A 53,699-nucleotide genomic window follows, 5' to 3' on the forward strand; every position below is an offset into this window, starting at 1 on the left:
TCCGGCGCTGCGGGCGACTGTGGGCCACAAGGCTCGGCAGACCGTCGAGCAGCTGTTTTCGCCGCAGGCGCTGCGGCAGCGGCTGGATTTCTATCTGCGTTAGCGTCCGCCCTTTCCTGGCCGCGCGACATTGTGTCCGGCCCGTTTGGCATCGATCTCGACATCGCGCTAAAGGTAGGCAAGCAGGTGTGAATCGCCGGACGGACGGCATCGGCGCGCCAACAGATTGAGTGGGACTTTCTACCGATGACACCAATGGGCGCCGCGGCACTGCTGATCCTTGTCCTGACCTATGCTGGTGTCGCCATTGGCCGCATACCTGGCCTGCGTCTGGACAGGGCGGGGATCGCGCTGCTCGGTGGGGCCGCGATGATCGCCATCGGCGCGCTCAGCATGGAGGATGCCTACCGCGCGATCAATTTCGACACCATCACGCTGTTGCTCGGCATGATGATCGTGGTGGCGCATCTGAAGGTCTCTGGCACCTTTCGCGGCCTTGGCGCCATCGCCATCGAGCACGCGCATGCGCCCTTCATGCTGCTGGTCATGGTGACATTGCTGACCGGCGTGCTGTCGGCATTCCTGGTCAATGACGCCATCTGCCTTGTCATGGCGCCGATCGTCGTCCACGTCACCCGCGTCATCAAACGCAACCCGATCCCCTACCTGATCGCCACCGCCACCGCATCCAATTGCGGCAGCGTCGCCACCATCACTGGCAATCCGCAGAACATGGTCATCGGCGCGCTGTCGGGCATTTCGTATCCGGCCTTTTCGGCGGCACTCGCGCCGGTCGCGCTATTTGGCCTCGTCGCGGTCATCATCATCGTGCGCATCGTCTACCGCGCCGAATTCGTCCGCACCGCCCAACTGACACCCGAGGTCTCACGTGGCCGCATGCACCGGGGGCAGGTGCTGAAGGCGGTGGTTGTCTGCGTCGGGCTGGCTATTGCCTTCTTCGCCGGCGTGCCTGTCGCCAAGGCGGCGCTGATCGGCGGCGCCATTCTCCTGCTCACCCGTGCCATCAAGCCGGAACGCATCTACCGCGAGATCGACGGGCCGTTGCTGTTCATGTTCGCCGGTCTGTTCGTGGTTGTCGCCGGTGCCGAAAAGACGCTGTTGACCCCTGACCTCATCGCCTCCGCCAGGGGCCTTGGGCTGGACGATGTCTGGCGGCTGTCCGGCTTCACCGCGGTGCTCTCCAACATCATGAGCAATGTGCCGGCCGTGCTGGCGCTCAGGCCATTCATACCCGGCCTTGAAAACCCGGAGCGCGCCTGGCTGGTGGTGGCGATGAGCTCGACGCTGGCGGGCAATTTCACGCTGCTCGGCTCGGTCGCCAACCTGATCGTCGCCGAGCAGGCCAAGACCGCCGGCACACAGCTGTCCTTCGGCGCTTTTTTCAAGGTCGGCTTGCCGCTGACGCTGATAACGCTGGTCGCCGGCACCACATGGCTGGCGTTCGCTTTCTAAGCCTTGCCACTTGAAGTTCGCGCCCGCACCAGGGTCGCCGCGGCTCGCCCGGCGGCTTCGAAGTAGTCGGGATTGCGGTGGATCAGCATGATCGAAAAACAGCCATCGATCAGGAGCACGATCTCGCGCGCCAAGGCTTGCGGCTCCTCGACGCCTTGGCTGGACAATGCGCCAGCGAGCCATGTTTCGAAATTTGACTTGTGTCGCGACCCGACCTTGATCGCCGGGTGCCCAGGCATCGAGGCGAGTTCCGCGGCCGTGCGCAGGAAGCCGCATCCCTTCCATTTCGAATGGCGCGCGGCCCGCGCCAGATTGATGAAGATCGCCTCGGCCTTGCGATCCGCACCGCCTTCGGCGGCATCGAACCAGCCGGCCATCCGCTTCAGATTGGGTTGGTCGCGGCCATCGAGATAGGCAGCGATGAGGTCGTCCTTGCTCTTGAAGTGGTAATAAAGCGTCCGCTTGGTGAGCCCCGCTTCTTCGGCAACGGCATCGACGCTGACGCGGCCGATTCCTTCTGCGTAAAACAGTCTTGTCGCGGCATCGACAATGCGTTTGCGCGTAGGGCTCTGTGCTTCAGGCATGAACCTAGGTATACCGACTAGTGAATATACACAAGCGGCAAAGGGCGTAACCTTCCAATCCATCAGCATGATAGAGAAGGAAGCCAGATGACCGATCTTGTCCTGAACGAAACCAGCGATGGGATTGCCGTCCTTACCCTCAACCGGCCGGAGAAACTCAACGCCCTGAACTATGCCCTGATCGATCGCCTGCTTGCGCTGCTCGACGACATTGAAGTCGATGACGGCGTCCGGGCGGTCATTCTTACCGGGGCAGGGGAGCGGGCGTTTTCGGCGGGCGGCGACATCCACGAATTCTCGGCCAGTGTGGCGCTTGGCGTCGATGTCGCGATACGTGACTTCGTCATGCGCGGACAGCGGCTGACGGCACGGCTGGAAGCATTCCGCAAGCCCGTCATCGCCGCCGTCAATGGCATTGCCTTTGGCGGCGGCTGCGAAATCACCGAGGCCGTGTCGCTGGCCATTGCCAGCGAACGCGCTTTGTTCGCCAAGCCGGAAATCAACCTTGCGATGCCGCCGACCTTTGGCGGAACCCAGCGCCTGCCGAGGCTCGCCGGGCGCAAGCGGGCGCTCGAGCTGCTTTTGACCGGCGACTGGTTCTCGCCGCAGCGCGCTCTTGAACTTGGCCTCGTCAACCAGGTGGTGCCGCATGGCGATCTGATGCCGGCCGCGATCGGTCTGGCCAGGCGTATCCTGCGGCACTCCGAACTGGCGGTGGCGAGCATCCTCACGGCGGTGGCGCGCGGCCTCAACCAGAGCATCGCCGAAGGCTTGCTGGTCGAGGCCGAGCAGTTCGCCCGCATGGCCCCGACCGCCGATCTGCGCGAAGGGCTCGATGCCTGGGTCGGGCGGCGCAAACCCGGCTATGACGGCTCATGGACGCATATCACGCGGCCAGACGAAGCCAGGCGAGCCTCATTGGCGCTGGATCAGGGCGCCACCACCAAACGGCCTTTCATGTTGGGGTGGAAGCGGCAGAAATAGTCGACCGCTCCCGCAACCTTCAATGTCAGGCTTGCGGACTTCTTCGGCGGGATCATCACCTCCCAGCCACCCTTCACCGTGGCCGTGTGGGCGAACACGTCCTTGTTCACCCACTCGATCGTGTCGCCGACCTTCGCCTCGACGGTTGCCGGCGAAAAGACGAGCTTGTCGATGGTGACCTGGATGGTTTCGGCAGCCGCCGGCGTTGCCGCTATAGCAAGCGCCAGCGCGGCAAACCACAACCGTCGATTTGAGGCGCCCGGCCTCATTTCAACATGCCGGCGACGTGTTCGGCATGCTGCTCATGGCCCTGGAAGATCTTCAGGCCGGTTTCCAGCAGGCTCTTCAACTCGGCATTGCTGGCCGACGGGATGAGCAGCGTTTCGAGCGCGCCGTTGACCTGCTTGTGATAGGCAACCTCGTTGTCGACATAAGCCTTGTCGAAGGCCGCGCCCTTGAGCGTGGCGAGTTTCGCCCGCTCCTCGGCCGCGGCTTTGGTCAGCGCCTTGCTGGTGGCGTTGTCTTCCGGCGTCACCTTGAGTTTCTTGACTAGGTCGAGCGCCTGCACATTCACCGCCTCGTGGTCGCGCACCATGTCGTTGGCGAAGTCGAGAACTTCCTTGTTCTTCGACGTCTCGAGCGCTTGCTTGGCTGCCTCGACATCGAGGACGCCGGCTGTATAGGCGATGTGGGCGATCTGCGGGTCGGTCGGTTTGTCGGCGGCCTGGGCCAGCGGTGCCGCTCCCAGCAGAAGCAGGGCGGCCAGGGTGGCGGTGTGACGAACAAGCATGGGATTCTCCTTTTCCCGGACGCGGGAAACGCGCCGGGCAGTGGTTTTCGGTTGACGGTCATTGGATGCGGTGCGGCGGTAAACGTTCCCGCCAAAATCAATTGAATCCGGCGAGGATCAACTTTCCAGCCCGAGCCGCCGCATGACCGCGCTGGTCAGCCTTTCGCAGCGTCGGCCGGCAAAGGGGAAGGCATCGAGCAGCACCGGTCCGATCTGGTCGTCCAGCGCCTTGCGCACCAGGGCACGGGCGCGATGCAGCCTTGTCTTGACGGTCTCAGGCCGCACGCCGAGAAGGTCGGCGGTTTCCTCGATGCTTAGCCCTTCGATCACCCGCGCCACGAACACCCGCCGGTAGACATCGGGAAGGCTGTCGGTCGCCTGTTCGACCAGCTTGAGGATCTGCCGTTGCGCCATCGTCCGCTCCGGATCGTCGCTGGGGTTGAGGGGGAACTGGATGATCTCGGCTTGCGGTTCCGGCATCGCCACCGTTCGCCGCCTTTTGCGCAGGCGGCCAAGCGCTTCGTTGATGACGATGCGTGATAGCCAGGTGGCCAGCGAAGAGTCGCCGCGAAAGGCCCCCAGGCTGGCGAACGCCCTGACATATGCCTCCTGGACGATGTCCTCGGCCTCGCTGTCATTGCGCACCACGCCGCGCGCGATGCGGTAGAGCCGTTGATTGTGCGCTTTCATGATGGCGCGGAAGGCGTCGCTCTCGCGTGCCAGCGCCCGACGCACGAGATGCATGTCGCCTGAAGCAGCAGAAGGCGCGGCGGTCGACACAGCAGGCATGGCCAGTTTCCTCAACCCAATCTCCGGACCGGAACCCCGATTGAAGGATTGGATGGCATGGCCGGCAAAAGGTTCCCGACTATTTTACCGGGTCCGGCAGCTGTTAGTGTACCGCTTCCGCAGACAGCTTGTCAGCAGCCCGCAGCCGTGCCGTCGCCGCCAGCAGATCGGTCTGGGTGATCAGACCGAGGATCCGCTTGTCATCGTCGACCACGATGACCGCGTGGCTGCGGCCGTCGGTGAGCACGGGCAGCAGTCCCATTGCGGCGGATCCGGCCGTGGCGGTCGCCGCCGGCGAAATGACGGAACCGACCAGCTCAGTGGCTAGCGCCAGTTCCCGCAATCCCACGGTTCCCGCCAGCCGTGCCTCTGCGTCGACGACCGGCAAGATGCGGATGTTATGGTCGAGCAGCAATTTGCGCGCCCTGTCGGCAGGGGTGTATTCATCCACCAAGATGATATCGCGCGACATGATGTCCTCGCAGAGCAACGTTGAATGCTCGCGGACCAGCGCCTGCAATTCGACTTGCCGCAGCAGCCGGTCGAGATCGTCGCGGTCGATGTCGAAAGTCTCTTCGAGCGCGCCAAGCGCGGCGTCGATGTCTTCGGAGCGAAAGCCAACGCGCGACTGTGCAGGCGGATCGAAGGTGCCATGGCTGTTCGCCGGCACTGGTACCGGCACGTGCGGGTAATTGCGCCGGGCCAGCTTGTGGAAACCGTAGCCTAGCGCCACCAGCAGGATCGAATTCAGCGCCACCGGCACGAATGGAAACAGGAAGCCGGCGCTGACGATGGCAGGTCCTCCCAATACCGCGGTCAGCGCTGCGGCCCCGCCCGGCGGATGCAGGCAGCGTGTGAACGACATGGCGGCAATGGCAAGCGCCACCGCGATGCCGGTGGCAAGGGCGGTTTCATGGATGAAGTGCGCCACGATCACGCCGACCAGTGCCGATATCGTGTTGCCGCCAACGATCGACCATGGCTGCGCCAACGGGCTTGCCGGCACCGCGAACAGGAGCACGGCCGACGCTCCCATCGGCGCCACCAGCAGCGGCACGTGCGGGCCGTTGCCGAGCACCAGACCTCCGATCGCGCCAGTCAGGGCAATGCCGATCGTCGCGCCGATGCAGGCGATGATCCGCTCGCGCAGCGTCGCGCCGGCAAGAATGGGAACAAAAAGGCGGAAAGCCATGACGTGGGAAACTCTGCCGGTATTCCAAGGAGGATCGCACCGCAATGACGCGGCATCGTTGAATTTGAAAGCCAAATTGATCCGCGAAGCCGCGGTTTGAGGGAATAGAATTCCCTGATGTCACTGCGGTATCCGTCGGCCCGGCGAGTTGGCTTGCGCAGGGCAAGGCGAGTGTTTCATCAGTCTTTCGAGGCGCTTGCGCCGGTCCGCTGACTCAATTTGGCAGGCGCCCTGATCGTTCAGGCCGCCGCCGCGGCGGTCAGCCCGCGCAGGATGTCGGTCTTCAGATCCTCGACATCCTCGAGGCCGATCTGCAGGCGGATCAGCGGGCCGTCATAGGGACCCTTGGCGACGACACGGTCGCCGAGCCAGACCGGCACCGCAAGGCTTTCGTAGCCGCCCCAGGAATAGCCGAGGCCGAAGATCCGTAACGCATCGAGGAAGGCGTGCTGCTGTTTCTGGCCGCCGCCGGCAAGCACGATGGAAAAGATGCCGCTCGAGCCGGAGAAGTCGCGCTTCCAAAGGCCATGGTCCGGATGGCTGGGAAGGGCAGGGTGGAGCACCCGCGCCACGCCGTTCTGGCCCTCGAGCCATGAGGCGATGGTGAGCGCGCTGCGCTGATGGTGCTCCAGGCGCACGCCCATGGTGCGCAGGCCGCGCAGCACCTGGTAGACGTCGTCGGGCCCGGCGCAGCAGCCAAGCGTGCAAAAACTCTCGTAGAGCTGCTTCCAGTGGCTCTCATTGGCGGAGACCGTGCCAAGCAGCACGTCGGAATGGCCGGCCGGGTATTTCGTCGCCGCATGGATCGAGATGTCGACGCCGTGGTCGAGCGGGCGGAAATAGAGTGGCGTTGCCCAGGTGTTGTCCATCATGACGATGGCGCCCGCGGCGTGCGCCGCCTTGGCGATGGCCGGGATGTCCTGCACCTCGAACGTGTTGGAGGCCGGCGACTCCGTGAACACCACCTTGGTGTTGGGCCTGATCAACGCCGCGATGACGGCACCGGCATCGGGAGCGTAGTACTCGACCTCGACACCCAGCCGCTTCAGCATCGTGTCGGCGAAGTTGCGGGTCGGGTGGTAGACGGAATCGACGATCAGCAGGTGGTCGCCCGCCGACACGAAGGCGAGCAGCGGCACGGTCACAGCCGCAAGGCCCGACGGCACCACGATCGTGCCGGCCGAGCCTTCCAGCGTGTCGATCGCCTGGGCAAGGGCGTCGGTCGTCGGCGTGCCGCGCGTCCCGTAAGTGTATTTCTGGCTACGTGCCGCCATGGACGCCGCGTCACGAAAAAGCACGGTCGAGGCATGCACCACCGGCGGATTGACGAAGCCGAAATAGTCATGCGGGTTGTTGCCCGAATGGGCAAGCCGCGTGTTGATGCCTAGCTTGCCGCTGACCTGCCCGTTGCCGTCTTTCGCCATTCTTCGTCGCCTTGTTTTACAAGGCGCTAGCCATAGTGCGGCGTCATGGACCGCGCAACAGCCACCGTCCGCCAGCCGGCGGACTTCGAATGTGCCAATTCTCCCGTGTGAATCTCGCGGCCAGGGTCGGATCCTGAATCTGGCCGACCACGCCGATGGCCCGATTGGCCTTCGCCTGGAATGAGCGCTAGCCATAATGAGCGCTCGCCATAGTGTGGCGGCGTTGGACGCACAATCAGCGGGCCCCGTCAGGCGGAGCTGTCTGGATAGGCCAATTCTTGGCGGCAAAAGGTGGCAACGCGGGGCCGGGTTCTATGTCCGGCGCGGATCGGCAGTTCGTTGTATGCGGCTGCGATGGCCTCAGCCGATCGGCCTATTGTGGGTGGCTGCGAAAGGAATATAATCAGGTCCTAATATTAATCGCCGGATTGCCTCGATCAGATGCCGCCGGATGGTTGTTGCCGGTTGACCTTCTGGTCCCCCACGATCCGGATATCGCGCTCACGGAGCATGAGCGCGGCAAGGGGAGGAATGCCATGCCCGACGTCAAATGGACAATGAAGGCGCGCGAATTCATCAACTGCAATTGCGCCTATGGCTGCCCGTGCCAGTTCAACGCCATGCCGACACACGGATCCTGCCAGGCGGTTGCTGGCATGGAAATCGAGAGCGGCCATCACGGCAGCACCAAGCTCGATGGATTGCGGTTCGTCGGGATTTTCCGCTGGCCCGGCGCGATACACCAGGGCAGGGGCGAAGCCGCGGTGGTTATCGACGAGAAGGCGACCGAAGCCCAGCGTGAAGCGCTGCTTCGCATATTGGGTGGTCAGGACACCGAACCAGGCGCAACGATATTCCAGGTCTTTTCGACCACGCTGGAGAAATTCCACGATCCGATCTTTGCCGCGATCGATTTCAAGGTCGACGTCGACGCACGAACCGGCCGGCTGTACGTCAAGGGCGTAACCGACGGCCATGGCGAGCCAATCAAGAATCCGGTCACCGGCGCCGAGCATCACGCGCGTATCGACCTGCCGCGCGGCTTCGAATACGCGATCGCCGAGGTCGGGCGTGGCTGGACCAAGGCGACGGGCCCGATCAAGTTCGAGCTGGCCGATACGCACAGCCATTTCGCCAATCTGCATCTCACGCAGAGTGGCGTCGTGCATTGACCTGATCCAGATGACCGACACGGCCCTCGAGGCGGTGCTGCGCCGCGACCGTGCGGTCGTGACGGCCGCGCTCGTCGTGATTGCCGTGCTTGCCTGGGCCTACGTGCTGTGGCTCGCCGCCGGCATGGTCATGCCCGGTTCTGCCGTACCGGGCGGCGCAGGCGACGTGGCCGCAACGGACATGTCGAACATGGACATGGGCGGCATGGACATGGGTGCCACGGTTGCTCCCGGTTTCCGGGCTTGGGCAACGGCCGATTTCGCTTTCATCTTCACAATGTGGGCGGTGATGATGGTCGGCATGATGACGCCGTCGGTCGCGCCGATGTTGCTGCTCTATGCCGGCGTCGGCCGCAAGGCGCAAGCGGATGGCCGCCCCATCGCTTCGACGGGGTGGTTCTTTATCGGCTATCTCACCGTCTGGGTTGTCTTCAGCATCGTGGCGACCGGTGCGCAATGGCTGCTCGCCCGTCTCGCCTTGCTCAATCCCTCTATGGCGGCCGGCAGCGCGATCTTCGGCGGCCTCGTCCTGATCGCCGCCGGCCTCTATCAATGGACGCCGATGAAGGGTGTCTGCCTGCGTCAATGTCAGGCGCCGATCGCGTTCCTGGTCAGTCATGGCGGGTTCCGTTCCGCTCCGCTCGGCGCGCTTCGGCTGGGCATCGATCACGGCGCCTATTGCCTCGGCTGCTGCTGGGCGCTGATGGCTCTGCTGTTCGTCGGCGGCGTCATGAACGTGCTGTGGATCGCTGGCATCGCCATCCTTGTTCTCCTGGAGAAGACGGTCCCGACCGGGCAGTTGATCCCGCGCATTTCCGGCATGCTGATGGCGGCGGCCGGAGCCTGGCTCATCCTTGGAGCACTTTGAGAACGCACGGCTGCCTGGCGTTTCCGGGCGTCATTGACCTGAAGCCACCCGGCAAATCGTCAAATGACAGTCTTTGGACGTGCCAGTTCATTCAGCACCGAGGTCAGTAACGCGAAGGTATTACAGGGATGGATTTCGCTGCCCCGGCCTGCATTTGCGTTGAATGGGTTTGCCTCCTTTGTTTGCGCTGCTGACTAAATCGCGGGCGCGTTTGTCTGCAATTCAGGCATTTGCGGCAACCGGTTTTCAAACTCTTTCGGATTCGGTCATTTCCCTTGACCTCACAGGAATAATCGCCTTCGATGCCGTTCGTGAATGGGAGGCAGCGCGTCGATAACGATGCAGGGGTTCTCGGAATAATCCCGAAGGGGGCTGCGTTCACGCAGGAACAAAGATCAGGGTATGCCTGAAAACAGAGAAAAGGGTCTGTGGGTTATGAAACACATTGCAATTGGCATTCTTGGAGCTGGCGCGCTTGGATTGATGGCTTCGGCCGCTTCGGCAACCACGCTCGATACCGTCAAGGCGAAGGGCTTCATCCAGTGCGGTGTCTCGACCGGCCTGGCCGGCTTCTCGGCGCCGGATGACAAGGGTGACTGGCAAGGCATCGACGCGGATTTCTGCCGCGCGGTCGCGGCCGCCGTCTTTGGTGACGGCACCAAGGTCAAGTTCACGCCGCTCAGCGCCAAGGAGCGGTTCACCGCGCTGCAGTCCGGCGAGGTCGATATCCTGTCGCGCAACACCACCTGGACGATCAATCGTGATACAGCGCTCGGCCTCAATTTCGTCGGCACCACCTACTATGACGGCCAAGGCTTCATGATCAACGCCAAGAAGCTGCCGGGCGTCAATTCCGCGCTGCAGCTTTCGGGAGCCGCCGTCTGCGTGCAGAGCGGCACCACCACCGAGCTCAACCTCGCCGACTACTTCAAGGCGAACAAGATGGAGTACAACCCGGTCGTCTTCGAGAAGCTCGAAGAGGTCAACGCCGCCTATGACGCCGGCCGCTGCGACGTCTACACCACCGATCAGTCGGGCCTCTACGGCATCCGCCTGACGCTCGGCTCGCCGGCCGACCATGTCGTGCTGCCCGAGATCATCTCCAAGGAGCCGCTCGGACCGGCCGTGCGCCAGGGCGACGACCAGTGGTACCACATCGTCAAGTGGACCTATTTCGCGCTGCTCGACGCCGAGGAACTCGGCATCACCAAGGCCAATGTCGATGAAATGAAGAACTCCCCCAGCCCGGAGATCAAGCGCGTGCTCGGCCAGGAAGCCGATACCAAGATCGGCACCGATCTCGGCGTCTCCAACGACTGGGTCGTCAACATCGTCAAGGCCGTCGGCAACTATGGCGAAATGTTCGATCGCAATGTCGGCTCGGGCAGCCCGCTGAAGATCGCGCGTGGCATCAACGCGCTGTGGACCAAGGGCGGCCTGCAATACGCTCCGCCGATCCGCTGATCGAAATGTGATCCGGGAGGCAGATCGTCTGCCTCCCGCTTCTCTTTCCAGGGGACGGTCGAATGGCATCGCAGGAAGTTCTTCGCGAGGAGCCCAGCCGCGGTTCCTTTATCAATGATCCCAGGGTCCGCGGGATATTCTACCAGGCGGTGGTGGTCGTCCTGCTGGCGGTTTCGGTCTGGTGGATCGTCCAGAATGTCATCGACAATCTGACCCGCTTGCACATCGCGTCAGGCTTCGGCTTCCTCAAAGGTCGCGCCGGCTTCGACATCAGCGACAGTGCCATCGCTTATACATCCGACTCGACCTATGGCCGTGCCATTGTCGTCGGCTTCATCAACACCATTATCGTTGCGGTCGCCGGCATTGTCACCGCCACCCTTATCGGCTTCATAGTCGGCATCGGCCGGCTGTCCCGCAACTGGCTGATTCGAAAGATCTGCACGGTCTACGTCGAGATTTTCCGCAACATCCCGCCGCTGCTGGTGATCTTCTTCTGGTATTCCGGCGTGCTTTCCGTGCTGCCGGCGCCGCGTGACAGCATCAACCTGCCGTTCGGTTCCTTCCTCAATCAACGCGGCTTCTATTTTCCACGCGCGGTCTGGGGCGACGGCTCCTGGCTGATCCCGGTGGCATTGATCGTCGGCATTGCCATGGCTTGGTTCGTTGCCCGCATGGCGCGCCAGCGACAGATGGCGACTGGCCAGCAATTTCCGGTGTTCTGGACCTCGGTGGCGCTGATCGTCGGCCTGCCGCTGCTTGCTTACGTGCTCAGCGGCTTTCCGCTGAGTTTCGATTTTCCGAAACAATCGACCTTCAACCTGACCGGTGGCTTCCAGGTCAAGCCGGAGTTCCTGTCGCTCTATCTGGCGCTGTCCTGCTACACGGCGGCGTTCATCGCCGAGATCGTGCGTGCAGGCATCGTGGGTGTCAGCAAGGGGCAGACCGAAGCAGCCGGTGCGCTCGGGCTGCGGCCGGGATCGATCCTGCGGCTCGTCGTCGTGCCACAGGCGATGCGTATCGTCATTCCACCGTTGACCAGCCAGTATCTCAACCTGACCAAGAACTCGTCGCTGGCCATCGCCATTGGCTATCCGGATCTGACGGCGACCGCCGGCACGGTCTTGAACCAGACCGGACAGGCGGTCGAGGGCGTGCTGATCATGATGGTCGTCTATCTCGCGCTCAGCCTGGTGACGTCGGCGATCATGAACGTCGTCAACGCCAGAATGGCCCTGGTGGAAAGGTAGGGACATGCAAGAGCACGATATGTCCTGGGTACGCACCGAAATGGTGCTGGCGCAACCGGCGCCGGCAGGCGTTAGCGGCCTCGGCGCCTGGGTGCGCAAGAACCTGATTGCTTCTACTGGTGACACCATACTGACCATCGTCGGCGTCGCGCTCGTCGCGATGATCCTGCCGCAGGTCATCAACTGGGCGTTCATCAACGCCCAGTGGACCGGCACCGACCGTACCTTCTGTGCCACCGTGGGGCAGGGCGGCATCCAGCCGGACGGCTGGAGCGGCGCTTGCTGGGCCTTCGTCAATGCCAAGTTCGGCCAGTTCATGTTCGGACGATATCCGATCGAGGAGCGCTGGCGGCCGATCTTGGTGGCCATCCTCACCGTCGTGCTGCTGGTGCCGCTGCTCATCCCGCGCGTGCCACGCAAGGGATTGAACGCGATTCTGCTGTTTCTGGTGTTGCCGGTCGTTGCCTTCATCCTGCTGGTTGGCGGCGTCTTCGGCCTGCCGCATGTCGAGACGTCGCTGTGGGGCGGCCTGCTGGTCACGCTCAGCCTGTCCTTCGTCGGCATCGCCGTGTCGCTACCGCTCGGTATCCTGCTGGCGATGGGGCGACGTTCGAAGATGCCGATCGTCAAGACATTGTGCGTGATCTTCATCGAGACGGTGCGTGGCATCCCGCTGATCACCGTGCTGTTCTTCGCCAGCGTCATGCTGCCGCTGTTCCTGCCGGCCGGCGTCACCTTCGACAAGTTCCTGCGTGCGCTGATCGGCGTCTCGCTGTTTGCCGCGGCCTACATGGCCGAAGTGGTGCGCGGCGGCCTGCAGGCGATCCCCAAGGGCCAGTATGAAGGCGCCGATTCGCTCGGCCTCGGCTACTGGCAGAAGATGGTGCTGATCGTCATGCCGCAGGCGTTGAAGCTGGTCATCCCGGGCATCGTCAACACCTTCATCGGCATGTTCAAGGACACCAGCCTGGTCTCGATCATTTCGATGTTCGACCTGCTCGGCGTCGTCAAGCAGAACTTCTCGTACGCCAACTGGGCAACGGCGCAGACGGCCAGGTCCGGCCTTATCTTCGCTGCCTTCGTCTTCTGGCTGTTCTGCTTCGGCATGTCGCGTTATTCAATGTACACCGAACGCCGACTCGACACCGGCCACAAACGCTAAACAAAAGAACAAGGGAACCCTGTCATGGCCACCGAAAATGCCGTCAGCGCGGAAGAGATCAAGGTCAACGCCGCCAAGATGCATATCTCCGACACCGATGTCGCCATCGACATCATCGCCATGCACAAATGGTACGGCGAGTTCCATGTGCTGAAGGACATCAACCTGAAAGTGATGCGCGGCGAGCGCATCGTCATCTGCGGTCCGTCGGGCTCCGGCAAATCGACGATGATCCGCTGCATCAACCGTCTGGAAGAGCACCAGAAGGGCAAGATCATCGTCGACGGCAAGGAACTGACCAACGATCTCAAGAAGATCGACGAAGTGCGCCGCGAGGTTGGCATGGTGTTCCAGCACTTCAACCTGTTCCCGCACCTGACCATCCTGGAGAACTGCACGCTGGCGCCGATCTGGGTGCGCAAGACGCCTAAGAAGCAAGCCGAGGAAATCGCCATGCATTTCCTCAAGCGCGTCAAGATCCCGGAACAGGCCAACAAATATCCCGGCCAGTTGTCTGGCGGCCAGCAGCAGCGCGTGGCGATCGCCCGCTCGCTGTGCATGAACCCGCGCATCATGCTGTTCGATGAGCCGACTTCCGCGCTGGATCCGGAGATGATCAAGGAAGTGCTGGAGACCATGGTTGGACTGGCCGAGGAAGGCATGACCATGCTCTGCGTCACCCACGAGATGGGTTTTGCCCGCAAGGTCGCCAACCGCGTGATCTTCATGGACCAGGGCCAGATCGTTGAGCAGAACACGCCGGCCGAGTTCTTCGACCATCCGCGCCACGAGCGCACGAAGCTGTTCCTGTCGCAGATCCTGCACTAGGCCTTCGATGGCTGCAAAGGAGCCCGGCTGAAACAGTGCCGGGCTCTTTTGCGTATGGATGGGCAGGAGGCGGGCGGTTCTTGTCGCGCCGGTACGCGTTTGCAGGGCCGCCACTCATGAAAAAGCTCGGACGTTTTCTAGGCCTTCTGTTGATCGTGGCGGCGCTGGCGGTGACGCTGGGCGCCTTGGTGCCGCGCCCGCTCTGGCCGGCTGCTGCCTCGATCGAGGGTAAACGCCACATCCTGGTGCTGAAGAACCCGATCCACACCGACATCGCCATTCCGGTCGACGATGCCGTGCGCCAGCGCTTCCATTTCCTGGCCGATGCCGGTATCCCCGTCGGCATTCCGGAGGTGCGCTACATCGTCTTCGGCTGGGGCGGCCGTGCCTTCTATCTGGAAACGCCGACCTGGTCGCAGCTCAAGGCCGTGCCGGTGATGAAGGCGCTCACCCTCGACACATCGGTCATGCATGTCGATGTCGCCGGCGACATCGTCGAGCCGCGTCCGGACGTTGCCGGCTTCGACATCGGCGAGGAGCGTTTCATGGCGCTGCTCGACTTCATCGAGGCGAGTTTTCAGAGGGGGCCGGCCGGCCCAATCGTCGTCGAGAATGCGGCCTATTCCAGGTTCGACCACTTCTACGAGGCGAACGGCCGTTTCAACGCGTTGGTTGGCTGCAACACCTGGACAGCGGCGGCCTTGCGCACCGCCGGCCTGCGCACTGGCTGGTGGAACCCGCTGCCGGCTTCGCTCAGCCTGTCGATGCGGCTTTATAATTAGCTTGGTTCAACTGGCCGGCACCCAAGTCGTGCCTAAATCAGGTTTCAGCGTCGGATGATCTACTGCTGCTGCCAGCCATAGAGCCAGTCGAGATCCGTCGCGAGCTTTTCCGGCGAGCGCGTCTTGAGGAACAGGTTGCGGGCGATTGCCACCGGTCCCGCAGCATGCCAGGCAAGGTGGTTGAGGGCGCCGCGCCGGGCGACTTTGGCGACGCGCGGCCGCCGCAGATTTTCCCAGACGAGGAGGCCTCGCGCCGGTTCGACAGGAAAGGCGGCAAAAGAGCCGGCAAGCGTTGCCGCATCCTCGATCGCCATCGCCGCGCCTTGCGCCGCAAAGGGCGTCATCGCATGCGCCGCGTCGCCGATCAGCGCGATGCCATCAGGCGTTGTCCAGGGCTGCTTCTGCTCGACCGTATGGAGCGGCCAGGTCAGCCACGGGCCGGCCATTTCCAGCAGTCTCGCAAGGCCCGGCGCAGTGCCGCGTATTGCGGCGGCGAGGATGCCGGGATCGGCATGGCCGGACCAGCCTTCGGCTATACGCTCGCCCCTGGTGAAGGCGACGAGGTTAAAGGCGTCACCCTTGCTGACGGGATAGGCGACCATATGGAAGCCAGGATGCAGAAAGGTCGTCACACAGTCGGCCGCGCCGATCGCGGCAAAGGCTTGCCCGGCGGCGCTGTCAGCCGCGACGGTGGTGCGCCAGGCCAGCTCACCGGAAAAACGGCTTCTTGGCGATGCCGTCCCACTGGTCGAATCGACAAGCGCGCGCACCGACGACCAGACGCCATCGGCGCCGACCAGCAGGGAGCCTTCCATCTCGACAGTCTTGCCGTCGATCTCGACACTCGCCGTGACGCCATGGGTCCCAGTGGCAATGCTGCCGACGCGCGCGCCGGTGGTGAGATGAATATCCTGCACCTCGGCAACGCGCGCCGTCAGCGCCGCCTGCAGATCGGCGCGGTGAGCCACGAGGTAGGGCGCCCGCCAGCGCGCTTCAGCGGCCTGTCCAAGTGGCACGCGCGCCAGTTCACGCAACGTCGCCGCGTCCTTCAGCACCACCGCTTCCGGCCGCACCGCTGTTAGCAGCAGCCGGTCGAGCACGCCGAGCTGGCGAAGGATGCGTGTTGCATTGGGAGAAAGCTGGAGGCCGGCGCCGACCGCATCCATGCGTTGCGCCTGTTCGAACACTTGCACAGGGTAGCCGTGTTCGGCGAAGGCGAGCGCCGCGGTCAACCCGGCGATACCCGCCCCGGCGATGATGACTTGCCGGGAGCGCATGTCGTCCATTTTCAACCGGTCGCTGGAGATCAGGCGGCCTGGTCGATGTAGATGCAGCCAGCCGGCTGCGTTTCCGTCGCCTTCAGCTTTGGCGAATAGCGGTAGAGCGTCGAGCAATAGGGGCAGACTTTTTCATTGTCGTCGCCCATGTCGAGAAACACATGCGGGTGGTCGAAAGGCGGGTTGGCGCCCGTGCACATGAATTCCTTGACGCCGATGTCGATCGCCGGGTGGCCCGCATCGTTCTGAAAATGGGGAATGGAACCGCCTGCCATCGTCATCTCCTTAACGCAGTCTCATCTGCATCTGGATCATATCAGGTCGCTTTGCAAGATCGATGAAATGAAACTGTCGCAAAAGCCTGTCAGAGGATAAGTTAAGCCGGTTAACCGGCTTTAGGCGCGGGAAGAGCAGGAATCATGAACGAACTGAAGCCGGTGCAGAGCGAATTCATCAATGTCGAGGCAGCGAGCCCGGAGGGCGGCAATCCCGATCGTTTCGTCAATCGCGAGTTTTCCTGGTTGCAATTCAACCGGCGCGTTCTCGAGGAATCGCTGAACACCCATCATCCGCTGCTGGAGCGCGTCCGCTTCCTGTCGATCTCGGCCGCCAATCTCGACGAGTTTTTCATGGTGCGCGTCGCCGGTCTCGCCGGCCAGGTGCGCGAGGGCATCGTGCTGAAGAGCCCTGACGGACGCACCCCCGAACAGCAGCTCGAACAGCTGCTGCGTGAGGTCGAGCGGCTGCAGGAAGACCAGCAGAAGAGCCTTTCGGCCCTTACCGTGCTGCTCAACAAGGAAGGCATCGAGAGTATCACCCGCGACGCGCTGACCAAGGACGAAAAGATCTGGCTGGAAGACCATTTCCAGGAACAGGTGTTTCCGGTGCTCACCCCGCTGTCGATCGACCCGGCGCATCCGTTCCCGTTCATCCCCAATCTCGGCTTCTCGATGGCGCTGCAGCTGCGCCATCGCAAGAACGGCGAGGAGATGAGCGCACTTCTGCGCCTGCCGGTGGCCCTGAAGCGTTTCATCCGTTTGCCGGACCGCAAGCGCCATGTCCGCTTCATCCCGCTGGAAGAGGCGGTCGGCCTTTACATCGGCAAGCTGTTCCCTGGCTATGAGGTCAAGGGCTCCGGCACGTTCCGCATCATCCGAGACAGCGATATCGAGGTCGAGGAGGAGTCCGAGGATCTGGTGCGTCTGTTCGAGACGGCGCTGAAGCGCCGCCGCCGCGGTTCGGTGATCCGCATTGAATTCGACAGGCTGATGCCGTCGGAACTACGCGACTTCGTCGCCGGTGAGCTTGGCGTCTCGTCGAGCCGCATCAGCGTGCTGACTGGCCCGCTGGCGCTCAGCCAGATATCCGAGATCGTCGCTGTCCCCCGTGATGACCTGAAATTCACACCCTACAATCCGCGCTTTCCCGAACGCATCCGCGAGCATGGCGGCGACTGTTTCGCAGCCATCCGCGAGAAGGACATCATCGTCCACCACCCCTATGAATCCTTCGACGTGGTGGTGCAATTCCTGCGCCAGGCGATGGCCGATCCCGAAGTGGTGGCGATCAAGCAGACGCTTTACCGCACCTCCAACGACAGCCCGATCGTGCGTGCGCTGGTCGACGCGGCCGAGGCCGGCAAGTCGGTGACGGCGCTGGTCGAGCTCAAGGCGCGTTTCGACGAGGAAGCCAACATCCGCTGGGCGCGCGACCTGGAGCGCGCCGGCGTGCAGGTCGTGTTCGGTTTCCTCGAACTGAAGACACATGCGAAAATGTCGCTGGTGGTGCGGCGCGAGGACGGCAAGCTGCGCAACTACGTGCATCTCGGCACCGGCAATTACCATCCGGTGACCGCGCGCATCTACACCGACCTGTCCTTCTTCACCACCGATCCGACGATTGCCCGCGATGTCGCCCAGCTCTTCAATTTCATCACCGGCTATGCCGAGCCGACGGATGAAATGCGGTTGGCGATCTCCCCGTTCACGCTGAGAAGCCGCATTCTCAAGCACATTTCCGATGAGGTCGCCCACGCGCTGGAGGGAAGGCCGGCGCGCATCTGGATGAAGATGAATGCACTCGTCGATCCGATCATCATCGATGCGCTCTATGACGCCAGCCGCGCCGGTGTCGAAATCGACCTCGTCGTGCGCGGCATCTGCTGCCTGCGGCCGCAGGTGCCGGGCCTGTCGGAGAACATCAGGGTGAAGTCGATCGTCGGGCGTTTCCTCGAGCACAGCCGCATCTATTGCTTCGGCAATGGCCATGGCCTGCCCTCGGACGAGGCGATCGTCTACATTTCTTCGGCCGACCTCATGCCGCGCAACCTCGACCGCCGTGTCGAGACCATGGTGCCGATCACCAATCCAACTGTGCATGAACAGGTCCTTGGCCAGATCATGCTGGGCAACATTATGGACAATCAGCAAAGTTTCGACGTATTGGCTGATGGAACCTCCCGGCGCGTGGTGCTGGAGGAGGGCGAGGAACCGTTCAACGCGCAGGAATATTTCATGACCAATCCTAGCCTGTCCGGACGGGGTGATGCGCTGAAGTCGCATGCGCCCAAGCGCATCGCGCAGTTCAAGCGCCGCAAGAAGAACGCCGCAGCGTCCAGTTGATGCTGTCTGATTCCCAGGGCCGGCTGCAGGACCGCCGACCGCTGTCCATCATCGACATCGGGTCGAATTCGATCCGTCTTGTCGTCTATGAGGGGCTGGCGCGCTCGCCGACCATGCTGTTCAACGAAAAGATGCTGGCCGGTCTCGGCCGGGGCATCGTTTCCACCGGCAAACTCGACCCCGAGGCGGTGACACGCTCGATGGAAGAGTTCCGCCGCTTTCGCGCGCTTTCCGACCAGGCAGGCGCCGAGCATATGTATGTGCTGGCGACCGCCGCCGCCCGCGAAGCGGTCAACGGTCCTGATTTCATCCACCGCGCCGAGGACGTGCTGAAGACCGAGGTCCGTGTCATCAGCGGGCGTCAGGAAGCCTATTATTCGGCGCTCGGCGTCATTTCGGGCTTCCATCCGGCCAATGGCATCGCCGGCGATCTGGGTGGCGGCAGCCTCGAACTGGTCGACGTCAACGGTGAAGCGATCGGCGACGGCATAACGCTGCCGCTGGGTGGCCTGCGCCTGCAGGACATGGCGAAGAATTCGCTGGCCCAGGCGGCGAAGATCGCGCGCGACGAACTGGCGAAGGCGAAGTTGTTGAAGGGTGGGCAAGGCAGGCCCTTCTACGCCGTTGGCGGCACTTGGCGAAATCTCGCCCGGCTGCACATGGAAATGACCAACTATCCGCTTGGCGTCATGCACCATTACGAGATCAGCGCCGACAGTGCCACGAACTTCCTGAAACAGGTGGCCAAAGCCGAAATCGAGAAGGTCAAGGGCATCGAGGGCGTCTCCAAGAACCGCCGTTCGCTGCTGCCCTATGGCGCGATCGTGCTGCAGGAGATCATGGCGGCGATGCAGCCGTCGAAGATTATCGTCTCGGCGCTCGGTGTGCGCGAAGGCTTTCTCTATTCGCTGCTCGACGAGGCCGAGCAGAAGGCCGATCCGTTGATCTCGGCCGCTGAGGAACTTGCCGTGCTGCGCTCGCGCTCGGTCCAACATGCGCACGAGTTGGTCGAGTGGACCGGCAAGGCCTTTGCCGCCTTCGGCATCGACGAGACGGAGGATGAGGCACGCTACCGCCACGCGGCCGCATTGCTGGCCGACATCGGCTGGCGCGCGCATCCCGAATATCGCGGCAAGCAATCGCTCAACATCATTGCGCATGCCTCTTTCTTCGGCGTCGACCATCCTGGCCGCGCCTTCCTGGCGCTGGCCAACGCCTATCGTCACGACGGAATCTTCAACGAAGCCATCGCGCCGGAAATCAAGGCGCTGGCGACGCCGCGCTATCTGGAACGGGCTCGCGTGCTGGCGGCGATGATGCGCGTCGTCTATCTGCTGACGGCGTCGATGCCCGGCATCATGCCGAGGCTGAAATGGGAACAGCGCGCCAACGGCGTGCTGGCGCTGGTATTGCCGGCGTCGCTGGCCGATCTCTATGGTGAGCGGCCGGCCGGCCGGCTGGCGCAACTGGCGCGGATAACCAACCGCCGGCTGGTGCTGGCCGTCGAGGGTGGGCCGAGCGTTTCGGTGAAGTAAACCGTGTCGGTGAAGCAGGCCTTGGAGCAATTCCAGGAAAAGTGTGAAACGGTTTTCCGTCCGGAATTGCTTCAAGACAAGGAGATAGACGAAGCGCGCCCGTCGGCCGACCAGGCGCCGGCGCCGGCCATAGCCAGCGCCAGGAAACCGCCTGATATGGCGATGTCCTTCATCAGCATCTGCGAATGCAGGAAGGCGAGCATCGCGTCATCGCCACCCTGGCCATAGTGGCCGATGAAACCGGCGATGATAGAGAAGGCAGCAAGCAGCAACGCCACGATCCGGGTCTGGAAACCGACCAGGACGAGCAGCCCGGCGATCAGCTCGAACAAGCCCGTGCCCCAGGCGGCGAGCGTCGGCAGCGGCAGACCGAGGCCGGCGAAATAACCCGTCGTGCCGGCAATGTCGGAAAGCGCCTGGAAACCGGAAGGCACGAAAAGGGCGGCGAGCAGCAGCCGGGAAAGCAGAAGCAGCGCGTTGCGGGGCATGCTTGTCACCTCCGTTGTCGATCAGGCAGGGCCGATTGGCCGACCGCTCAACCTCGACGCCTTGATCTTACCAGCAATGCAGTCGCAAATCCCGCCGGCGGATCGAGACGTGTGGGCCTGTGCATCGACAACGAAAAAGCGGCGCGGAAAATTCCGCGCCGCTTTTTGTTTCAGGTATTTGAAGGTGTTGTTCAGCCGCGCTTGGCGTCGACCGAATAGGCGCCGGCGCCAAGCGCTGCCAGGAGCAGGAAGCCGCCGGTGAGGCCGAGGTTCTTCTGCAGCATCAGCATCTGCATCTGGTCGGCGAAGTTGAGGTGCGCGACGGCCGTGGCGGCCAGCGTGAAGATGGCGAGTACGATCGCCACGATGCGGGTCTGGAAGCCGACAAGGATGGCGAGGCCGCCGAAGAATTCAAGCAGGCCGGAGCCAACGGCAGCCGCCGTCGGCAGCGGCAGCCCGATGCTGCCGAACCACTGGGCGGTGGCCGAGATCGCGGTCAGCTTGGCGAAGCCCGACAGGATGAAAAGGATCGACAGGAGCACCCGGCCGACCAGGATCGTGGCCGAGGCATTGGAAGCGGTGCCGGAACCGGCGACGGAAGTGTTGAGGGACATGGTGGTACTCCGAATGGGTTGATGCCCTGCAGATAGCCCATGTCGACTGTTCACCAAAGACGCGAATGCGGCGACACATCGTTCACCGCAATCAGCGCTCGTGCGATCATCCCGGGTGCGTCATGTCCTCCGGCCGCACCAGCCGGTCGTAGTCGGCTTCGCTGACCAGCCCGGTGGCCAGCGCTTCCTCGCGCAACGTGGTGCCGTTCTTGTGCGCGGTCTTGGCGATCTTGGCGGCGTTGTCGTAGCCGATGGTCGGGGCGAGGGCCGTCACCAGCATCAGCGAGCGGTCGAGCGCCGCCTTGATGTTGTCCTCACGCGCCTCGATGCCGACGACGCAGTTGTCGGTGAAGGAGACCGAAGCGTCGGAGAGCAACTGCACTGACTGCAGGAAATTGTAGGCCATCAGCGGGTTGTAGACGTTGAGCTCGAAATGGCCCTGGCTGCCGGCGAAGGTGAGTGCTGTATTGTTGCCGAACACCTGCACGCAGACCTGGGTCATCGCCTCGCACTGGGTCGGATTGACCTTGCCCGGCATGATCGACGAGCCCGGCTCGTTCTCCGGCAGCGACAATTCGCCGAGGCCCGAGCGCGGGCCGGAGCCGAGGAAGCGGATGTCGTTGGCGATCTTGAAGAGCGCCGCGGCCGCCGCGTTGATGGCGCCATGCGAGAACACCATCGAATCGTGGGCTGCCAGCGCCTCGAACTTGTTCGGCGCCGTGACGAAGGCGATGCCGGTAATGGCGGCGATGCGGTCAGCCACCCTTTCGGCGAAGCCGACGGGCGCATTGAGGCCGGTGCCGACGGCGGTGCCGCCCTGCGCCAGTTCCTGCAGGCCGGGCAGTGTCATCTCGATGCGCTTGATCGATGAGGCGACCTGCGCGGCATAGCCCGAAAATTCCTGGCCCAGGGTGAGGGGGGTGGCATCCTGCGTGTGCGTGCGGCCGATCTTGATGATGTGGGCGAACGCCTTGGTCTTGGCTTCCAAGGCCGCATGCAGATGCTTGAGCGCCGGCAAGAGGTCGTGCACGATGCGCTCGGCGCAGGCGATGTGCATGGCCGTCGGATAAGTATCGTTCGACGACTGGCTCATATTGACGTGGTCGTTGGGATGCACGGGCTTCTTCGTTCCCATGACGCCGCCCAGCATCTCGATCGCCCGGTTGGAGATCACCTCGTTGGCGTTCATGTTGGACTGCGTGCCCGAGCCGGTCTGCCAGACCACCAGCGGGAAATGCTCGTTGAGCTTGCCGTCGATCACTTCCTGCGCCGCCTCGACGATCGCCTTGCCGATCGCCGGGTCGAGCCGGTTCAGCTCCATGTTGGCTTCCGCCGCCGCGCGCTTGACGATGCCAAGCGCGCGCACGATCGAAGCCGGCTGCTTTTCCCAACCGATCTTGAAGTTGCCGAGGGAGCGTTGCGCTTGCGCGCCCCAATAGCGGTCGGCTGCGACCGCGATGGGACCGAATGTGTCGGTTTCGGTTCTGGTCTTTGGCGTGCTCACGGCTTTCTCCTTGTCGAAGTCGGCAACGGCGTATCGCGTTGCACAATGGCCTTCAAGCGGAGATTGCGGGTAGCCCGGATGCGAATCGGTTGAAGCAACGCCTCCACCTTCTCCCATGAGGGAGAAGGGAAGGCGCGTGTCGATTTGCCGAGGTGAATGTCCTGAACGACCAGTCAGGCTAGCGGCGGACCAACAACGTCGATGCCATTTTTTGCGCAGAGCTGCACCAGTGTCGCGATGATTTCCGGCGTCGGTTCCATTTGCGGCGGCAGTTCCGGCTGTTCGGCGGGGCGGCCCGCCTGGCGCAGCAGCGTTTCGAAATCCGCACCGCGCGTGATGGTCAGGGTACTCGCTCCTTCGCGCGACTCGACCCGGAAAGTGTGCGGCAGGCCTTTCGGCGCGATGACGGTTTCGCCGGCGTCTGCGATGCGTTCGTGGCCGCCGATCTGAAAGCGCAATCTCCCCTCCAGGACGTGAAACACTTCGTCTTCGCGGCGATGCACATGCAGCGGCGGAGAGTCGCCATACGGCATGCGATGTTCGACGACGCAGATGCCGTCCTCTCCCGCGGCCGATGGGATGTGGATCGCGACGAGCGTGTTGTTGAACCAGAAGAGTTCCTTGCCTGTGATCGTCCCAGGGGTCATTGTCATGGGTCTATGCTCCTATTGTTGCCTGTGCCGGCTGGGCGGCGCCGGTGACGACCTACCCAAGGACATGCCGCGGCGGAAATCGAATGATCGTATGGGGCGAATTGATGCGATGAATTTGAATGCGCTCGACCTCAATCTCGTCAGGGTGTTCGACGCCCTCTTGCGGGAAAGAAGCGTTACGCGTGCCGGCGAGCAGATCGGCCTCAGCCAGCCTGCCGTCAGCGCCGCGCTCAATCGCTTGCGGCATGCCCTCAACGACCAGCTGTTCGTGCGGCACGGCAACGAGATGATGCCGACGCCGCGCGCCGAGAGCCTGGCGGAGCCGTTGCGCGTGGCACTTAGGGAAATCGAACGTGTCTTCCAGTCCACGAAGAACTTCGAACCGGCGGGACTCGAGCGAACCTTCACGCTGATGGGGGCGGATTTCTTTTCCATGCTGCTGATGCCAACGCTGGCGGCGCGCATCGCGGGTACCGCGCCGCGTGTGTCGTTGCGGTTTCTCGACAGCGCGCGCGGCGACGTTTCGCGGCTGCTCCAGGAGGACGAAATCGACGCCGCGCTCGAGCGTCCGCTGGAGGTCTCCGACTGGGTCTCCAGCACGCCTCTGTTCCATTCACCATTCGTCATCATCGCCGCGGGCGACAATGCTGCGATCAGACAGGCGGGGATCGCGGACGGCGAGCCTCTGCCGATCGAGCTTTTCTGCGAACTGCCCCACGTTCTTCGTTCCATCGACGGCTCGATGTCGGGTTCCACCGACGAGGCGCTCGGCAAGCTCGGGCGAACGCGTCGGGTAAGCCTGGCACTGCCGCACTTTCAGGCTGTCGCGTTGGCGGTGGCAAACGGAAACTACCTCGCCGCGGTTCCCAGGCAGTTCGCCGTTTGGGCCGCGAGGACCCTTCCGCTCGTCATCTTTGAACCGCCGCTTCCAATTGCTGTTCCTGAAATCAGGATGTACTGGCACGCGCGCCACGACGACGAGCCACCTCATCGCTGGGTTCGCAATCAGATCCTGGAGGCGGTCGGCGCTCTTGGATTTGTGGAAAGCGCCACCACTGAAATTGCCGGCGCCTAGCGGCCGGACGGTTCACCCCGCCGTGTAGCCGCCGTCGATGGCGACGATGCAGCCACTGGTCCGCGCGGCCTCATCGCTGCCAGATGGACAGATATGCAGGCGAGGTCGTCAGCTCGGGATCTTTTTCTTCCAGCGGCGCAACCGCGTGCGCAGGAAGGAGACGCGGCCAAATGGAAGCGTTGGCCGTCCGGATGGCGGATGCGGGCGCTCTTCCAGGCGTTGACGCACAAGGTTCATCAATCGGCAGAAGGTAGGGGTTTCCAGTCCCGGCAGACGTTTCACGATGCTGTCGGGCAGCGGCTTCGAGCGCCAGGCGAAATAGGCCTCGTAGTCCTCAGGCGTTTCGATCAGGTGCTGGATATAGTCCGCCAGGTCCTTGGCGCTGGGGAAGGCGCTGGCGTCGATATAAGAATCTGCAGGGACAAATTCATCCACGTTCGGCGCACCGAGGTAGATCGGTATCGTGCCGGCGTCGAATGCATCGTAGATCTTCTCCGTGACGTAGTCGGGCTCGATCGAGTTCTCCAGCGCGAGGCAGAACCTGTGCCGCGCAATGGTTTCAATCTTGGTTTTCCGGCCAAGATCCGGGCCACTGATCGCTCGATTGTGAAAGTGCCGGCCGTAGGAGTCGATCTTGATGTGGCGCGAAAGCTCGGCCGTGAAATCAATGCGGCCGCTTCGGTTGACGGGCGCGGACTGGAAGAGCGCAACGGGCGCCTCTTCGGTCTTCGCGGCGATCGGTCTGGCAACCATCTCTTGCCATCCGCGAGCCCGGGGAAGATAGGGCATCCAAACATCGGAACATGTTTCGTGCGTCATCGTGATGTCGAAATGCCTCATGACATCCGGATTGGTGACGCGTTTGTAGTTCTGGCGGCTCTCCATCGACCAGGCCACCCAATATTGGCCGGGGTATTTGTAGGCGTCGCCGAATTCGCGAAAGTCCGGAATATGAAAGACGACCGCCGCCGCCTCGGAAAGCCGGCGCTTGTCCAGCGTCCACCGCCCTTCACAATGGATGGACGCGATGTCGACAGGCTTGCCGAAGAACGTCGTGTAGAAAAGGATCAGCGGATCGTTTGACGGCATGGCACCACGAGTGTCTGAACTACGCCTCGGATCTATAGCGGTGCCGGACGCGGGATGGGAAGTCTGGTCAAGCGCCTTGGCTTGTCCGAGGCGGACGCAAGGGGCTGATCCGCACAGTCACCCGGCGGTATAGCCGCCATCGACAGCGAAGATGCCTCCGCTGGTCCACGCGGCCTCATCGCTGGCGAGATGGACCGCCATGCCGGCGAGGTCATCGGGGCGGCCGATGCGGCCCAGCGGATAGCTGCGCTCGACATAGGCCTTCAGCTCCGCCTTTGCCTCGGCAGGCAGATTGTCGACTGTCCTGCGCCGCATGGCGGTATCGACTGTGCCAGGCGCTATGGCGTTGACGCGGATGCCACGTGGGCCGAGCTCGAAGGCCAGCGATTTGGTCAGTGAGTTCAACGCGCCCTTCGACAGCGAATAGAGGCTCGACGGCCGCTTTGGGATCATCTTGTTGGCGAAATAGGAGGAAATGTTGATCACCGACGCGCCGGTTGCGAGATGTGGCATCAGGCCCTGGGTGAGGAAGAACACCGCCATCACGTTGAGAGCGAAGGATTGCTGGAACTGAACCTCGGTGACATCAGCGAATGGCACCAGGAAAGCCACCCCCGCATTGTTGACGAGAATGTCGAGAGGTCGGCCGGATCTTTTCACCAGCTCGACGACGGCCTCGATGCCGATGCCGGTGGCCAGATCGGCCGACAGCGTCTCGACAGTGCCATCCGCGCGGGCGCCCGTCAGACTGTCATGAGCCGCCTGCAGCTTCCCGGGGTCGCGACCGACGATCGTGATATCGGCGCCCTCACGCAAGAAAGCTTCGGCGATTGCAAGGCCGATGCCGTCCGACCCGCCGGTAATCAGCGCGCGTTTGTTGTTGAGTCTCATTGGACGCTCCGGGACCGCTTTGGCCACCTCGAGAGCACCGCGGATTCACGGCCGTGGTCAAGGCATCGACCTATCCCACGGTATGAACTTCGGTCCTTGCCAGCCGTCTGGTGTGTTGAATTGTCAGTTGACGCAGCTTGCATCCGGAGCGCGAACAGGATAGCCGCCTTGATCGACGGACCGCGCAAGTTTAAGTCAGTCGAGGCGGCCTTCCGGTCGAAATACTTTCTGCAAGAGCATTGTTGAAAATGGTACGTCTTGAGAGAGGAACCCGGAAGCTTCCCTTGCCGGTCGATGTTGTCGAAGTCGAGAGGCGCCTGCTGCCCGGGCTTAATCGAGGCGAGATCTACTGCCGATTCGACAACGGAAAGCTCTCGGTGCGATCTCGCGCCGCCTGGCTTGAAAGGCATGGACAAGTATTGACCCTCATTGCCGAGGCTTTGGCGTCCCTTGGCGTCCGCAGCGTACCGCCGTTCCATATGCTCCTAGGCGATACGCCGTCCCGCAGAAGGCATCGCTATTTCCGCACTCGCTTCGCATTCTCCCAAGCGGACGGCTATGGCGAAGTGGCCGCGCCGGATTTCGTTTTCGATGGTTGGCCGGACGCAAAGTTCGACGACTACGATCAAAAGACGCGGGCGATGGCGGCTGCGTCGGAAGAGCCGCCGCGCGATAACAGGCTGTTCTGGGCAGGGCGCTGCATGAACGGCGCCCGCAGAAGGATAGTCGAGATTGCATCGGCCCGGCCCGATCTCCTGGAGGCGTACAACACCGAGCCAAACTACGACGTTGCCATCAATCGGTATTCGGCAACGTTCAGGACGATGGAAGACCAGATTGCCACCTACCGCTATATGATCGATGTCGAGGGGGCGGGCTACAGTGGCCGCTTCAAGATGCTGCTGCACACGAAACGCGTCGTGCTGTTGCAGGACCGGCCCTGGCGGGAGTGGTTCTTCGACAGTATCGAGCCGTTTCGTCACTATGTCCCGGTGGCACGCGACATGTCCGATCTGGTCGAGCGCATCGAGTGGTTGCGTGCCAATCCGAAGATGGAGGCCGAAATAGCGGGAGAAGCGCAGCGCTTCGCGCAAACCCACCTGACGCGCTCGGCGGCGGTGGCGGCATGGGCCCGTCTGCTCGAAAACCATATGGCCGCCGGTGGCAATCTGAAGTCCGGCCTTGAGCGGCGCAAGCCCGCGACTGGTTGGCCGGCGTGATAGGGCACCTGTCACACGGTATCAAATTCGGCCGGCCAGCCAGCCGAGACTGATTACGCGCCGACGATCACCGGCTCCTTCGTGGCCAACTGCCCTGCGACATAGTTCTTGACCTGAAGGATCGCCTGTTCGCGCGAGACGCTGCCCGGCTGCAGGCCGAGCCGCAGCCAAAGCCCATCGATCAGCGCGGTGACGCCAAGTGCGATGTCGTCGGCATCCCTCGGCGAGGCAAGGCCGTGCAGGCCGGACAACAGGTTCGAGCGCATGCGCGCGTGGATCACCTTCTGGATACGGGCCAGCTTCTCGTCACGCGGCACCTCGGCGCAGAGCGATAGCCAGGCATGGCAGAGAGGAGGCTGGAACAGATGCTCCTCGAAATTGCCCTCGATCACCGCATCCATGCGCTCCATCGGCGTCCGCGCCCGGCGGAGCCGAGCGACCACCGCGTTACACAGTACGGCGTTGGCCTCCCGCATCGCGTGCTCGAACAATTCCTGCTTGTTGCGGAAATAGTGCAGCACGATGCCCTTGGAGGCGCCAGCCTGGGCGGCCACCTTTTCCAGAGTTGCGCCGGCAATGCCTTCGCGCTCCAGCACCGCGAAGGCAGCCTGCCGCAGTTCCTTGCGGCGTATGTCACTGAGACGCTTGAGTTTCACCGGATCGATCCATGCATGCGAATCCACGTTGACATTTCTGTCCATCCAGATCAACAATTGACCAATGGGATAATAAAATGACCAATCGGTCAATTTGGCGATAATGAGGAGAACCGAAATGTTCCGCTTCCTTGCAAATGGCGTCTGTCTCGCTGTCCTGGCAATGGCCTCTCACGCGGCTCAAGCGGCCGAGGCCGAGCAGTGCAAGACAGTCCGCATGGCCGAGCCTGGCTGGAACGACCTTGCCTTCACCACCGGGGTGGCCAATGTCCTGTTGCAAGCGCTCGGCTATCAGCCGCAAAGCGAGGTGCTTGGCATCAACGTCATCTATGAGGGCATGAAGAACCGGGACCTCGACCTGTTCCTGGGCTACTGGGATCCGGCAATGGTCACCTACTACGAGCCCTACAAGAAGGACGGCTCGGTCGAGAATGTGCGGCTCAATCTCGAAGGTGCGAAATACACCTTCGCCGTGCCGACCTATGTCTGGGAGGCGGGCGTCAAGGACGTCTCCGACCTGCACAAGTTCGCCGACAAATTCGGCAAGAAGATGTACGGCATCGAGCCCGGCTCCAACCAGCTGATGATGGACGCCATCGCCGACCCTGCCTTCGGCCTCGACGGCTGGCACGTGGTCGAGTCGAGCGAAGCCGGCATGCTGTCGGAGGTCGGCTATGAGATCAAGGAAAAGCAATTCATCGTCTTCCAGGGCTGGGCGCCGCATCCGATGAACACCATGTACGACTTCAAGTACCTGACCGGCGGCGACAAGTTCTTCGGTCCGAACTTCGGTGCCGCGACGGTGACGACGCAAGTGCGCAAGGGCTATCTGCAGCAATGTCCGAACGTCGGGAAACTCTTGCAGAACCTCGCCTTCGACATCGATTTCGAGAATGTCGGCATGGGCTATCTGATCAATGACGGCATGAAGCCGGAGGACGGGGCGCTGAAGGCGATCACGCTGAACAAGACCCGCCTCGACGCCTGGCTGGCCGGCGTCACAACATTCGACGGCGAGCCCGGCCTTGCCGCGGTCAAGGAAAAGCTCGGCCTGTGAGACCGGCCGCGCTCGATGCCTGGGCGGAGCAGGACGCCTGGGCCGGCCGCAAGAAATTCGTCAATATTGGCGGCCTCGACATCGCCTATGTCGAGGTCGCAGGCGCCGAGCCGGCGTTGCTGTTGGTGCACGGCTTCACCGACACCAGCCGCAGCTTTTCGCTCCTGGCGCCACATCTGGCCGGCCGCCGGCTGATCATGCCGGATCTGCGCGGCCACGGCGCCTCGCAAGCGGGGAAGGGCTGTGGCGTCGCCGACTTCGCTGGCGATCTTGCCGGGCTGATCCGGCATCTGCAGCTCGACCGGCCGGTCATCGTCGGGCACTCGCTGGGCGCCATGGTGGCTATCGCTTTGGCCGCGCGGCACAAGGAGCTCATCGGCGGCCTGGTGGTAATGGCCGGCACGTTGAAGCCCGATTTCGCGCGGGATCATCCGCTGATCGCCGGCGTTCAGGCCCTGTGCGACCCGATATCTCCAGCCGATCCGTTCTACGCCTGGTGGCATGCCTGCCTGCCTGCCGTACCACGGGCCTTTCTCGCTGGCCTGGCGAAAGACGCCTCGGCCATGCCCGCGGCGCGCTGGCGCGCGATCCTGGAGGAAATTCGTCTGGCCGACCTGACCGGTGCGGCACAAGCGGTGCGGGCCCGAACGCTGATCATCGCCGGCGCTTGCGATCCGCTGTTCGGCAAGGCGCACCAGCAGGTATTGCTGCGCGCTCTTCCCGAAGCCGTCCTCGTCCGAGCCGAGAACTGTGGCCACAACCCGCATTGGGAAGATCCGGCCCTTGTCGCCAAGGCCGTCATCGAAGCCTTTGAAGGCTAGGCGTTTCAGCCGACCAACGATTGCGATGTAGGCGATAGCCGCAAGGTCTCCGTTGGTCTGGTCAGGTCAGGCCGTGCAGCCTGCCAAAAGGCCTCCCATGCCGGCGAGGCGGCGAGGGCGGCTTCATGGCTGGCATGCGCCTCGGCGCTGTCGAAGCCGGTGACGGAAATGAAGACGTTCTCGCCCGCCCGTATCGGCAGGCGCGGAAAGCTGTTTTCGGCATGCTCCGTGATGAAGGCGGCGAGGTGGCGTATACCGGGTGCCGTCATCAGCGGCGGCATTTCGACCTCGAAGCGACTGGCGAAACCGATTTCGGCGCCGCGCCGCAGGTGATGAATCCGGATGACAACGATGCCCGCCATGGCTTTGTTCGGGCTTGGTTTTTCGCCGGCAGGCAAGCCGGCCCGCGATGCACCAGAGAGGTCGAAGCCGCCACCCAGCCACGCAGGCTTCAGCAGCAGCACATCGTCGGAATCGATCATCGTTGCGTTGGCCGCATTGCTGTGCGCCGCCCAGACCTGCCCGCCGTAAAAGGCGGCAAGCGCGTCCTTGCGCGCATCCATGCCGTCGAAGCCTCGCAGCCAGACGAACATGTCCGGGCGATCGAGATCCCGGAACTGGCCGATGATGGTCATCCCGGCCTCTTCCTGACCTTCGATCAGCTTGCTGTCGAAGATGTCGATGAGTGTCTCGCGCTTGCCTGGCTTCAATGTGTACTGCCTCAGCTCGACCACGGGCGAGGCGAGCATAGCGAGTTCCAGCGTGGCTTTCACAGGTAGGTCCATCGACAGTCTCCAAAACAGGATGATCATCCTGTTTATAAACAGACCGGTTGTCCTGTTTTGTCAACATGCTATTGTTCGGCAATGTCAGCAGAGATCGCCGCTCAACCAGCGCTTCGGGCACGCAAACGCGTCAACGATCCCGAAGGCATGCGCAGGAAAGTGCTCGATGTCGCCGAAGAGTCGTTTCAGGCGCGCGGCTATCATGCTTCCAGCCTCGGCGATCTGATGGCGGCGGCGGGTGTCAGCGGCGGAGCGCTGCATCACCATTTTCCGACCAAGAAGGCGCTGGCGCTGGCGGTGATCGACGAGCGCGTGGCAGCGGCGGTCGAGGAGACATGGATCGTGCCGGTGCAGGCGGCGGCTTCGGCGCGCGAGGGCGTGCGGGCGGTGTTCGAGGCCGTGGCCGCGCAACTGGAGCAACAGGGCTTCGTGCGCGGCTGCCCGCTCAACAATCTGGCGCATGAACTGTCGCTGGCCGATCCGGATTTTCGTGCCGCCCTTGCCGGCATCTTTTCAGCGTGGCGCCAGGCCATCGCCGACAAGATCAGCGCCGACCAGCGGGCGGGCAGGGAGCAAGGCACCGACCCGCAGCGCTTCGCCGCGCTCGCCGTGGCCACTTATTCCGGCGCCATGTCGATGGCCAAGACCGCGCAGGACGCCACCGTGCTGCGCGACTGCCTGGCGGCTCTGGGTGAAGCCTAGGGCGTGGTCCCGAAAAGTGGCTCCGGTTTTCGGAAAGGACCATGCTCAAACAAACAGATAGAGGCTCTACTCAGCCAGCGGCTTGATCGTCTCGTAACCGTTCACCGATTCCGCGCTGGTGCCTTCATCGTAACGCCGGGCGAGCGTTGCTTGCAGATCGGGTGCATAGAGCGCGGTGAACGCATCCAGCGTCTCGCCGGCCCCATTCTTGAAGGTCTCATTGACGGCCAGCACATTGTACTTGCAGTCGCCAAGGCTGAACGTCTCCTTGCCCTTGACGACCAAGGTCAGCGTCTTGGTGCCTTTCGGCTGCTTGCTCGGCGACAGCTCGACGAATTCTATCGTGCTTCTGGCCCCCGTCTTCAGCGGAAACAGTTTTCGCAGATCGGAAAACGGGATCATCGCCAGCCGACCGGTGTCACTGTCGCGAAACACTTCGATCAGGCCGGCAAACAGGAACTGCTTCTGTGGCGATTGCGACTCATATGCGTTGGCGACGGAAACCATTCCGCCCGCCACGGGCCGAAACTCGCTTTGGATACCGGGTCTCGCGAGGACGAAACCATTCTTGGCTGACTTTGCATCGACGCACGGGGCGCCGTGCGCTGCGCCGGCCATGAACAGGATCGTCAATATCGTGCCGACAGGTGCAATTTGCATGGCGTTCCCCTTGCCACGGACCCGAATGTCAGTGCCCGCAGGAATGGCAGACGCCCGGTAAGATGTCGATGACCGAGCCGCTCTTTCATGCGATATCGTGCGCTGAACTGGACGGCTGGCCGCTCTCCATGCTGAAATTCAAGTTATGATGGATTGCCGTTCGCCTCGATTGTTTTCCCGACGCAGCTTTCTGGCGCAGGCTGCGGGTTTCGCCGTCACTGGTGCGCTTTCGCGCCCGGCGCTCAGTCAGACCGGGCAGCGCGTTCAGCCCATCGACGCCACCTTCCTGTTTATCGCCGATGTCCATGCCTGCCGCATGGCAAGCGGCTTGAGCCCCAACTGCCAGCAGGAAGGCAAGACCGACGCCGCATTGCTGCGCAATGTTGCGGCGCTCAACGGCCTCGGCGACAAGGATTGGCCGGTCGAGATTGGCGGCGTCGCCACGGGCCTGCGTTCGGCTGGCAGCCGGATCGGCGCGCCGCTCGGCCTTGTCGTCGGGGGCGACATGACCGACGACGGTGGCGGCCAGATCACCCAGCCGAGCGAGGGCACGCAGCTTCTCCAGTTCAGCCAGCGCTATCAGCAAGGCGTCGGCCCCGATCGCGTGCACATGCCGGTCTATATCGGGCTTGGCAATCATGATCTCGACCAGAACGGGCCGCCCCATCATGTCGACTGGTACCGGCGTGAACTGCGCGACTATGTCGAGGTCAATCACCGCGCCGGTGTGTTCTTCAAGCCGCCGGTGCCTGCCACCGACTACGACGTCGACACCGACTGCTATTCATGGGACTGGGGCGGCCTGCATCTCGTCCAGATGCATCGTTTCGCCGGGGATACCGGCCATGGCGCCGACTCGAGCCTGCCGTGGCTGAAGCAGGATCTGGCGACCTATGCGGCGGATGAGCGCCCGGTCATCCTGTTCCAGCACTATGGCTGGGACAAGTTCTCGATAGAACGGTGGGATGCCGCCAAAAGGGTCTACGATGATGACGGCGCCGGCGCGCCGCACTGGTGGAGCGAGGCCGACCGGCAGGCGCTGCTGGCGGTTCTGAAGGGTTACAATATCGCCGGCATCTTCCACGGCCACCAGCACGACACGCCGCTGATCTACCGCCGTGACGGGCTCGACCTGTTCAAGCCGAAGGCTGCCTATATGGGTGGGTTCGCCGTGGCCAGGGTGACCACCGACGGCATGGACGTGGCGCTGGGCGAGGCGACGGGTGACCATGGCGAGGTCGCCTTCACCAATGCTTTCAGCAAGGGCTGGAGCACATGAAAAAGGCGACCTTGACGGCCGCCTTTCCCTTTGAAAAAAGCAGTCCTCGATGGGGCTCAGAGCGCCTTCTTGACCTTTTCCTTCACGTCGCCATAGGCCTTCTGGACCTTGCCGGCGATCTTGTCGGCCGCGCCTTCGACCTGGGCCTGTCTGTTGCCGGTCGCCTTGCCGGCGGCCTGCTTGACCGAGCCCTTGACCTGCTTGGCCACGCCCGCGACCTGATCCTTGTTCACCATTTTGCGCATCTCCCGGGATTTTCATTCGCCGACAAGAACGGGCCTGACCCTGTTAGGTTCCCAACACTCGCAATTTACCGCCGCGCGACTGGTTGCCTAAGGCAGAGCAATGCGGCTAGGTTCCGCGCGGGCCGGATGTGAGGGCTGCCCGGGGTATTCGATGCGTTTCCGTCTTGCCTTTGCAATCGCGGTCTCTCTGCTGGCGGCCGGCTGTGTCGCCGACGATGTCGGGCCGATCAATGTTCTGACATCAGAGGCAGGCCACCCTTCGCCGACCTTCATCCCCGATCCGGGCGACGATGGCTCGACCGTCGTCGGCCTCGCCTTCTCCGGTGGCGGCACAAGGGCCGCTGCCTTTTCCTATGGCGTGCTGCGGGCGCTGGACGACATCGTCATCGACGAGCAGCCACGTCGGCGCACGCTGGTTGATGACGTCAGGATGATTTCCGGCGCTTCCGGCGGCGCCGTCACCGCCGCCTATTTCGGCTACAGGGGCAAGGATGGCTACCAGGATTTTCGCGAGCGCTTCCTGATCCAGGATGCGGAAGCTGATCTCAGGACATCGCTGTCGCCGCTCAATCTCGTGCGCGCTTACAATGGCGGCGTCAACGACCGCAGCGGCTTTGCCAAATGGCTGAACGACCATCTCTTCGATGGCGCGACATTCCAGGCGTTCCGCAAGCCGGACCGGCCCATCGTCTGGATCAATGCGTCCGACATCTACAACCGCACGCCGTTCCTGTTCAGCTACGACACCTTCGCGGCGCTGTGCAGCGACCTCGACAAGGTGCGGCTCGCCGATGCCGTCGCGGCTTCCGCAGCGGTTCCTGTCGTCTTCGCGCCGATCGTCGTCTCAGCCACCAGCCCGCATTGCGGCTACCAGAGACCGCAATGGCTGGGACGCGCATTGGCCGATCGGAACGCCTCGATCAGGCTCCGGGCCTACGCCAGCGCGCTCGATTCCTATCAGAACGCCGATCCGCTCGACTATGTGAAACTGCTCGACGGTGGCTTGACCGACAATATTGGCGTCACCGGCTTCACGCTCGAACGTTCCGCTGCCGGCACGCCCTATGGCCCGCTGTCACCGGCCGCCGCCGTTCGCCTGAAAACATTGCTCTTCATTGTCACCGACGCGGGCAGCGACAATGACGTGGACTGGGCCAAGTCCATCCACGGGCCGAGGCTTACCGAGCTGCTGGACGCGGTGACGGGCACCACGCTGTCGGCCTCGGTGCGCGATGAATTCGATGCGCTGACGCTCGCCGTCTCGCAATGGCAAGGCGAACTGGTGCGCTATCGCTGCGGTCTCTCGGCCTCGACCGTGGCTGCCTATCGCGGCTCGGCTGGCGGCTGGAACTGCCGCGACGTCCAGATCGTGGTTCAACACCTGTCGTTCGCCGACCTCGATCAGCCTACACAGGTCGAGCTGAACCGGATCCCGACGCGTCTGAAGCTGCCGGTCGAACAGGTCGACCTCACAATCGCCGCCGGCCGCGAGGCGTTGCTGGTCAATGCGGAACTCACCAGGGCGATCGCCGCCATCCGCGCCCGTGCGGGTGTTTCGCCGGGGGCACAAATGACGACAGCGCAGGCAACCCGAGCGATCACGAAGGATGCCTGGACACAAGCCGCAAATGATTGATGTGACGAAATCTTGGGGAGACCATCTTGGCGGAATTCAAGCTCTACATCGGCAACAAGTGCTTTTCGTCATGGTCGCTCCGGCCATGGGTGGCGATGAGACATCTTGAGATACCGTTCGAGGAAAGTCTTGTAAGGCTGCGTACGCCTGAGACGGCCGCCAACCTCGCAAAGGTGTCGCCGACCGGCCAGGTGCCTGTGTTGAATCACAATGGAAGGATCGTCTGGGAAACCCTTGCCATCCTTGAATATCTTGCCGATCTGTTTCCCGGCAAAAATCTCTGGCCGGCCGATATCGGCGCCCGCGCGCTGGCCCGCTCGGCGGCGACCGAGATGCATTCCGGCTTCCGCGAGGTGCGATATGGCTGGCCGATGAACTTGCGGCGCCCGAAGGGCCACAAGCCGCTCGACGCCGAAGGCGAGGCGCAGCGGTCGCGCATCGAGGCGCTGTGGCGCGAGTGTCGCGAGAAATACGGCAAGGGCGGCCCGTTCCTGTTCGGCCATTTCACCGCGGCCGATGCCATGTATGCGCCGGTCGTCACTCGCTTCGACACCTATGGCGGCAGTCTGGCGCCCGATACTCGTGCCTATGTCGATGCCGTGCTTTCAACACCCGCTATGCGCCTTTGGTACGCCGAAGCGGCCAAGGAAACCTGGCCCGAGCCTGGCCCCGACGAATAAGGTCTGACTGCGGAGCGGGCTTCCAGGAGGCCGCGGGCGGCCTATCTAAAGGCATTGGGGCATCGGGGCAGCATCTTTGGAGATGTCGCAATGACTGTTTCTTCTACACTTGCCGGCAAGGTCGCCCTCGTCACGGGCGCTTCGTCTGGTATCGGCGAGGCCACGGCTGCGGCGCTGGCCGCTGCCGGGGCAAAGGTGGCGATCGCCGCCCGCCGTGCCGATCGGCTCGAGGCGCTGGCGGCGCGCATCGAAACGGCCGGCGGCATGGCGCTGCGCATCGAGGCCGACGTCACCAGCAATGACGATGTCACCGCCATGATCGGCAAGGTGGTGGTCGAATGGGGCCGGCTCGACATTCTCGTCAACAATGCCGGGGTAATGCTTCTGTCGCCGGCGGCCGAGGCGACGTTCGACGACTGGCGCCGGATGGTGGAACTCAACCTGCTGGCGCTGATGGGCGTCACCAAGGCGGCGCTGCCGCATCTCAGGGCCGCAAAGGGTCATATCGTCAACGTCTCGTCGGTTGCCGGCCGCGTTGCCAATCCCGGCGCCAGTGGTTATGCGGCGACCAAGTTCGGCGTCGTCGGTTTTTCCGAGTCGCTGCGCCGCGAAGTCTATGCCGACAAGGTCCGCGTCACCGTCATCGAACCCGGGCTGGTGCGCACCGAGCTTGGCGATCACATCACCAACGCCGCCTCGAAAGCGGGGCTCGATCAGCGCCTCGCCACCATGGAAGCGCTGACCGCCGAGGATGTTGCCGCCTCCATCCTGTACGCGGTCAGTCAGCCGGCTCGCGTCAACGTCAACGAGATCGTCATCAGGCCGACCGACCAGGAGCGCTAGCTCCAGCTTGTCCCGGAGTTGACGAAAGCCAGGGATAGGCATAATACGTAACCAAATGGATACGTATTATGCCACAAGCTGAATCCGACCATTCCGTTTTCCGCGCCATTGCCGATCCGACGCGCCGCGCCATCCTCGACCGCTTGCGGCAGGGGCCGGCGCCGGTCAACGAACTGGCCTCTGCCTTTTCGCAGAGCCGGCCCGCTATCTCCAAGCATCTCAGGATCCTGCGCGAGTTGCGGGTCGTGTCCGAACAGAGGCATGGCCGCGAGCGGCTCTATCGGCTGGAGCCGGCGGAATTGAAGGACGTGGCCGACTGGATTTTGCCCTATCGCGATTTCTGGCAAGCGAGCCTCGGCAATCTGAAATCCTACCTGGAGAACGAATGATGGCGATCAATGATGGACCTCGCGCTATCGCTGACGTGTCGGCGGGCACGATTCTCGCCACGGTGACGATAGCGGTGCCGCCAGAGCGGGTGTTTCGCGCGTTGACGGCGGATGACCAGATACCGCTCTGGTGGGGATCGGAGGAACTTTACCGGACGACGAAACACACTGCCGACGTGCGGCCGGGCGGGGCGTGGCGATCGGAAGGCAAGGGCGTCGACGGCCGAGAGTTTCATGTCCAGGGGGAGTATCTCAAGGTCGAGCCGCCGCACCTTCTGGTGCTGACATGGAAAGCGCCATGGGACGGCGACAATGTCACCACCGTCACCTATAGGCTCGAAGCGGTCGATGCCGGAACGCGGCTGACGCTGCGCCACGAGGGGTTCGGCGCTCGCGAAGGCGCCTGCCGCGATCATGGCTTCGGCTGGGAACGTGTGCTCGGTTGGCTGGCCACCTTCCTGTCCGAGGAAGTAAGCGGCAAGCCGCAGAGCGTGTTCCACTGCTGGCTGATCCCGCCGCGGCCAGACTTTGCTTTCACTTTGACCGATGCGGAAAAGGCGCTGATGAAACAGCATTCGGACTATCTGCGCGGCAAGTTGGGCGAGGGAGGTGTCATCCTGTTCGGGCCGGTCGCCGATCCTGCCGGCCCCTGGGGGCTTGGCATCGTGCGCGCCAACGACGAGGCCGCCGTCCGGGCGCTGACCGACGCGGACCCGACGGTTCGTTCAGGGTTGGGCTTTCGCTATGAAATCTTGGCGATGATGACTGCCGTGATGTGAGGTTCGGAGTCCCGAAAGAAAACGCCCTCGCACCTTTTATAGTGCGGGGCGTCTTTGCCGTCAGCCTTTCCGTCGATTGCTCTCGTGAACTGCCGACGACAACCATGAAATGTGCGTGTTCCGAAATGGTTCCCCGGCATGCCCATTTTTTAAACGCTGCGCTTGATGCGGCGCCTTTGATGGTGCAAAGGGCGGATCAAACTAAGAATTGACAATGCGGCATTGGGAGCATAAAAGACCTCTGTCGATATTTGTTTGACTGACTTTTGTTATCCGCGCTTTGCAGCGCGCCTTTGACGAACTTCCCACATCAAAAATCGAGACAAACGACGTTGTGCATCCGCATGACGGCGAACGAATATTTGCCATGGAAAGGGTTCGTCATGAGCACCGGCACAGTTAAATGGTTCAACGCCACCAAAGGTTTTGGTTTTATTCAGCCTGACGACGGCTCGGCCGACGTTTTCGTCCACATCTCGGCCGTAGAGCGCGCCGGCATGCGCGACATCGTCGAGGGCCAGAAGCTCGGCTACGAGATGGTCCGCGACAACAAGTCGGGCAAGATGTCCGCCGACCAGTTGAAGGCGGCCTGAAAAAAGAATTCAGCCTTCCCGGTGACCACGGATGTACTGGCACCGGTGAATGGCGAATTCGGGCGCATGGCCGCGGAGACCTGAGTTTCCACGGCCTGCCACGCGCATGAGAGGAGCTTGCCTTCCGCATCCATCTGGGTGCGCGGCGCTCCCACGGAAGGTCAGGCGGTGCCTGGCCTTTTTCATTTTGTGTTTCTTGCCGCCGAAAATGCGCTGCACCTCGGCCGGAACGTGCTAAGGGACGCTCCAGCAACTTGAATCCGCTGCCGTATCTCTTTGTGCGTGGTCCTCACCGACGACCCGGTGTCGTCCCATCGGCGCCAGACTCCTGACAGGAGAAAGATTTTGACCACCAGTTCAAAGACAGCCGTCGATCAGCCCGTGTCCCTGTTCAGCAAGACGCGAACACAGTCGATGTCGCTCAACCGCATCATTTCCGAACGCGATGCCGTCAGCGAGGCACGGGAAGCCAAGACCGCGCGCCTGCGCGAACAGCGCCTGGAGAAGGAGGCTGACGAGATGGCGGCGGCCGCGGCGCTTGCGGCCCTGCCAAAGCGAGCCGGAAAACGCTGATGGCCACCAAGCGCGTGCCTCCAAAGATGATCGCCGCCGACTCGACGATCGCCGACGTGGTCGAAGGCCTCGACAAGCCGGTCGAATATGTACGCCGGGTGCTGGAAAAGCTGGAGCGCTGCAAACGCGCCCATGGCGATGCACAGGTGCGGCTCGGGGTACGCGGTCGCGCCGAATGTCCGAACTATCTGATCGAATATGTCCGTGAAGACGCCAAGACCCATGAGCGGGTGACCTACCAGGATGCCGCCTACAGCGGCAGCACGCATCGCGAACTGGCGCCTCACCACATCGAGGCGGTAAAGAACTGGTCGCCCGAGGAAATGAACATCACCGCGGTTTCGGCGCTGATCGGCCGCTTGCGCAATCCGCGCGCGCCATCATCGCGTTTCGTCGACGAGGACTGACATGGCCATAAAATTCTCCGCAAAGCACCAGCCGGCAGCTCCCGCTGTCGCTGCAAAGCCGGCCAAGCCGGTTGCCGCACCGAAAACCGCTGATGCCGCCGAGGCCGCGACCGATCTGTTCAAGTCGCCGGTGGATTCGCCCAAGGGCAAGACGGGCAAGAAGAAATAGCGCCTTGCCGCAAGACGCTGATCGTAATCCCGCCGCGCCGGAGCTGTTCGCCCTGGTGGCCGCCGCAAGCCTTTCGTCGTCGCAACTGAGTCCCGCTCCTCTCTTCGACTGCCAGAGCTGTGGCGCCTGCTGTTCCTATTCGGCGGAGTGGCCGCGTTTTTCCACCGAGGATGACGCGCAGCTCGATCGCATCCCGGCGAAATACGTGGCGGCCAACGAATCCGGCATGCGCTGCGAGGGCGTGCGCTGCTCGGCGCTGTCCGGCGAAGTCGGCAAGTCGACCGCTTGCGGCATTTACGAGGTCCGCCCGGATGTCTGCCGCGCCTGCATGCCGGGCGATGATGATTGCCTGATGGCGCGCCGCGCGCATGGATTGCCGACGGCTTAAAGCGCATCGCGTCGAACGGGTTCAGTCGACGCGGTTCAAGTCCTTGTTTTATGCATGTCGTCGCCCTCAAAAAACGCTGCGCCCTTTTTGGCGACATGCATTAGCAACGACTGCCGGTGGTTGTGCCCGAGGCCCTTGCTGGCTACGCTGCAAGAGGGCAGGGCCGTGGAGGATCGTCCCTTGAGCATCGAATTCCTGTTGACGTCGCTGATCGTTGTGGCCTCGCCAGGCACCGGCGTTCTCTATACGCTGAGCGCCGGCCTTTCGCGCGGCGCCCGCGCCAGCATCGTTGCAGCCATCGGCTGCACGCTCGGCATCATCCCGCACATGGCGGCCGCCATCACCGGCCTGGCGGCGCTGCTGCACACCAGCGCGGTCGCCTTCGAGACGCTGAAATATATCGGCGTCGCCTATCTCCTCTACATGGCCTGGAACACGCTGAAGGAGAAGGGCGGCCTGAGTGTCGATGAAAACGTCGCGCCGCGCTCGGCCGCCAAGGTCATCACCTCCGGCATCCTGATCAACATCCTCAACCCGAAACTGTCGATCTTCTTCTTTGCCTTCCTGCCGCAATTCGTCAGCACCAGCGAACCAAGTGCATTCTCGAAGATGCTCGAGCTGAGCAGCGTCTTCATGCTGCTGACCTTCGTCGTCTTCGTCGCTTATGGCATGTTCGCCGCCTCGATCCGCAGCCATGTCGTGTCGCGGCCGATGGTGCTGACCTGGATGCGCCGCACTTTTGCCGGCGCCTTCGTCATGCTCGGCGCCAAGCTGGCGCTGGCCGACCGGTAGAACAGCCAGCTCCTCGGCCTAAAGCTCCTCGTCGCGTCCGGACCGGGTCCGGATGCCGAGACGCCAGGCCGAGGGCGGAACGCCGATCATCTTCTTGAAGGCGCGGCTGAAGGCCGCCTCGGATTCGTAGCCGATTTCGGCCGCGATGCTGGCCATGTTGCTGTTACCGGCGCTGAGCAGTTCCGAGGCAATCTGCATGCGCCATTTGGCGAGATAGTGCATTGGCGGCATGCCGACCAGCCGGGTGAAGCGTTCGGCAAGCACGGTGCGCGACAGCGCGGAGTCCTTCGCCAGCGCCTCCACCGTCCAGTCGTGTGCCGGCCGATCGTGGATCAGCGCCAGCGCCTTCGCCAGATGCGGATCGCGCAGGCCCGCCAACCAGCCCGTATGTTGCGGCGGCAGCGATTCCACGTAGCGGCGCAGCACGTCGATGAACATCAGTTCGCTGAGCTTGGTCAGCACCGTTTCGCTGCCGGCGCGCTTCTCCGCCACTTCCGAGACAGCCAGATTGATGAACTGGCCGAGCCAGCCGCGATCGCCTTTGGCGTCTCCGGCCTTGATCACCGGCGGCAATGCCTCGAGCAAAGGGTTGAACGGCTGTGCGTCGCAAGCGAGGTAACCGCAGACCAACCTGGCCGACATCGCGCCGTCGCCGGCGCAGTTGATGTAAAACGGCATCCGGCCAGCGGTCGCGATGTCGAGCACATCGGCTGTCGGCGGATCGGCACGCAGCGCCGGATTGCTCGACATGATGTGCGGATCGCTCCTGGTGAAGACCACGACTTCGCCGGCCTCCAACTCGATCGCCCCCTGGCCGACAATGCGGGCAAAGCAGCGGCCGGCGGTCACCACATGGTAGGAAATCAGATGGTCCGCGCCGGGCAGGATCTTCGGCAGGATGGACGATGGCGCCGGCGAGCAGACGGCCCACGGCTCGTGGCCCTCGATGTCGAAGAACGTCGCGCCGGTAAGACGTACCGTCCTCAACAGGTCAGACAGAGCATCCCCGGCCATTCCGTTTCGTCTCGCACCCATCCCCGGCAAGCCGGTGCGACATCCCTTTCCAGTTCCGGACGCGCTGTCAAGCAAGGCGGACGCCGCGTCATTCAGTTCGCGGCCGGAATTCGTAAACCTCCGCCGGTGCTCAAGCGCTGCCGAAAGCGGGCGCTGGGCGCTGTCGAAACCAACCAAGGACAAAAGTCATGACGGTACATAAGGGCGGGTGTTTTTGCGGCGCCGTGGAGATCGAAGTGCACGGAACCGCCGAAGCAATGGGCTATTGCCACTGCAGTTCCTGCCGATCCTGGTCGGCGTCTCCCGTGAATGCCTTCACGCTGTGGAAGCCGGAGAACGTCAAGGTAACCAAGGGCGCGGAGTTCCTGTCGGTTTTTGAGAAAACCGAAATGAGCGATCGCCAGTTCTGCACGAAATGCGGTGGCCATCTGATGACCGGCCACCCGCCGATCGGCCTCGTCGACGTCTATGCGGCGACGATACCGGACGTGAAATTCACGCCTGGGGTTCACGTCAACTATGCCGAAACGGTGCTGCCGATGAAGGACGGGTTGCCCAAGCTGCGGGATTTCCCGGCGGAACTCGGCGGCTCCGGCATCGCCGTGCCGGAGTAAGGCCTGGGCCTGCTCGCCATTTTTCATAACGACGATTCAAGGCAGGAGATTATCCATGGAAATCGCAACATTTCGTGCCACGCAGGAACCGATCAAGGATCGCTACCGCAGGAATGCGCAGGCCGCGTTTCTCACATTGAAGGCCAAGGGTGTCGCCGACGCGTCCACCGTGACCTGCAAGGTCGAGACCGGGCGTGGGCTGGCGCTTGCAGGCATCCATCCGATGGCCGGGGGCAGCGGCCAGGAACTTTGCTCCGGCGACATGCTGCTGGAGGCGCTAATTGCATGCGCCGGCGTTTCGATGCGGGCGGCCGCGGCCGTGCTCGAGATTCCACTCAAATCGGTGGAGATATCGGCGGAAGGTGACGTCGATCTTCGCGGCACCCTGGGCGTCACCGAAGGTGTGCCGGTCGGCTTCAAGGAGATACGCCTGCGGTTCGACATCGACACCGACGCGCCGCAGAGCAGTCTCGACCGGCTGGTTGAACTCACCGATCGCTACTGCGTGATCTTCCAGACCATCCAGAACAGCCCCAGGACCACGGTGAAGCTGCACAGGGCAGGGCAGTAACCGGCACCAGCCCGGAATCTCGAATGGGAGATTCCGGGTTCTGGTCCATCAGGTGCACGCTGGCACCATTGGCCTAGCGATGCGCTGGCGACGATCCCGAGCCATGCCGCGCGCGCGTTGTGCGGGCAGGGCACGTTTGCATGGCGGCCTGTCCCTTGCCGTTTCCGCGCTATTCGTTTGGCGTCAGCTGGCGTTTCGACGCCGTCCGGACGCCGACTGTGATGCAGGCACGCGATCTGATCGTCGAGTCGTTCGGCGACTGACCCAACAAAAAGGGCGCCTTTCGGCGCCCTTTCCTTATGCATAAGCCAAGTTGGCCGGATTAGAAATCCATGCCGCCCATGCCGCCCATGCCGCCGCCGCCCATGCCGCCAGGCATGCCGCCGCCAGCCGACTCCTTCTTCGGAGCCTCCGCGATCATGGCTTCGGTGGTGACCAGCAGGCCGGCGACCGAAGCCGCGTCCTGGAGAGCCGTGCGCACGACCTTGACCGGATCGACGATACCCATGGCGATCATGTCGCCATATTCGCCGCTCTGGGCATTGTAGCCGAAGGTCGCGCCCTTGTTCTCAAGGATCTTGCCGGCAACGATCGATGCTTCCGCACCGGCGTTCGACGCGATCTGGCGGGCCGGAGCCTGCAGCGCGCGACGCACGATGTTGATGCCAGCAGCCTGGTCGGCATTGGCGCCGGTGGCCTTGATGTTGGCCGAAGCGCGCAGCAGCGCGACGCCGCCGCCAGCAACGATGCCTTCTTCCACGGCCGCGCGGGTCGCGTTGAGGGCGTCATCGACGCGGTCCTTCTTTTCCTTGACTTCGACTTCCGTCGCACCGCCGACGCGGATCACCGCAACGCCGCCCGCCAGCTTGGCGAGACGTTCCTGCAGCTTCTCCTTGTCGTAGTCCGAGGTGGTCTCTTCGATCTGCTGCTTGATCTGGGCAACGCGGCCCTGGATCTCGGCCTTCTTTCCGGCGCCGTCGACGATGGTGGTGTTCTCCTTGGAGATCGACACCTTCTTGGCGCGGCCGAGCATGTTGAGGCCGACGTTCTCGAGCTTGATGCCGAGGTCTTCCGAGATGACCTGGCCACCGGTGAGGATGGCGATGTCTTCCAGCATGGCCTTGCGGCGATCACCGAAGCCCGGCGCCTTGACGGCGGCGATCTTCAGGCCGCCACGCAGCTTGTTGACGACGAGCGTGGCCAGGGCCTCGCCTTCGACGTCTTCCGAGATGATGAGCAGCGGCTTCGAGGTCTGCACGACGGCTTCGAGGACCGGCAGCATGGCCTGCAGGTTGGAGAGCTTCTTCTCGTGCAGGAGGATGTAGACGTCCTCGAGCTCGGCAACCATCTTGTCGGCGTTGGTGACGAAGTAGGGCGAGAGGTAGCCGCGGTCGAACTGCATGCCTTCGACGACTTCGAGTTCGGTCTCGGCGGTCTTGGCTTCCTCGACCGTGATGACGCCTTCGTTGCCGACCTTCTGCATCGCTTCCGCGATCATCTTGCCGACCGACTCGTCGCCATTGGCCGAGATCGTGCCGACCTGGGCAACTTCCTCGGAGGTCTTGATCTTCTTGGCAGCCTTGCCGAGCGCCGCGACGACTTCGGTCACGGCCAGATCGATGCCGCGCTTCAGGTCCATCGGGTTCATGCCGGCGGCAACCGCCTTGTGGCCTTCCTGGACGATCGACTGCGCCAGAACGGTCGCGGTCGTGGTGCCGTCGCCGGCGATGTCGTTGGTCTTCGAAGCAACTTCGCGGACCATCTGCGCGCCCATGTTTTCGAACTTGTCCTCAAGTTCGATTTCCTTGGCGACGGTGACGCCGTCCTTGGTGATGCGCGGGGCGCCGAACGACTTGTCGATGACGACGTTGCGGCCCTTGGGGCCGAGCGTGACCTTCACCGCGTCGGCGAGGATGTTGACGCCGCGCAGCATGCGCTCACGGGCGTCGCGGGAGAATTTTACGTCTTTCGCAGCCATTTTTAGCTCCTGGCAGGGGCTTGGAGTAAGCCCGGGAATTCAGTTGATGGTGAGGCCGATATTCAGCCGATGATGCCCATGATGTCGGATTCCTTCATGATCAGAAGGTCTTCGCCATTGAGCTTGACTTCGGTGCCCGACCACTTGCCGAACAGGATGCGGTCGCCAGCCTTGACGTCCAGCGGGACGAGCTTGCCAGCTTCGTCACGAGCGCCGGAGCCGACAGCGATGATCTCGCCTTCCTGCGGCTTTTCCTTTGCCGTATCCGGGATGATGATCCCGCCGGCGGTCTTGGATTCGGATTCGACCCGGCGAACGACCACGCGGTCATGAAGCGGGCGGAACTTCGACTTTGCCATTTTTTCTTCCTCGATGAGAACGGTGAGAACAGTTCCTCCGTCCGGCGGCGCCGGACATATGGTTAGCACTCATCAGAGGCGAGTGCTAACGTGGCGCTGAGATAGGCCGCCGGCCTGTGAGAGTCAAGGTGCGCGCGAGGGCGCAATCGCGCGAAATTCTGTTCGCGCTGGTGACGGATTGCAGAATGCTTCGGTTACCGCTTGGGAGCGACGGGGAATTTTGTCCATCATTCAAATTCTATCTCTGCCGGGGTGACCGCAGCACCAGCAGCGGGCATCGCTCGGCGAGCCCATAGGTGCCAGTCGCCACGATGCGAACGTCACCGAAGAAGGCCTCTGCTTCATGCACCAGAGTGGCAACTGGAGCGAAGCTGTAGATGGCCGGCGAATTCCTGTAGACGTCGATGGTGCCGATGACCGGCAGGTCCCAGCCCGTGCGCGCGCAAAGCTCGTCGCGGTCGGGAAACAACTCGTCGAACCTCTCGAGGATTGCCTGCACCGGAATGGCGTGATCGGGCGCGCCACCCGTGGCTGTCATTGCGACAAGCCATTTGAGCGCGTGGAAGGTCGCGACGCCGCCCGAAAGGGCAAGCGTCCGCACCGCCTGCGGATCATCCGGTGTTTCCGGGCTGGCATAAAGCCGGAGACCTGCGCGGCCGTGGGGCCCGAGCACGCGCGCGATCTCCGCGAACAACGCCCGCCGCGCGACCGAAAGGCCGAGTGCCGACAGGCAGCCGTCGCCGATCACCGCATCCATGCTTGCTCCGGCAACCGGCATGTCCAGCCAGTTGCCGGCCACCGCCTTGCGTGTGGCGGTGTCGCCTGGCCAGATGCCGGAGATCATGGTGGGGGATTCATCGACCGCCAGCATCGTCCTGCCCAGACCGGCAAGTTCCGGCGTGACCCCGAGCAGCACCACGTCGAGCGATTGCAGACCGAGTTCGCGCTCATAGGTGGTGACCGCTTCCGGCGGCGGGCAGAGCGGCGGCCCGAGAAGCTGCCAATGGCGGCGAATTGCATCCCAATGATTTGTCATGCAAAACGGCTTGGGGGATGTTGGGGCATGGTTCCTTCGAAACTGTTGGTTACCTGATGGGCATGGAGAGGCCATGGCTCGCATTGCCGTGATAACGCATGAGTATGACCGGTTCCAGAGCCGGCGCGGCGCTCTATTGCGCCAGGACAGCCCCTACATGCTGTTCGACCTTCTGGCCGAGTTGAAGAGACGTGGGCACTCGACACAGATTCTGCGCGGGCCTTCGTCAAGACATGATGCCGATATAGCGGTGCTGCACGTCGATGCGACGGTGACACCGGCTGACTATGTCGAGTATGCGCGCGGATTTCCGTTCTGCCTCAATCTTGGCGCGGCCGACATTTCCAAGCGTCGGATCAGCGGCGCGGTCCTCAAGGACGGCGACCATTGGGGTGGCCCCGTCATCGTCAAGAGCAACCTCAACCATTGGGGGACACCCGAGCAGCAGCTCAATCGGCAAGCCGAGCGCGCCGGCAAGGCCGCGCCTTTTCCGGGCGTGCGGATATTCGATCAGTACCAGGTCCACGCTTCGCTGGCCGAAGTTCCGCCGGAAATGCTTTTGCGTACCGACCTGGTTGTGGAGAAGTTCATTCCCGAACCGGCGCCTGACGGTTTTGCGGCGCGGTTTTGGATATTCTGCGGCGATCGCGAGCGCTGCACCCGTTATGTCTCACCGCAGCGCCTCGTAAAAGGCGACGACACGATCCGCCGCGAGGCTGTTCCCGTACCCGAAGAATTGCGCGCCTTGCGCCATCGGCTTGGCTTCCACTACGGCAAGTTCGACTTTGTCATGCATGGGGGCAGGGCGGTGTTGCTTGATGCCAACAAGACGCCAGGCCGCGCCAGGAACCTGTCGAAGATCGTCGCTGCCGGCACCGCCAATCTGGCAGACGGTTTCGAAGGACTGATCCGTCGGGCCGGATAGACGGATACTCTAAAGAAACAGCCGCAACTGGGTGTGGATGATCGACCGGTAATCCTCGATGGTCCGGCGGCTTTCCGCTTCGCCCTCGGCGAGCGCCAGACGCACCACGCCACCGGCGAGCTGGAAGATCAGCAGAACCATGCGTTCGAACTGCTCGTGCTTGTCCGGCTCCAGCAAGGCGATGACATGGTCGCAGAACATCCTGGCTTGATGCCGGGTTTCGGCGATGTCGAGATTCTTGAGCGCCTTGTCGGCCTGAATTGCGTTCTGCAGATCCTGGATGGCCGGATCGCCGGCGACGCGGCTGTGGTAGTCGTCAAGCAACCGGTCGGCAGCGGCGATCACGTCCTTCGCCTCGCGAACGTCGGCGATAATCGCAGTCAATCGCGCGCGGCTGACCTCTGAAAACCGCTCATAGAGCATTGCCAGGATCGCCGACTTGTTGGGGAAGTAGTGATAGACCGTGGCGATCGGCCCGCCCGCCAGCATGCCGACCTCTTTCATGGTGACGGCGTCGATGCCCTTCTCGCCGATCAGCCGCATGGTTGTCGACAGGATGGCGTCGATGCGCTCGCGGCTGCGCTCCTGCTTGGGTCTGCGCCTGGGTTCGGTGGCCGTTCGCCTTGCTTCTTCCATGCGCCCGTTCTCTCGCGAGATTGCAAATTCCGATTGACAAAAAATATGATCAAGTATCAGCTTCTGGAATACTGACAGACTGTCAGTTTTTTTGCCGCGCGGCAAGGACGTTGGGAGGCGCCTTTGACTTCGACAAGTGCCGGATACACTGGCGATGGCGATTGGCTGGTCGGCAACCCGACCAGCGGGCAGCTTGCCTCGGCCCTGTGGATCGGGTCGGTCGGCCTGCTCATTCTCGGTCTGCAGCCCGTCTTGCTCGGCGCCCTTTACACAGAGGGCCATGTCAGCGGCGATGAGTTGGCGTTGGTCGCCACCGCCGAAATGATCGCCATCGCGATCGGCTCGGCGATTGTTGCGATGCTGCTCTCGGCCCACAAGATGCGCTGGAAAAGTGCGGCCCTGCTGCTTCTGCTGGCACTGGCGAACGTCTGGACGGCCTATGCTGCCGGCGCCAATACGCTGATGGCGGCACGCGCCCTGGCCGGCCTTGCCGAAGGCGGCCTTGTCGCGATCGCCACCGAGCTGATTGCTCGTTCGCGGCGCGCCGAACGCATCGGCGGTTATTTCGTCACCATGCAGACCCTGGCGCAATGCGCTCTTGCCCTGTTGCTGGCACTCTATGTTATCCCTGCCGCCGGATCGGCGGGTGGCTTCATCGTTCTCGCCATCGTCTGCGTCGCGTCGCTGGTGGTCGCCTACATCGTTCCCGCTGACTATGCCGACCTGCCGAAGGACGAGAATCTCGCCAATGTGGTGACGGTTCCTTCAATCACCGCTTTGTTGTCTATCTTCTGTTATTTCATGTTCTTTGGCGCGGTCTGGGCGTTTCTGGAGCCGCTTGGCGCGCAATTCGGCATCGATGGCCGCACCGTCGGCCTGATCGTCTCGGCCAGCCTCGCGGTACAGGTGCTGGGCGCGATGACGGCGACCGCGTTCGAGGCGCACATCGATTATCGTCTGGCCATCACCGCGATCGGTGCCGTGGCGCTCGTCAGTTCCCTGGTTCTCGCCAGCGGACCTGGCCTCACGACATTCTGGGTCGCCGCCTTGGTCATGGGCTTCATTCTCCTGTTCATCGTGCCCTACCAGATCCGACTGGCGATCACCGCCGATGACACGCGCACCACCGTGCTTCTGGTGCCGGCCGCGCAGCTTTTTGGCCTGGCGATCGGGCCGATCGCTGCGTCGCTGCTGATCGACGGCAAGGATTTTCGGCCGGTGCCGGAATTCGCCGCCGCCAGTGCCGTTGCCAGCGTGGCGTTGCTTGGCCTGTTCATCCTGATATCGCGCCGCCGCCGTGCGGTTGCCTGAGCGGGGAGCGCGATGTCGAACAACTGGAACAACTGGTCCGGCCATGTCACTGCCAATCCGCGGCTGATTGTCAGCCCCGCTGACGCCGGCGAGCTCGGTGATCTCATTCGTACCGCGCCCGGCCCGGTGCGCGTCGTCGGTGCCGGCCACTCCTTCACGCCGCTGGTGAAATCCGAAGGCACGATCCTGTCGCTGGAGAAATTCGAGGGTCTGGTGTCGCACGATACCGGGCGGCATCAGGCGCGCGTGCGGGCAGGGACGCGGCTTGGCCCGCTCATGCACATCCTGCAAGGCCTTGGCCAGGGCCTGCCCAACATGGGTGATATCGACCGCCAGGCGATCGGCGGCGCGCTGGGTACCGCCACGCACGGCTCGGGACCGACGCTCGGCGCCTATCACACGCAACTGGAGACGGTGCAGATCGTCGACGGGCTTGGCAAATTGCGCGAATTCACCAAGGCAGGCGATCAGGACATGATCCATGCCATCGGCGTCGCGCTCGGCGCCTTCGGCATTCTCAGCGAAGTGACGCTGAACAATATTGCGACCTACCGGCTGCGCCGCCGCAAATGGGTGCTGCCGATCGCCGACATGCTGCGCGATTTCGAAACGATGATGGCGGCGCATCGTTCGGCCGAATTCTACTACATTCCGTTCTCCGGCTACGCGCAGTTCATCGCCAGCGATCTGAGCGACGCCGCACCCACCACACGGCCGCCGGAGGAAGACGAGGCGGGGTTGAGGACGCTGCGCAGGCTTCGTACCGCGCTTGCCTGGCTGCCGTCGCTGCGCCGCCGGCTGATCCTGGGCGCCGTCGCCAAATTGCCGGCCGAGGACTATGTGCAGGACTGGCTCAACGTCTATGCCAGCGACCGGCAGACCAAATTCAACGAGATGGAATATCACTTGCCCTACGAGGAGGGGCCGAAGGTGTTGGCCGAAATCATCGCGCTGACCGAGAGGCACTTTCCCGAGGTCTATTTCCCGATGGAAGTGCGCACGGTCGCGCCCGACGAATTCTGGCTCTCGCCGTTCTACAAAAGACCCACCTGTTCGATCGCCATCCACCACGATGCGGCGAGCGACCCGCAGCCGTTCATGCGGGCGGCCGAGCCGATATTCCGCAGATATGGCGGCAGGCCGCACTGGGGCAAGATGCATAGCCTCAAGGCGGCGGACCTGAAAAAGCTCTACCCGCGCTGGGACGACGCCATGGCGGTGCGCCGCGACATCGATCCGCGGAACCGCTTCGTCTCGCCCTACATGGCCGGCCTGTTCGGCATCGAACAATGAGCGCCTATTTCGCCACTCTTTCGGACGCGCTGAAGGAGGCCGGCATCTTCCAACCCTGCCTGGTGCTCGATCTCGACCGGCTGGACAGCAACATTGCGCTGGTGAAAGAGCGGCTTGACCCCGGCCTTGCCGTGCGGCTGGTCGACAAGTCGCTCGCTTGCCTGCCGCTGCTTTCGCGTATCGGCAAGGCGCTCGGCACCACCAGCTTCATGACCTTCCATCCGCCGATCACGCTAGCGGTGCTCAAGGTGTTTCCCGACGCGGACATTCTGTACGGCAAGCCGATGCCGGTCGGCGCGGCGAGGTCCGTGCTTTCAAACAGCGCGGCCGACTGGTCGCGCGTCTGCTGGCTGATCGATACGCAGGAGAGGCTGGCGGAATACGGCGCGCTCGCTGACGAAATCGGTACCGAACTGCGCATCGCATTCGAGATCGATGTTGGGCTGCATCGCGGCGGGTTCGCTGAACCGGAGGCCTTGTCGAAGGCGTTGAGCGCGCTGCCGGCCCACAAACGGCTGCATTGCGAAGGCGTAATGGCCTATGAGGCCCATGCGCCGCATATTCCCGGCCTGTTTGGCGGGCCGGCCAAGGCGCTGGCTCAAGCCTCGGAACGGGTCACCGCCTTCGTTGAATGCCTCGGCGCCGACCAGCGCCGCACCTTGAACATCGGCGGCAGCAAGACCGCGCTGCTTCACCACGGCGGCGTGGCCAACGAAGTGTCGATGGGCTCGGCCTTCGTGCTGCCCGGCGATTTCGATACGCCCGGCCTCGAAGGCTTCGTGCCGGCGGCCTTCGTCGCCACGCCGATCCTGAAAGTGGTCGAACCGATGCTGCCTGGTCCGCCCGCCGTCTCCCGCCTGCTGCGGGGGCTCGGCCGGTTTCCGCGCAAGGGCTGCTACCTCTACGGCGGCAAATGGATGGCCGAGCCGGTGTTTCCCGCAGGCATGAAGACGAACAGTCTGCTCGGCCTGTCCTCCAACCAGCAATTCATGGGCCTGCCGGCGGATGCGACCGCAAGGCCCGGCGACTACGCATTCCTGCGGCCGACACAGAGCGAGGCCGTTCTGCAGCAGTTCGGATCGATCGCCGTGTTTTCCGGCGGCAGGATCGCCGATCGCTGGCCGGCGCTGCCGATGGCGTGATCGACAGCCGGCATCAGGCATTGCCGCGTGATGAGCGGTGATTGTTGGCCGCCCCCAGCGATGCTATGAAACAAGGGTCGAAAAGGACCTTGGTGCGGCAAACGGTAAGCCCGCCCCCTTCCACCGGATGGAAGCTCCGTTCTCATCCAATATGGGAACCCACGGCAAGCCCAGGGCGTGCTTCACGCCCGGCTTGGCGTGCGGGGTCTTCGCCATTCGGCGTCCCTTCGTTCGCCAGGCGCCAACGAAGGAGAAGAAAAATGCCCATCATTCGCGCCAACACCGGCGTCATCACCCAGATCAATATCTTCACCGTGCCCGAGGGCGGTCAGCAGGCGTTGATTGATCTGCTGGGGGAAGCCGCGACGAGTTGCCGTGGCATTCCCGGGTGGATGTCCGCCAGCCTGCACCGAAGTCTCGACGGCACGCGTGTCGTCAACTACGCGCAGGCCCGGGATCAGGCAGCCATGCGGCGCGTCTTCGAGCATCTGCAGGCGAACGGTTTTCTCGATCGCAACAAGGCGTTGGGGCAAGCCCATCCCGGCTTGTACGAGGTCGCTCTGACCGTGGAGTAGGCAATGTGACGGACCGTGTCTTGGCCTCACGCCAAAGCACGGTCTGTTCCGGTATCCATGATCCGCTCCGGTATCCAAGATCCGTTCCGGTATCCAAGATCCGTTCCGGTATCTATGACTTGACCGGTATCCAGATCTCCAGCCCGCCATTGCCGCTGCGCGGATCGAATTCGGGTCCGTAGCGTTCGAATTCAGGGGCGTCTGATATCTCGTGCCCGGAGGCCGGCAGCCATTTGTTCCAGATGGTGTTGACCGTGCGGCGGATGGTCGAGATGTGCTCGCGATGGGCGAACACGGCATATTTCTGCGCCGGCACCCGCACGCGGCTGAATTCCTTGGGGATGTCGGAAAAGTCGGTCACCTCGACGCCGGCGATGTAGTCGAAATTGCCAGTATCGTCGCCGTTGACGCAGACGCCGTAGGCAGTGTCGCCGGTCTCGCCCGGTATGTTGCCGATATAAGGGCCAAAGCGCTGCCATTGCATCGGAATGGCAGCGCTGGTTTCGCAACTGTAGCGTTCGCCGAGGCCGGCGATCAGGAACGGCCGGCTGGTCTCGAAGCGCGGCGGGTCAAGATTGGCAAGAAAGGACTGGTCCATCAGGATCGGCTCCGCGAGGTCGAGATTGTTGAGCGTGCCTTGCGCGCGCACCAGTTCCGGCGTGGTGCCGAACTGATCGCGGAAGGCACGGGTGAAAGCCTCATGCGAGTTGTAGCCGGCATCGAGCGCGACGCGGAGGATGTCGGGCGCCCCGGCGGCCAGCTTGCGGGCCGCTTCGGTCAGCCGGCGCGCGCGCATGTAGCCCATCACCGAGCGGCCGGTGGCGGCACGGAAAGCCCGTGTCACGTGAAAACGCGACACGCCGCTGCTTCGCGCCACGTCGTCGAGCGAGATCGCCTCAGGCAGATGGCTCTCGACGAACCACAGCGCCTTCTCTGTCGGGTTCATATGTCTCCTCTTGAACGGCCCAATTTTCGAACCGGCAGCCCATCGCATCGGCAAGACCATGCTGCCGTCTTTCCGTCAGGTCAGCTTGATCGAAATTGCGCCTCTCGGAAATCGAA

The 53,699-nt window shown here is 63.0% G+C and carries 61 protein-coding genes (1 of these 61 running past the window's edge); 37 read left to right on the forward strand and 24 right to left on the reverse strand.

Annotated elements, in window-relative coordinates:
- A protein-coding gene (locus OOJ09_RS04235) for a glycosyltransferase family 4 protein (RefSeq protein WP_269903970.1) crosses the window boundary here: on the forward strand, positions 1-103 show its 3' portion. The gene continues 902 nt to the left of window position 1, outside the view; only the last 103 of its 1,005 coding nucleotides appear in the window; the start codon falls outside the window, past its left edge; the stop codon is at positions 101-103.
- 143 nt (positions 104-246) lie between these two features.
- Positions 247-1,473: an anion transporter gene (locus OOJ09_RS04240; RefSeq protein ID WP_269903971.1), complete on the forward strand. Its 1,227-nt coding sequence runs from the start codon at positions 247-249 to the stop codon at positions 1,471-1,473.
- On the opposite strand, the gene OOJ09_RS04245 is transcribed toward OOJ09_RS04240, so the two are convergent.
- The gene (locus OOJ09_RS04245) at positions 1,470-2,057 is read right to left on the reverse strand and encodes a TetR/AcrR family transcriptional regulator (RefSeq protein ID WP_269903972.1); all 588 of its coding nucleotides are present in this window, start codon (positions 2,055-2,057) and stop codon (positions 1,470-1,472) included. The two genes, OOJ09_RS04240 and OOJ09_RS04245, sit on opposite strands and share 4 nt — an antisense overlap.
- Positions 2,058-2,144: 87 nt before the next feature.
- On the opposite strand from OOJ09_RS04245, the gene OOJ09_RS04250 reads away from it, so the two are divergent.
- Positions 2,145-3,041, forward strand: a complete 897-nt coding sequence (locus tag OOJ09_RS04250) for a crotonase/enoyl-CoA hydratase family protein (RefSeq protein ID WP_269903973.1) — start codon at positions 2,145-2,147, stop codon at positions 3,039-3,041.
- Here OOJ09_RS04250 and OOJ09_RS04255 read toward each other — a convergent pair.
- From OOJ09_RS04255 to OOJ09_RS04275, 5 genes are all read right to left on the reverse strand, one after another.
- The gene (locus OOJ09_RS04255; RefSeq protein WP_269903974.1) at positions 2,987-3,310 is read right to left on the reverse strand and encodes a cupredoxin domain-containing protein; all 324 of its coding nucleotides are present in this window, start codon (positions 3,308-3,310) and stop codon (positions 2,987-2,989) included. The genes OOJ09_RS04250 and OOJ09_RS04255 overlap by 55 nt on opposite strands.
- On the reverse strand, positions 3,307-3,831 hold the full coding sequence (locus OOJ09_RS04260; protein WP_269903975.1) for a DUF4142 domain-containing protein: 525 nt from the start codon (positions 3,829-3,831) through the stop codon (positions 3,307-3,309). Before OOJ09_RS04260 ends, OOJ09_RS04255 begins: the two co-directional genes overlap by 4 nt.
- Positions 3,832-3,948: 117 nt before the next feature.
- Positions 3,949-4,620, reverse strand: coding sequence for an RNA polymerase sigma factor (locus OOJ09_RS04265; protein WP_269903976.1), 672 nt, complete (start codon positions 4,618-4,620; stop codon positions 3,949-3,951).
- 103 nt (positions 4,621-4,723) lie between these two features.
- Positions 4,724-5,812, reverse strand: a complete 1,089-nt coding sequence (locus tag OOJ09_RS04270; RefSeq protein ID WP_269903977.1) for an HPP family protein — start codon at positions 5,810-5,812, stop codon at positions 4,724-4,726.
- 239 nt (positions 5,813-6,051) lie between these two features.
- Positions 6,052-7,236, reverse strand: a complete 1,185-nt coding sequence (locus tag OOJ09_RS04275) for a cystathionine beta-lyase (RefSeq protein ID WP_269903978.1) — start codon at positions 7,234-7,236, stop codon at positions 6,052-6,054.
- A 536-nt stretch (positions 7,237-7,772) separates the two neighbouring features.
- Here OOJ09_RS04275 and OOJ09_RS04280 point away from each other — a divergent pair.
- The 7 genes from OOJ09_RS04280 to OOJ09_RS04310 all read left to right on the forward strand — a co-directional run bounded on the left by OOJ09_RS04280 (position 7,773) and on the right by OOJ09_RS04310 (position 14,762).
- Positions 7,773-8,408, forward strand: coding sequence for a DUF1326 domain-containing protein (locus OOJ09_RS04280; RefSeq protein WP_269903979.1), 636 nt, complete (start codon positions 7,773-7,775; stop codon positions 8,406-8,408).
- A gap of 10 nt (positions 8,409-8,418) precedes the next feature.
- Positions 8,419-9,276, forward strand: coding sequence for a DUF2182 domain-containing protein (locus OOJ09_RS04285; RefSeq protein ID WP_269903980.1), 858 nt, complete (start codon positions 8,419-8,421; stop codon positions 9,274-9,276).
- A gap of 435 nt (positions 9,277-9,711) precedes the next feature.
- A complete protein-coding gene (locus tag OOJ09_RS04290; RefSeq protein ID WP_269903981.1) occupies positions 9,712-10,740 on the forward strand; it encodes an amino acid ABC transporter substrate-binding protein in 1,029 nt (342 codons plus the stop codon).
- Between the two features lie 62 nt (positions 10,741-10,802).
- Positions 10,803-11,990, forward strand: a complete 1,188-nt coding sequence (locus OOJ09_RS04295) for an amino acid ABC transporter permease (protein WP_269903982.1) — start codon at positions 10,803-10,805, stop codon at positions 11,988-11,990.
- A 4-nt stretch (positions 11,991-11,994) separates the two neighbouring features.
- Entirely contained in the window at positions 11,995-13,152 is a 1,158-nt protein-coding gene (locus tag OOJ09_RS04300) for an amino acid ABC transporter permease (RefSeq protein WP_269903983.1), read from the forward strand.
- A gap of 78 nt (positions 13,153-13,230) precedes the next feature.
- Complete coding sequence (locus OOJ09_RS04305) at positions 13,231-13,980, forward strand: amino acid ABC transporter ATP-binding protein (RefSeq protein WP_031252160.1); 750 nt, start codon at positions 13,231-13,233, stop codon at positions 13,978-13,980.
- A gap of 116 nt (positions 13,981-14,096) precedes the next feature.
- On the forward strand, positions 14,097-14,762 hold the full coding sequence (locus OOJ09_RS04310; protein ID WP_269903984.1) for a TIGR02117 family protein: 666 nt from the start codon (positions 14,097-14,099) through the stop codon (positions 14,760-14,762).
- Positions 14,763-14,821: 59 nt separating this feature from the next.
- Here the strand turns inward: OOJ09_RS04310 and OOJ09_RS04315 are convergent, their stop codons facing one another.
- Together OOJ09_RS04315 and OOJ09_RS04320 are read right to left on the reverse strand one after the other, a co-directional pair.
- Positions 14,822-16,048, reverse strand: coding sequence for an FAD-dependent monooxygenase (locus OOJ09_RS04315; protein WP_269903985.1), 1,227 nt, complete (start codon positions 16,046-16,048; stop codon positions 14,822-14,824).
- Positions 16,049-16,068: 20 nt separating this feature from the next.
- Positions 16,069-16,314, reverse strand: coding sequence for a zinc-finger domain-containing protein (locus OOJ09_RS04320; protein ID WP_091577590.1), 246 nt, complete (start codon positions 16,312-16,314; stop codon positions 16,069-16,071).
- A gap of 144 nt (positions 16,315-16,458) precedes the next feature.
- On the opposite strand from OOJ09_RS04320, the gene OOJ09_RS04325 reads away from it, so the two are divergent.
- Entirely contained in the window at positions 16,459-18,660 is a 2,202-nt protein-coding gene (locus OOJ09_RS04325; protein ID WP_091577313.1) for an RNA degradosome polyphosphate kinase, read from the forward strand.
- Complete coding sequence (gene ppx, locus OOJ09_RS04330; protein WP_269903986.1) at positions 18,660-20,195, forward strand: exopolyphosphatase; 1,536 nt, start codon at positions 18,660-18,662, stop codon at positions 20,193-20,195. Before OOJ09_RS04325 ends, ppx begins: the two co-directional genes overlap by 1 nt.
- Positions 20,196-20,266: 71 nt before the next feature.
- Here the strand turns inward: ppx and OOJ09_RS04335 are convergent, their stop codons facing one another.
- From OOJ09_RS04335 to OOJ09_RS04350, 4 genes are all read right to left on the reverse strand, one after another.
- Complete coding sequence (locus tag OOJ09_RS04335) at positions 20,267-20,683, reverse strand: DoxX family protein (protein ID WP_269903987.1); 417 nt, start codon at positions 20,681-20,683, stop codon at positions 20,267-20,269.
- A gap of 191 nt (positions 20,684-20,874) precedes the next feature.
- Positions 20,875-21,297: a DoxX family protein gene (locus OOJ09_RS04340; RefSeq protein ID WP_269903988.1), complete on the reverse strand. Its 423-nt coding sequence runs from the start codon at positions 21,295-21,297 to the stop codon at positions 20,875-20,877.
- A 106-nt stretch (positions 21,298-21,403) separates the two neighbouring features.
- Positions 21,404-22,801, reverse strand: a complete 1,398-nt coding sequence (gene fumC, locus OOJ09_RS04345) for a class II fumarate hydratase (RefSeq protein WP_269903989.1) — start codon at positions 22,799-22,801, stop codon at positions 21,404-21,406.
- A gap of 173 nt (positions 22,802-22,974) precedes the next feature.
- A complete protein-coding gene (locus OOJ09_RS04350) occupies positions 22,975-23,448 on the reverse strand; it encodes a cupin domain-containing protein (RefSeq protein WP_333474459.1) in 474 nt (157 codons plus the stop codon).
- Here OOJ09_RS04350 and OOJ09_RS04355 point away from each other — a divergent pair.
- Positions 23,429-24,529: a LysR family transcriptional regulator gene (locus OOJ09_RS04355; RefSeq protein WP_269904066.1), complete on the forward strand. Its 1,101-nt coding sequence runs from the start codon at positions 23,429-23,431 to the stop codon at positions 24,527-24,529. The genes OOJ09_RS04350 and OOJ09_RS04355 overlap by 20 nt on opposite strands.
- Before the next feature lie 108 nt (positions 24,530-24,637).
- Here OOJ09_RS04355 and OOJ09_RS04360 read toward each other — a convergent pair whose 3' ends face one another.
- Both OOJ09_RS04360 and OOJ09_RS04365 read right to left on the reverse strand, forming a co-directional pair.
- The gene (locus OOJ09_RS04360) at positions 24,638-25,618 is read right to left on the reverse strand and encodes a glycosyltransferase family 10 domain-containing protein (protein WP_269903991.1); all 981 of its coding nucleotides are present in this window, start codon (positions 25,616-25,618) and stop codon (positions 24,638-24,640) included.
- A gap of 117 nt (positions 25,619-25,735) precedes the next feature.
- Positions 25,736-26,509 (reverse strand): SDR family NAD(P)-dependent oxidoreductase, encoded by a 774-nt coding sequence (locus OOJ09_RS04365; protein WP_269903992.1) that lies wholly within the window; start codon positions 26,507-26,509, stop codon positions 25,736-25,738.
- 284 nt (positions 26,510-26,793) lie between these two features.
- Here OOJ09_RS04365 and OOJ09_RS04370 point away from each other — a divergent pair, with 284 nt between their 5' ends.
- On the forward strand, positions 26,794-27,729 hold the full coding sequence (locus OOJ09_RS04370; RefSeq protein WP_269903993.1) for a glycosyl transferase family 90: 936 nt from the start codon (positions 26,794-26,796) through the stop codon (positions 27,727-27,729).
- Positions 27,730-27,782: 53 nt separating this feature from the next.
- Here OOJ09_RS04370 and betI read toward each other — a convergent pair whose 3' ends face one another.
- Complete coding sequence (gene betI, locus OOJ09_RS04375) at positions 27,783-28,412, reverse strand: choline-responsive transcriptional repressor BetI (RefSeq protein WP_269903994.1); 630 nt, start codon at positions 28,410-28,412, stop codon at positions 27,783-27,785.
- Positions 28,413-28,503: 91 nt separating this feature from the next.
- Here betI and choX point away from each other — a divergent pair, with 91 nt between their 5' ends.
- Both choX and OOJ09_RS04385 read left to right on the forward strand, forming a co-directional pair.
- Entirely contained in the window at positions 28,504-29,442 is a 939-nt protein-coding gene (choX, locus tag OOJ09_RS04380; protein WP_269903995.1) for a choline ABC transporter substrate-binding protein, read from the forward strand.
- A complete protein-coding gene (locus OOJ09_RS04385; RefSeq protein WP_269903996.1) occupies positions 29,439-30,263 on the forward strand; it encodes an alpha/beta fold hydrolase in 825 nt (274 codons plus the stop codon). The genes choX and OOJ09_RS04385 overlap by 4 nt, the downstream gene beginning before the upstream one ends.
- A 5-nt stretch (positions 30,264-30,268) precedes the next feature.
- Here the strand turns inward: OOJ09_RS04385 and OOJ09_RS04390 are convergent, their stop codons facing one another.
- Entirely contained in the window at positions 30,269-31,048 is a 780-nt protein-coding gene (locus OOJ09_RS04390; protein ID WP_269903997.1) for an NIPSNAP family protein, read from the reverse strand.
- Between the two features lie 147 nt (positions 31,049-31,195).
- On the opposite strand from OOJ09_RS04390, the gene OOJ09_RS04395 reads away from it, so the two are divergent.
- Positions 31,196-31,750, forward strand: a complete 555-nt coding sequence (locus tag OOJ09_RS04395; RefSeq protein WP_269904067.1) for a TetR/AcrR family transcriptional regulator — start codon at positions 31,196-31,198, stop codon at positions 31,748-31,750.
- A gap of 66 nt (positions 31,751-31,816) precedes the next feature.
- On the opposite strand, the gene OOJ09_RS04400 is transcribed toward OOJ09_RS04395, so the two are convergent.
- Positions 31,817-32,410, reverse strand: a complete 594-nt coding sequence (locus OOJ09_RS04400) for a hypothetical protein (RefSeq protein WP_269903998.1) — start codon at positions 32,408-32,410, stop codon at positions 31,817-31,819.
- Between the two features lie 145 nt (positions 32,411-32,555).
- Here OOJ09_RS04400 and OOJ09_RS04405 point away from each other — a divergent pair, with 145 nt between their 5' ends.
- Positions 32,556-33,689 (forward strand): metallophosphoesterase, encoded by a 1,134-nt coding sequence (locus OOJ09_RS04405; RefSeq protein WP_269903999.1) that lies wholly within the window; start codon positions 32,556-32,558, stop codon positions 33,687-33,689.
- A 56-nt stretch (positions 33,690-33,745) separates the two neighbouring features.
- Here the strand turns inward: OOJ09_RS04405 and OOJ09_RS04410 are convergent, their stop codons facing one another.
- Positions 33,746-33,934 carry a CsbD family protein gene (locus tag OOJ09_RS04410; RefSeq protein WP_269904000.1) on the reverse strand — a complete coding sequence of 63 codons (189 nt, stop codon included), beginning with the start codon at positions 33,932-33,934 and terminating at the stop codon, positions 33,746-33,748.
- A 151-nt stretch (positions 33,935-34,085) separates the two neighbouring features.
- On the opposite strand from OOJ09_RS04410, the gene OOJ09_RS04415 reads away from it, so the two are divergent.
- From OOJ09_RS04415 to OOJ09_RS04465, 11 genes are all read left to right on the forward strand, one after another.
- Positions 34,086-35,570: a patatin-like phospholipase family protein gene (locus tag OOJ09_RS04415; protein WP_269904001.1), complete on the forward strand. Its 1,485-nt coding sequence runs from the start codon at positions 34,086-34,088 to the stop codon at positions 35,568-35,570.
- A gap of 26 nt (positions 35,571-35,596) precedes the next feature.
- On the forward strand, positions 35,597-36,250 hold the full coding sequence (locus OOJ09_RS04420) for a glutathione S-transferase family protein (RefSeq protein WP_269904002.1): 654 nt from the start codon (positions 35,597-35,599) through the stop codon (positions 36,248-36,250).
- A 90-nt stretch (positions 36,251-36,340) separates the two neighbouring features.
- Complete coding sequence (locus OOJ09_RS04425) at positions 36,341-37,093, forward strand: SDR family NAD(P)-dependent oxidoreductase (protein ID WP_269904003.1); 753 nt, start codon at positions 36,341-36,343, stop codon at positions 37,091-37,093.
- Between the two features lie 68 nt (positions 37,094-37,161).
- Complete coding sequence (locus OOJ09_RS04430; protein WP_256749743.1) at positions 37,162-37,482, forward strand: ArsR/SmtB family transcription factor; 321 nt, start codon at positions 37,162-37,164, stop codon at positions 37,480-37,482.
- Positions 37,482-38,261, forward strand: a complete 780-nt coding sequence (locus OOJ09_RS04435) for an SRPBCC domain-containing protein (RefSeq protein WP_269904004.1) — start codon at positions 37,482-37,484, stop codon at positions 38,259-38,261. The genes OOJ09_RS04430 and OOJ09_RS04435 overlap by 1 nt, the downstream gene beginning before the upstream one ends.
- A gap of 383 nt (positions 38,262-38,644) precedes the next feature.
- Positions 38,645-38,854 carry a cold-shock protein gene (locus tag OOJ09_RS04440; RefSeq protein WP_010915421.1) on the forward strand — a complete coding sequence of 70 codons (210 nt, stop codon included), beginning with the start codon at positions 38,645-38,647 and terminating at the stop codon, positions 38,852-38,854.
- Between the two features lie 345 nt (positions 38,855-39,199).
- Positions 39,200-39,427, forward strand: a complete 228-nt coding sequence (locus OOJ09_RS04445) for a hypothetical protein (RefSeq protein WP_269904005.1) — start codon at positions 39,200-39,202, stop codon at positions 39,425-39,427.
- A complete protein-coding gene (locus OOJ09_RS04450) occupies positions 39,427-39,834 on the forward strand; it encodes a hypothetical protein (RefSeq protein ID WP_269904006.1) in 408 nt (135 codons plus the stop codon). The genes OOJ09_RS04445 and OOJ09_RS04450 overlap by 1 nt, the downstream gene beginning before the upstream one ends.
- Before the next feature lies 1 nt (position 39,835).
- Positions 39,836-40,003, forward strand: a complete 168-nt coding sequence (locus OOJ09_RS04455) for a hypothetical protein (RefSeq protein WP_256749746.1) — start codon at positions 39,836-39,838, stop codon at positions 40,001-40,003.
- 4 nt (positions 40,004-40,007) lie between these two features.
- Positions 40,008-40,391, forward strand: a complete 384-nt coding sequence (locus OOJ09_RS04460; protein ID WP_269904007.1) for a YkgJ family cysteine cluster protein — start codon at positions 40,008-40,010, stop codon at positions 40,389-40,391.
- Positions 40,392-40,571: 180 nt separating this feature from the next.
- On the forward strand, positions 40,572-41,183 hold the full coding sequence (locus tag OOJ09_RS04465) for a LysE family translocator (RefSeq protein WP_269904008.1): 612 nt from the start codon (positions 40,572-40,574) through the stop codon (positions 41,181-41,183).
- An 18-nt stretch (positions 41,184-41,201) separates the two neighbouring features.
- Here OOJ09_RS04465 and OOJ09_RS04470 read toward each other — a convergent pair whose 3' ends face one another.
- Positions 41,202-42,197 (reverse strand): AraC family transcriptional regulator, encoded by a 996-nt coding sequence (locus tag OOJ09_RS04470; RefSeq protein WP_269904009.1) that lies wholly within the window; start codon positions 42,195-42,197, stop codon positions 41,202-41,204.
- 188 nt (positions 42,198-42,385) lie between these two features.
- Between OOJ09_RS04470 and OOJ09_RS04475 the strand changes: the two genes are divergently transcribed.
- The 3 genes from OOJ09_RS04475 (at position 42,386) to OOJ09_RS04485 (ending at position 43,645) form a co-directional block, all read left to right on the forward strand.
- Positions 42,386-42,811, forward strand: coding sequence for a GFA family protein (locus OOJ09_RS04475; RefSeq protein ID WP_269904010.1), 426 nt, complete (start codon positions 42,386-42,388; stop codon positions 42,809-42,811).
- A 55-nt stretch (positions 42,812-42,866) separates the two neighbouring features.
- Positions 42,867-43,382, forward strand: a complete 516-nt coding sequence (locus tag OOJ09_RS04480; protein ID WP_269904011.1) for an OsmC family protein — start codon at positions 42,867-42,869, stop codon at positions 43,380-43,382.
- Positions 43,383-43,522: 140 nt separating this feature from the next.
- Positions 43,523-43,645, forward strand: a complete 123-nt coding sequence (locus OOJ09_RS04485) for a hypothetical protein (protein ID WP_269904012.1) — start codon at positions 43,523-43,525, stop codon at positions 43,643-43,645.
- A 59-nt stretch (positions 43,646-43,704) separates the two neighbouring features.
- On the opposite strand, the gene groL is transcribed toward OOJ09_RS04485, so the two are convergent.
- From groL to OOJ09_RS04500, 3 genes are all read right to left on the reverse strand, one after another.
- The gene (gene groL / locus OOJ09_RS04490; protein ID WP_269904013.1) at positions 43,705-45,360 is read right to left on the reverse strand and encodes a chaperonin GroEL; all 1,656 of its coding nucleotides are present in this window, start codon (positions 45,358-45,360) and stop codon (positions 43,705-43,707) included.
- A 62-nt stretch (positions 45,361-45,422) separates the two neighbouring features.
- Complete coding sequence (gene groES / locus OOJ09_RS04495; protein WP_006203049.1) at positions 45,423-45,719, reverse strand: co-chaperone GroES; 297 nt, start codon at positions 45,717-45,719, stop codon at positions 45,423-45,425.
- A 238-nt stretch (positions 45,720-45,957) separates the two neighbouring features.
- Complete coding sequence (locus tag OOJ09_RS04500; protein WP_269904014.1) at positions 45,958-46,755, reverse strand: class I SAM-dependent methyltransferase; 798 nt, start codon at positions 46,753-46,755, stop codon at positions 45,958-45,960.
- Positions 46,756-46,828: 73 nt separating this feature from the next.
- Between OOJ09_RS04500 and OOJ09_RS04505 the strand changes: the two genes are divergently transcribed.
- Positions 46,829-47,680: a hypothetical protein gene (locus OOJ09_RS04505; protein ID WP_269904015.1), complete on the forward strand. Its 852-nt coding sequence runs from the start codon at positions 46,829-46,831 to the stop codon at positions 47,678-47,680.
- 9 nt (positions 47,681-47,689) lie between these two features.
- Here OOJ09_RS04505 and OOJ09_RS04510 read toward each other — a convergent pair whose 3' ends face one another.
- Positions 47,690-48,316: a TetR family transcriptional regulator gene (locus OOJ09_RS04510; protein WP_269904016.1), complete on the reverse strand. Its 627-nt coding sequence runs from the start codon at positions 48,314-48,316 to the stop codon at positions 47,690-47,692.
- 123 nt (positions 48,317-48,439) lie between these two features.
- Here OOJ09_RS04510 and OOJ09_RS04515 point away from each other — a divergent pair, with 123 nt between their 5' ends.
- The 4 genes from OOJ09_RS04515 to OOJ09_RS04530 all read left to right on the forward strand — a co-directional run bounded on the left by OOJ09_RS04515 (position 48,440) and on the right by OOJ09_RS04530 (position 52,637).
- Positions 48,440-49,627, forward strand: a complete 1,188-nt coding sequence (locus OOJ09_RS04515; RefSeq protein ID WP_269904017.1) for an MFS transporter — start codon at positions 48,440-48,442, stop codon at positions 49,625-49,627.
- Between the two features lie 12 nt (positions 49,628-49,639).
- Positions 49,640-50,920 carry a D-arabinono-1,4-lactone oxidase gene (locus OOJ09_RS04520; protein ID WP_269904018.1) on the forward strand — a complete coding sequence of 427 codons (1,281 nt, stop codon included), beginning with the start codon at positions 49,640-49,642 and terminating at the stop codon, positions 50,918-50,920.
- On the forward strand, positions 50,917-52,062 hold the full coding sequence (locus tag OOJ09_RS04525) for a DSD1 family PLP-dependent enzyme (RefSeq protein ID WP_269904019.1): 1,146 nt from the start codon (positions 50,917-50,919) through the stop codon (positions 52,060-52,062). The genes OOJ09_RS04520 and OOJ09_RS04525 overlap by 4 nt, the downstream gene beginning before the upstream one ends.
- Before the next feature lie 260 nt (positions 52,063-52,322).
- Positions 52,323-52,637 carry an antibiotic biosynthesis monooxygenase family protein gene (locus OOJ09_RS04530; RefSeq protein WP_269904020.1) on the forward strand — a complete coding sequence of 105 codons (315 nt, stop codon included), beginning with the start codon at positions 52,323-52,325 and terminating at the stop codon, positions 52,635-52,637.
- Between the two features lie 112 nt (positions 52,638-52,749).
- Here OOJ09_RS04530 and OOJ09_RS04535 read toward each other — a convergent pair whose 3' ends face one another.
- Positions 52,750-53,583: an AraC family transcriptional regulator gene (locus OOJ09_RS04535; protein WP_269904021.1), complete on the reverse strand. Its 834-nt coding sequence runs from the start codon at positions 53,581-53,583 to the stop codon at positions 52,750-52,752.
- Positions 53,584-53,699 lie beyond the last annotated feature (116 nt).

Source organism: Mesorhizobium qingshengii (assembly GCF_027563465.1).
Classification (GTDB): domain Bacteria; phylum Pseudomonadota; class Alphaproteobacteria; order Rhizobiales; family Rhizobiaceae; genus Mesorhizobium; species Mesorhizobium qingshengii_A.

Coding starts and splice junctions, on each gene's coding strand:
- OOJ09_RS04240 (WP_269903971.1), top strand. CDS start 247: ATGACACCAATGGGCGCCGCGGCACTGCTGATCCTTGTCCTGACCTAT.
- OOJ09_RS04245 (WP_269903972.1), bottom strand. CDS start 2,057: ATGCCTGAAGCACAGAGCCCTACGCGCAAACGCATTGTCGATGCCGCG.
- OOJ09_RS04250 (WP_269903973.1), top strand. CDS start 2,145: ATGACCGATCTTGTCCTGAACGAAACCAGCGATGGGATTGCCGTCCTT.
- OOJ09_RS04255 (WP_269903974.1), bottom strand. CDS start 3,310: ATGAGGCCGGGCGCCTCAAATCGACGGTTGTGGTTTGCCGCGCTGGCG.
- OOJ09_RS04260 (WP_269903975.1), bottom strand. CDS start 3,831: ATGCTTGTTCGTCACACCGCCACCCTGGCCGCCCTGCTTCTGCTGGGA.
- OOJ09_RS04265 (WP_269903976.1), bottom strand. CDS start 4,620: ATGCCTGCTGTGTCGACCGCCGCGCCTTCTGCTGCTTCAGGCGACATG.
- OOJ09_RS04270 (WP_269903977.1), bottom strand. CDS start 5,812: ATGGCTTTCCGCCTTTTTGTTCCCATTCTTGCCGGCGCGACGCTGCGC.
- OOJ09_RS04275 (WP_269903978.1), bottom strand. CDS start 7,236: ATGGCGAAAGACGGCAACGGGCAGGTCAGCGGCAAGCTAGGCATCAAC.
- OOJ09_RS04280 (WP_269903979.1), top strand. CDS start 7,773: ATGCCCGACGTCAAATGGACAATGAAGGCGCGCGAATTCATCAACTGC.
- OOJ09_RS04285 (WP_269903980.1), top strand. CDS start 8,419: ATGACCGACACGGCCCTCGAGGCGGTGCTGCGCCGCGACCGTGCGGTC.
- OOJ09_RS04290 (WP_269903981.1), top strand. CDS start 9,712: ATGAAACACATTGCAATTGGCATTCTTGGAGCTGGCGCGCTTGGATTG.
- OOJ09_RS04295 (WP_269903982.1), top strand. CDS start 10,803: ATGGCATCGCAGGAAGTTCTTCGCGAGGAGCCCAGCCGCGGTTCCTTT.
- OOJ09_RS04300 (WP_269903983.1), top strand. CDS start 11,995: ATGCAAGAGCACGATATGTCCTGGGTACGCACCGAAATGGTGCTGGCG.
- OOJ09_RS04305 (WP_031252160.1), top strand. CDS start 13,231: ATGCATATCTCCGACACCGATGTCGCCATCGACATCATCGCCATGCAC.
- OOJ09_RS04310 (WP_269903984.1), top strand. CDS start 14,097: ATGAAAAAGCTCGGACGTTTTCTAGGCCTTCTGTTGATCGTGGCGGCG.
- OOJ09_RS04315 (WP_269903985.1), bottom strand. CDS start 16,048: ATGGACGACATGCGCTCCCGGCAAGTCATCATCGCCGGGGCGGGTATC.
- OOJ09_RS04320 (WP_091577590.1), bottom strand. CDS start 16,314: ATGGCAGGCGGTTCCATTCCCCATTTTCAGAACGATGCGGGCCACCCG.
- OOJ09_RS04325 (WP_091577313.1), top strand. CDS start 16,459: ATGAACGAACTGAAGCCGGTGCAGAGCGAATTCATCAATGTCGAGGCA.
- ppx (WP_269903986.1), top strand. CDS start 18,660: ATGCTGTCTGATTCCCAGGGCCGGCTGCAGGACCGCCGACCGCTGTCC.
- OOJ09_RS04335 (WP_269903987.1), bottom strand. CDS start 20,683: ATGCCCCGCAACGCGCTGCTTCTGCTTTCCCGGCTGCTGCTCGCCGCC.
- OOJ09_RS04340 (WP_269903988.1), bottom strand. CDS start 21,297: ATGTCCCTCAACACTTCCGTCGCCGGTTCCGGCACCGCTTCCAATGCC.
- OOJ09_RS04350 (WP_333474459.1), bottom strand. CDS start 23,448: ATGACCCCTGGGACGATCACAGGCAAGGAACTCTTCTGGTTCAACAAC.
- OOJ09_RS04360 (WP_269903991.1), bottom strand. CDS start 25,618: ATGCCGTCAAACGATCCGCTGATCCTTTTCTACACGACGTTCTTCGGC.
- OOJ09_RS04365 (WP_269903992.1), bottom strand. CDS start 26,509: ATGAGACTCAACAACAAACGCGCGCTGATTACCGGCGGGTCGGACGGC.
- choX (WP_269903995.1), top strand. CDS start 28,504: ATGTTCCGCTTCCTTGCAAATGGCGTCTGTCTCGCTGTCCTGGCAATG.
- OOJ09_RS04390 (WP_269903997.1), bottom strand. CDS start 31,048: ATGGACCTACCTGTGAAAGCCACGCTGGAACTCGCTATGCTCGCCTCG.
- OOJ09_RS04395 (WP_269904067.1), top strand. CDS start 31,196: ATGCGCAGGAAAGTGCTCGATGTCGCCGAAGAGTCGTTTCAGGCGCGC.
- OOJ09_RS04400 (WP_269903998.1), bottom strand. CDS start 32,410: ATGCAAATTGCACCTGTCGGCACGATATTGACGATCCTGTTCATGGCC.
- OOJ09_RS04405 (WP_269903999.1), top strand. CDS start 32,556: ATGATGGATTGCCGTTCGCCTCGATTGTTTTCCCGACGCAGCTTTCTG.
- OOJ09_RS04410 (WP_269904000.1), bottom strand. CDS start 33,934: ATGCGCAAAATGGTGAACAAGGATCAGGTCGCGGGCGTGGCCAAGCAG.
- OOJ09_RS04415 (WP_269904001.1), top strand. CDS start 34,086: ATGCGTTTCCGTCTTGCCTTTGCAATCGCGGTCTCTCTGCTGGCGGCC.
- OOJ09_RS04425 (WP_269904003.1), top strand. CDS start 36,341: ATGACTGTTTCTTCTACACTTGCCGGCAAGGTCGCCCTCGTCACGGGC.
- OOJ09_RS04430 (WP_256749743.1), top strand. CDS start 37,162: ATGCCACAAGCTGAATCCGACCATTCCGTTTTCCGCGCCATTGCCGAT.
- OOJ09_RS04435 (WP_269904004.1), top strand. CDS start 37,482: ATGGCGATCAATGATGGACCTCGCGCTATCGCTGACGTGTCGGCGGGC.
- OOJ09_RS04440 (WP_010915421.1), top strand. CDS start 38,645: ATGAGCACCGGCACAGTTAAATGGTTCAACGCCACCAAAGGTTTTGGT.
- OOJ09_RS04450 (WP_269904006.1), top strand. CDS start 39,427: ATGGCCACCAAGCGCGTGCCTCCAAAGATGATCGCCGCCGACTCGACG.
- OOJ09_RS04455 (WP_256749746.1), top strand. CDS start 39,836: ATGGCCATAAAATTCTCCGCAAAGCACCAGCCGGCAGCTCCCGCTGTC.
- OOJ09_RS04470 (WP_269904009.1), bottom strand. CDS start 42,197: ATGGCCGGGGATGCTCTGTCTGACCTGTTGAGGACGGTACGTCTTACC.
- OOJ09_RS04475 (WP_269904010.1), top strand. CDS start 42,386: ATGACGGTACATAAGGGCGGGTGTTTTTGCGGCGCCGTGGAGATCGAA.
- OOJ09_RS04480 (WP_269904011.1), top strand. CDS start 42,867: ATGGAAATCGCAACATTTCGTGCCACGCAGGAACCGATCAAGGATCGC.
- OOJ09_RS04485 (WP_269904012.1), top strand. CDS start 43,523: ATGGCGGCCTGTCCCTTGCCGTTTCCGCGCTATTCGTTTGGCGTCAGC.
- groL (WP_269904013.1), bottom strand. CDS start 45,360: ATGGCTGCGAAAGACGTAAAATTCTCCCGCGACGCCCGTGAGCGCATG.
- groES (WP_006203049.1), bottom strand. CDS start 45,719: ATGGCAAAGTCGAAGTTCCGCCCGCTTCATGACCGCGTGGTCGTTCGC.
- OOJ09_RS04500 (WP_269904014.1), bottom strand. CDS start 46,755: ATGACAAATCATTGGGATGCAATTCGCCGCCATTGGCAGCTTCTCGGG.
- OOJ09_RS04505 (WP_269904015.1), top strand. CDS start 46,829: ATGGCTCGCATTGCCGTGATAACGCATGAGTATGACCGGTTCCAGAGC.
- OOJ09_RS04510 (WP_269904016.1), bottom strand. CDS start 48,316: ATGGAAGAAGCAAGGCGAACGGCCACCGAACCCAGGCGCAGACCCAAG.
- OOJ09_RS04520 (WP_269904018.1), top strand. CDS start 49,640: ATGTCGAACAACTGGAACAACTGGTCCGGCCATGTCACTGCCAATCCG.
- OOJ09_RS04525 (WP_269904019.1), top strand. CDS start 50,917: ATGAGCGCCTATTTCGCCACTCTTTCGGACGCGCTGAAGGAGGCCGGC.
- OOJ09_RS04530 (WP_269904020.1), top strand. CDS start 52,323: ATGCCCATCATTCGCGCCAACACCGGCGTCATCACCCAGATCAATATC.
- OOJ09_RS04535 (WP_269904021.1), bottom strand. CDS start 53,583: ATGAACCCGACAGAGAAGGCGCTGTGGTTCGTCGAGAGCCATCTGCCT.